The sequence below is a fragment of the Streptomyces sp. DF42 genome (assembly GCF_058267695.1).
Genome location: NZ_CM177859.1, coordinates 6,950,830 through 7,007,500, shown reverse-complemented (window position 1 = coordinate 7,007,500; position 56,671 = coordinate 6,950,830). Strand labels below are relative to the sequence as shown.

Genomic DNA, 56,671 nt, shown 5'->3' with positions numbered 1-56,671 from the left:
GAAGACGGCCGCCGTATTCGAAGACCGTCATGTTCCGGCCGATCTCGCCGAGACCGCCCAGCGGGGTGACGCGCAGGCCACCTTCGGGAAGCGGCGCGGGCAGGCCGAGTTGGGGATGCGGATGACTCAAAAGACTCTCCTCACCACACGCGCCACGTACCGGTGGGCACGTGGCGCGCATGACGTTCGTGCATGAGCAGTTGTCGTTGTGGGGTGCAGGCACCGGTGGCCCGCTTATTCAGTTGTGAAGCCTGTGGTGCCAAGTCTGGTGTCAGAGCTGTACCCCGCCCGCAGCAAGATCGATCTTGAGCTGGGCGATCTCTTCGGACGTGCACTCGACCATGGGTGCTCGCAGGGGTCCCGCGGGCAGGCCCTGGAGGGCGAGTGCGGCCTTGGTGGTCATGACTCCCTGAGTGCGGAACATGCCCGTGTAGACCGGGAGCAGCTTCTGGTGGATCTCCGTGGCCTTCTGTACGTCGCCGGAGACGAAGGCGTCAACAAGGGCGCGCAGGTCGGGTGTGACCACGTGGCCGACGACCGAGACGAAACCGACCGCGCCCACGGAGAGCAGCGGCAGGTTCAGCATGTCGTCGCCGGAGTACCAGGCAAGGCCGGAGCGCGCGATCGCCCAGCTCGCGCGGCCGAGGTCACCCTTGGCGTCCTTGTTGGCGACGATCTGCGGGTGCTCCGCGAGGCGGACCAGCGTCTCGGAGCTGATCGGCACGCCGCTGCGGCCCGGGATGTCGTAGAGCATGACCGGCAGCTCGGCGGCGTCGGCGACGGCCTTGAAGTGCCGGTACAGGCCTTCCTGCGGGGGCTTGTTGTAGTACGGCGTCACGACCAGGAGGCCGTGGGCGCCGACCTTCTCGGCGGCCTGGGCGAGCTCGGTGCTGTGGTGGGTGTCGTTCGTGCCGACTCCGGCCACGACGTGGGCGCGGTCGCCGACCGCCTCCAGTACGGCCCGTACGAGATCCGATTTCTCCGCGTCGCTGGTCGTGGGGGACTCGCCGGTGGTGCCGTTGATGATCAGGCCGTCGTTGCCTGCATCCACCAGGTGGGTGGCGAGCCGCTGAGCGCCGTCGAGGTCGAGTGCGCCGTCCGCCGTGAAGGGCGTGACCATGGCGGTGAGGACCCTCCCGAAGGGGGTCTGCGGAGTGGAGGTCGGAGCCATGGGTAACACGCTACTCGCTGCTCAATGCGTGGTCTGCCCTTGGGGTGCGGGATAAGTCCGGACAAATGCGGAGCCCGGTACTGCCTGCTCGGGGGTTCAAGCAGTACCGGGTCCGTTTGATCAGGCTAGATGAACTTCTCCAAATGCCGCAATACGGACACTTCGCGAGGCCGGCCCGCACATCTGTGCCCGGTTGGCGAACGGGGGTGCGCTACGGCGCCACACGGCCGTTCGTGTTGAAGGCGGCGTGTGTGAGCGGCATGAGCCGGGCCCACTCGGCCTCCATCTTCTCGCCGACCATCTCGATCTCCCGCTGCGGGAAGGACGGGACCTTCGCCAGGTCGTGCCGGGTGCGCAGGCTGAGGAAGTGCATCAGCGAGCGGGCGTTGCAGGTGGCGTACATGGAGGAGAACAGGCCGACCGGGAGAGTGGCGCGGGCGACCTCGCGGGCGACGCCGGCCGCCAGCATCTCCTGGTACGCGGCGTAGGAGTGCCGGTAGGACTCCTCCATGGCGGCGGTCACGGCCTCTTGCTGTTCGGGGGTGCCGTGGACGAACTCGTACCTGCCGGGGCGGCCCTGCTGGACCAGCTTGCGGTCCTTGCCGGGAACGTAGAAGACCGGCTGGAGCTCGCGGTAGCGCCCGGACTCCTCGTTGTACGAATTGTGTACGACAAAGCCGTCCGCGATGAAGTTGTGGTGCGGCGGCGGCATGGAGATGTCGTAGGTCATCTCCTCCCCGTCGGGGACGACGGCGACGACGCCCTCCCAGCGCACGCGGAGGTGCTTCGGGATACCCGCCCGCCGGCCGACACCCACGCCGCCCAGTTGCCCGACCCGGTCGCCGGCGCGCAATTCGCCGGCGCGAGCCCAGCCGTCGGGCGTCCACACACGGTGGTCCGCGGTGCAGCGCAGAGCCTTGCCGTTGGCCGTCGCCACTTTGAGGATCGGCTTCACGCCGGACTCGAACACGTCCGCCATGGGCGCCTTCTCCGCCAGCCCTGTCTCCAGATTGATCGTGTCGGCCAGAAGGTTCCGGGAGGAGTTCGGCCTGCGCGTACGCCCCGTGGAATCAGGATCGGGCGCACCGGGCTTCCAGTCCTCATGGATGTCCGCGAGGCGTTTGCTCTTGCCGTTCTTGCCGGTGCCGACACCGATCATGGCGTCACCCGGCAGGCACCATCCGACCCGGTGGCGCATGAACTCGCGGAAGACGAAGATCGGCGCGCTGATGAAGAACGTCATCGAGTTGTGCTCGAAGGGGCTGCCGTGGCGGTCCCGCATGAGGTAGTTGATCAGGCCCTTGGAGCGCTCTGGATCCCTGTTCGTCTCGTCCAGGGACTGCTCGCCGAGGGTCGAGACGCGGGCGGCGAACAGCACGTCGGCGTCGGACGCGGTGTGCTTGACCAGTTCGACGGTGACGTCGCTGCGGAAGCTGGGCACGCGGCCGTCGGCAGGGGTCTCGGTCACGGCTCGGCGGATCCTTCCGTCACGTCGCTCAGGCGGCGCTCACTCTACGGCGGAGCCCGCGCGGCACACCCCGGGCCGGCACTGACAACGGGGCGTTCGGTAGCGGGACACGACATACGTCGGCGAAATTCTGTGAATTCGGCGAAACCGGGCACCCTTTGGGGCAATCGCTCGTCTGTGTTGATGACAGTGATTCGTTCGATCCCCGAAGGGAGACGCAGCACCGATGTTCCGCCGGCGTGAGCCCGTCCCGTTCGCCTTTCTCGCCGGAGCCGACAGGCTCCACAGCAATGTCGCTCCCCCGCCCCGTCAGCGGGCCTCCGCCGGTCAGATAGCCGGGCGCTGGCTGCTGGGGCTCACGATCGTCGCCGGACTCGTGGGCTCCCTGGTCCTCGGCACGCCGGCGCTGTCCACCCCCGCCTCGACACCGGCTCAGCAGTCACAGGCGTCTCAGGGGCACTGACTCGTCCGGCCCCCCAAGAGTGGTGAGCGGGGACACAGCCGGATAACCTCACCGGGCACAGCCCATGCATGGATTGAGTGAGGACCAACCGTGCCCCTGCCCTTCCTGACGGCCGACCGCGCTTTCGAGGCAGCCGACGACATCGCGCTGCCGTTCGACGACCGCGACCGCTGGCGGCGCCCCTACCGTCCAGGGCCCTGGCGGGTCGGCGCTGCGGCGCTCTGGCTGCTCCTCGCCTCGTTCGTGCTGTTCGCCGCGGTCATCATCGCGTTCACCGCCCCGGCCCCGGACTCCGCTGTGGTCTTCGGCATCGCGCTGGCCGTCATCGCGGTCGCCCTGCGACTGCTGCGCGTGGGCGCGTGGGTGAGTGCGCGCGGACTGCGCCAGGTGAGCTTCTTCGGCACGCGCACGACCCCCTGGGACCGGATCGTCGCCGTGCGGACGGTGCAGCAGCCGGTGCGCTGGCTCGGGCTGCCGCGCACGGTGCAGGGGCAGGCTCTGGTCCTCGTACGCAATGACCGCGCGGCGCAGGACGCGCCGGTGCTGCTGACCACGCACAGCGCCGACTTCCTGGCGCGGGCCGGGTCGTTCGACCGGGCGGCGGACGCGATCGAGGCATGGGCGGCGGAGCACGCGCGCGACTGACCGGCGTTCGTACGAAGGGGCCGGCCCGCTGTGTCTGCGGGCCGGCCCCTTCGGCGTACGGCCGCGGTGTGGGTCAGGCCTCGACCGTTCTGCCGTCGTGCAGGGCGATGGCGCGTTGCATGGCCTTGCGGGCACGTGGGGTGTCGCGGGCGTCGTGGTAGGCGACGGCGAGGCGGAACCAGCTGCGCCAGTCGTCGGGAGCGGCCTCCGTCTCGGCCTTGCGCTTGGCGAAGACCTCGTCGGCCGAGTCGCGGTCGATACGGCCGCCGGACGTGCGCCTGAGTTCGTCGACAGGCAGTCCGCCCTCGGCGTCGAGTTCGGCGGCGAGGGCGTTGGCCTTGCGGACGAACTGGGTGTTCTTCCACAGGAACCACAGGCCGATGACCGGCAGGATCAGGACCGCGACACCGAAGGTGACGGTGAGGACCGTGCCGGACTGGATGAGCATGACGCCGCGGCTGCCGACCAGGACGAAGTAGAAGACCAGGACGGCGGCCGTTATGGCGTAGGAGAGCTTGGCGCGCATGGTGGGTGTCAGCCCAGGTCCAGGAAGTGTTCCAGCCCGAAGGTCAGACCCGGGGTGGTCACCACGCGGCGGGCGCCGAGCAGGATGCCCGGCATGAAGCTGCTGTGGTGCAGGGAGTCGTGCCGGACGGTCAGGGTCTCGCCCTCGCCGCCGAGCAGGACCTCCTGGTGGGCGAGCAGGCCGCGCAGCCGGATCGCGTGCACCGGGATGCCGTCGACGCTGGCGCCGCGCGCGCCGTCCAGGGCCGTCTCCGTGGCGTCCGGTGCCGGGGCCGAACCGGCCTTCGCGCGGGCCTCGGCGATGAGCTGTGCCGTGCGCGTGGCGGTGCCGGAGGGGGCGTCCACCTTCTTGGGGTGGTGCAGTTCGACAACCTCGACCGACTCGAAGTAGGGCGCGGCGATCTGCGCGAACTTCATCGTGAGGACGGCGCCGACGGAGAAGTTGGGCGCGATGAGGACACCTGTCCGCGGGGACTCGGCCAGCCAGCCGTTCAGCTGCGCGAGGCGCTCGTCGGTCCAGCCGGTCGTGCCGACGACCGCGTGGATGCCGTGGCCCACGCAGTACTCGAGGTTCTCCATCACCGAGGCGGGGGTGGTCAGTTCGACCGCGACCTGGGCGCCGGACTCGGCCAGCGCCTCCAGCGTGTCCCCCCGGCCGAGGGCGGCCACCAGCTCCATGTCCTCGGCCGCCTCGACGGCCCGTACCGCCTCGGCACCGATGCGGCCCTTCGCGCCGAGGACCGCCACACGCAGCTTGCTCATCTTCTTGCTTCCTTCACGGAGTTCTGAAATTGCCGGAGGTGGTCAGGCGACGGCGTCGTTCAGACGGGCCGCCTGCTTGTCCTTGAGCGGGCCGATGACCGACAGCGAGGGCCGCTGTCCCAGGATCTCGCGGGCGACCGAGCGGACGTCGTCCGGGGTGACCGAGGCTATCCGGACCAGCAGGTCGTCGACGGACATCTGCTCGCCCCAGCACAGCTCGCTCTTGCCGATACGGTTCATCAGCGCGCCCGTGTCCTCGAGGCCCAGGACCGTGGAGCCGCGCAGCTGACCGATGGCGCGGTCGATCTCGTCGTCGGAGAGGCCGTGCTCGGCGACATGGTCCAGTTCGTCGCGGCAGATCTTCAGCACGTCGTGGACCTGCGAGGGCCGGCAGCCGGCGTAGACGCCGAACAGGCCGCAGTCGGCGAAACCCGAGGTGTACGAGTACACGCTGTAGGCCAGGCCGCGCTTCTCGCGGACTTCCTGGAACAGGCGGGACGACATGCCGCCGCCGAGCGCCGTGTTGAGCACGCCGAGGGCCCAGCGGCGGTCGTCCGTGCGGGCCAGGCCGGGCATGCCGAGGACGACGTGCGCCTGTTCGGTCTTGCGGCCGAGGAGTTCCACGCGGCCCGAGGTGCGGATCGTGCGGCGGCCGTCGCGCGGGGCGATGGGGGCCGCCTCGGCGTTCCTGAAGGCGCCCGCCTTCTCGAAGGCCGCGCGGACCTGTCGTACGACCTTGTTGTGGTCGACGTTGCCGGCCGCCGCGACCACGAGGTGGGTCGGGTCGTAGTGCTTCTTGTAGAAGCGCCGGATGCGGTCGGCGGTGAGGGCGTTGACGGTGTCGACCGTGCCGAGGACCGGGCGGCCGAGAGGGTTGTCGCCGAACATGGTGTGCGCGAACAGGTCGTGTACGCAGTCGCCCGGGTCGTCCTCGGTCATCGCGATCTCTTCGAGGATGGCGCCACGCTCGATGTCGACGTCCTCCTCGATGATGAGCGAGGCGGTCAGCATGTCGCAGACGACGTCGATGGCGAGGGGCAGGTCGGCGTCGAGCACGCGTGCGTAGTAGCACGTGTACTCCTTCGCCGTGAACGCGTTCATCTCGCCGCCGACCGCGTCGATCGCGGACGAGATGTCGAGTGCGGACCTGCGTGTGGTGCCCTTGAAGAGCAGGTGCTCCAGGTAGTGCGTGGCGCCGTTCAGGGACGGCGTCTCGTCGCGGGAGCCGACATGCGCCCAGATACCGAAGGTCGCGGAGCGCACCGAGGGCAGGGTCTCGGTGACGATGCGCAGTCCGCCCGGGAGGGTGGTCTTGCGGACGGTGCCGATGCCGTTCTCGCCCTTGATCAGGGTTTGGGTACGGGCGACGGCCCGCGCCTCCGAAGAGGTGCGGGCCGTCGCCGTGGAGCTGCTCGACGTCACTGGTCGGTGTCGTCCTTCTTGTCGTCGCTCTCTTCGCCCTCGACGACCGGGATCAGGGAGAGCTTGCCGCGGGAGTCGATCTCGGCGATCTCGACCTGGACCTTGGCGCCCACACCGAGAACGTCCTCGACGTTCTCCACACGCTTGCCGCCGGCGAGCTTGCGGATCTGCGAGATGTGCAGCAGACCGTCCTTGCCCGGGAGCAGCGACACGAACGCACCGAAGGTGGTCGTCTTCACGACCGTGCCCAGGTAGCGCTCGCCGACCTCCGGCATGGTCGGGTTGGCGATGCTGTTGATCGTGGTGCGGGCGGCCTCGGCGGACGGTCCGTCGACCGCGCCGATGTAGATCGTGCCGTCGTCCTCGATCGTGATGTCGGCGCCGGTGTCCTCCTGGATCTGGTTGATCATCTTGCCCTTGGGGCCGATGACCTCACCGATCTTGTCCACGGGGATCTTGACGGTGATGATCCGCGGGGCGTTCGGGGACATCTCGTCCGGCGTGTCGATCGCTTCCATCATCACGTCGAGGATGTGGAGGCGGGCGTCACGGGCCTGCTTCAGAGCGGCGGCCAGGACGGACGCCGGGATGCCGTCCAGCTTGGTGTCGAGCTGAAGGGCGGTCACGAACTCCTTGGTGCCGGCGACCTTGAAGTCCATGTCGCCGAAGGCGTCCTCCGCACCGAGGATGTCGGTGAGGGCGACGTAGTGCGTCTCGCCGTTGATCTCCTGGGAGATCAGGCCCATGGCGATACCGGCGACCGGGGCCTTCAGCGGCACACCGGCGTTCAGCAGCGACATGGTGGAGGCGCAGACCGAGCCCATGGACGTCGAGCCGTTGGATCCGAGGGCCTCGGACACCTGACGGATCGCGTAGGGGAACTCCTCGCGCGTCGGCAGAACCGGCACGATGGCGCGCTCGGCGAGGGCGCCGTGGCCGATCTCGCGGCGCTTGGGGGAACCCACGCGGCCGGTCTCACCGACGGAGTACGGCGGGAAGTTGTAGTTGTGCATGTAGCGCTTGCGGGTCACCGGGGAGAGGGTGTCCAGCTGCTGCTCCATCCGGAGCATGTTGAGGGTGGTGACGCCCAGGATCTGGGTCTCGCCACGCTCGAACAGCGCCGAGCCGTGCACGCGCGGGATGGCCTCGACCTCGGCGGCGAGCGTACGGATGTCCGTGACGCCGCGGCCGTCGATGCGCTTCTTCTCCTTGATGACGCGCTCACGGACCAGGGACTTGGTCAGGGAGCGGTACGCGGCGGAGATCTCCTTCTCGCGGCCCTCGAACTCCGGCAGGAGCTTCTCGGCGGCCAGACCCTTGACGCGGTCCAGCTCGGCCTCGCGCTCCTGCTTGCCCGCGATCGTCAGCGCGGAGGTGAGCTCCGGCTTGACGGCGGCGGTCAGCGCCTCCAGGACGTCGTCCTGGTAGTCGAGGAAGACCGGGAACTCGCCGGTCGGCTTGGCGGCCTTGGCGGCGAGGTCGGCCTGGGCCTTGCAGAGCACCTTGATGAAGGGCTTCGCGGCATCCAGACCGGAGGCGACGACCTCCTCGGTCGGCGCCTCGGCGCCGCCCTGGACCAGCTGGATCGTCTTGTCGGTGGCCTCGGCCTCGACCATCATGATCGCGACGTCGCCGTCCTCCAGGACGCGACCGGCGACGACCATGTCGAAGACGGCGTCCTCGAGCTCGGAGTGCGTCGGGAACGCGACCCACTGGTTGTTGATCAGCGCGACGCGGACGCCGCCGATCGGGCCGGAGAAGGGCAGGCCGGCCAGCTGCGTGGACGCGGAGGCGGCGTTGATCGCCACGACGTCGTACAGGTGGTCGGGGTTGAGGGCCATGATCGTCGCGACGACCTGGATCTCGTTGCGCAGGCCCTTCTTGAAGGACGGGCGCAGCGGGCGGTCGATGAGGCGACAGGTGAGGATGGCGTCCTCGGAGGGACGGCCCTCACGGCGGAAGAAGCTGCCGGGGATCTTGCCGGCGGCGTACATCCGCTCCTCGACGTCCACCGTCAGGGGGAAGAAGTCGAGCTGGTCCTTGGGGTTCTTGGAGGCGGTGGTGGCCGACAGCACCATGGTGTCGTCGTCCAGGTACGCCACGGCGGAGCCGGCGGCCTGCTTGGCCAGGCGGCCCGTCTCGAAGCGGATGGTGCGGGTGCCGAAGGAGCCGTTGTCGATAACGGCCTCGGCGTAGTGGGTCTCGTTCTCCACTAGCGTTTTCTCCGATACTTGTCGTCTTTCGTCCCTCCTGCCCGTGTGGCAGGGGGACGGCTGCGGAGAAGCGCTCCGTCTGGTGCGGGCCGGTCTTCGATCGAAGCACCCGGGTCGTTTCCCGGGGGCCACTACCGAGGACCGGCGGCGGCGAGGTAGCGCTTCTCCTCGTTCGTCATGTGATGTCGACCTACCCCTGCGGGTACGGCCCATCACTCTGTGGTGTCGTGCGTATGGCGTTGTGCTACCACACTACAAAGCGGCAGTGACACTCCGCACGTTTCCGTACGTACGGCAAAGGGAGCGGTCCCCACTCTTGCGGGAACCGCTCCCCTCACGGCGTCTTACTTGGCGCCCGCCGCACCGCGGCGGATGCCCAGGCGGTCGACCAGCGCACGGAAGCGCTGGATGTCCTTCTTCGCCAGGTACTGCAGCAGGCGACGGCGCTGACCGACCAGGATCAGCAGACCACGGCGGGAGTGGTGGTCGTGCTTGTGCGTCTTGAGGTGCTCGGTCAGGTCCGAGATCCGGCGCGAGAGCATGGCGACCTGGACCTCGGGAGAGCCGGTGTCGCCCTCCTTCTGGCCGAACTCGGTGATGATCTGCTTCTTCGTAGCGGCGTCGAGCGACACGCGTACTCCTCGTAGTCTGTGTGGCCACCGAGTGCCCCCGGTCTTTGTCTCGGGGGTGCTTCCGTTACTCGGGAGGCGGGGATCCGCTGGGCGCGGCCTCCAGGGCCGGCAGGTGAACCTGCGGGGCTCCGGGGGTGCGTACACAAACGGCCGTCAGCCAGGGTACCAGGCAGCCAGGGCGCCTTTGGCCGGGTGTGGGAAGCCGGAGGTCGGCGCGGGGGCGGCCACTAGTGTGAGCGCACAGATCGTTTGCGTACGCCGGGAACGCGTACGTGGGGAAGGGGTCGCTGGGGCATGGCGGAGACGGAAGAGCAGATCAAGGCGCGCAAGGAGCGGGAGCGGGACGAGCTGTACGCGCTCGACATCTCCGGCGTTCAGTGGCAGAGCGCGCCCGGTACCGAGGAGCAGGAGGAGCGGGTCGAGATCGCCTACCTGCCCGCCGGGGCCGTGGCCATGCGCTCGTCGCTCGACCCGGACACCGTGCTGCGGTACACGGAGGCCGAGTGGCGGGCCTTCGTCCTCGGGGCGCGGGACGGCGAGTTCGACCTCGAGCCGGCGCCGCACAACGAGGGCCGGTCGGCAGACACGTAGAGGCGTCACTCGACGGGGTGGCGGGGCCGCCCCGTCGTTGACGCACGAGACCGCGGCGGCGTCTACTTCGCGGCGAGGGTCTCGATTCCGAGGACGAGATACACCCACCGGGGCTGCCCCTTGGCAGGGCCGTCGACCTTCTTGACGCCGAAGAAGATGCGGCCGTCCTGGACGACGATGTCGTTGTACTCCGTCATCGTCATCAGGTCGGCCTCCTCCGGCAGGTCGAAGTAGAGGTACGGGGTCTCGGTGCCCCTCTGCGGGTCCAGGCTGACGAGTCCCGAGGGCATGATGTGCTGGTCGGTCACGCGTACGGCGAGAAGCTTGTCGCCGCTCATCCGCACCGGGTAGAGGAGCGAGCCGGGGCCGGAGTCGAACTTCTTGGTGGTGTTCCCGGTCGCCAGGTCGAAACCGATGATCCAGTTGGAGTTGATCAGCTCGCCCGAGTCCTTGCTGCGCAGGAAGACCTGGCCGTCGCCGACGGCGATGGTCGGGCAGTCCTCGGTGTTGAGGTAGTCGTCGTACGAGCACTCGCCCACGTAGGTGCCGCTCTGCAGGCGGATCACGGCGCGGGTCCTGCCCCCGGCTCCGAGGGAGAGCATCTCGGAGATGCCGATCTCGCCGGCCTGGACGGCCAGGACGGGCGGGTCGGCGGACGGGATGTTGAGGTCACGGACGCCCTGCGCGGCGGTGTAGGTCCACAGGACCCTGCCCGTCCTTGGGTCCACCTTGCGCGCCTTGTAGGTGGTGGCGTCCGTCGAGCCGAGAGGGGCGTCGTCGTGCCAGCACTGCTGGCGGATCAGCAGCGCGCCTCCGCCCGCGGCGCCCATGTCCTGGCAGGAACCCGTCGACGTCGTACGCCACAGCCGCCTGCCCGTGTCCATGCTGTACGCGTCGGTGCCGCCGCCCCAGGTCACGACGACCGTGCCGTGCGTCAGCGTCACGCTCGGGGTGTCCTGGTCGTCGCCGCCCGTCGCGAGGCCCTCGGCGTCCCCCGACTTGGAGTAGGGGAAGTCGGTGCCCCAGACCTCGCGGCCGTCGTCGAGGTCGAAGAAGGCGACGTGGTTGCAGTAGGCGCCGCCCCGGTCGTTCGCCCGGTAGAGGACGGCGGTGCGGTGGTCGCCGGTCACATGGCGCGTGTAGCCGCAGACCGGGCCGTCGAGGGGGAGCTTCCACTTCTCGTCGCCCGGGGAGGCGTCGGAGCCGATGGGCAGGCCGATCACGGTCTTGTTGATGCCCTTGGCGAGGATCTTGTCCGTGGCCCACATGCCGGGCAGTTCGTAGTGCTCGCCCGGGCTCAGGTCGTCCACGGAGAAACGGAAGGCCATTTTTCCCGTGGTGCTCGCGGGCCTCTTCTCGACGGTCTCCCGGACGTCGAGCCGGCCGTCTCCGGTGGCGGCCCGCTTGTTCGACGTCTTCGCTCCGCCACCGCCCCACAGGAGCCAACCGCCCGTGCCCAGCGCCGCGACGAGCACGACCGCGAGCAGTCCCAGCCATCCCTTCCGGCGGCGCTTCTTCTCGTGCGTCTCCGCGTTGACGGCGGACTGGGTGTATATGGAAGGGGGCGGGCCGAAGCTCACGCTGGGGTCCTTTTTCTGTGAAGTGGTCACCGAAGCGCCCCTACTATGCCGGGCGGCGTGATCACTCGCGCGACCGGGTGAGGTCGGGCACCGTCAGGGACCTTGCGGGGTACGGCAGTTCGGGGCCGTGTCGGTTCGGGGCTCCGCGACCACTTCTCTTCACGTTCTGCGCAGCGAGTTCACAATTATCGCCCGGTTTGTTCACCAATACGTAGGCTGTGTAGGCCACTTCTGGGCTGGTTGTGACGTAGTGGTCAGGCGCTCAGGAGTGGACGGGCCTGCCGGGGTGAGGCTTCTGGTGATTAGGCTGGGGTGAGGGCGCGTCGCCAGACCCGTGGACCGGGTGGCGGCGCTCAGGGGGAAAGCCGGTGGAATCGGACGACCTCGGAACGACACAGGACGACAAGCAATGGTCGCCCCTGCACGGCATGAGGGTGCTCGACCACACCAGGAGGAATTGTGAGCAGCGATCGGGACGGGATCCGCGGGGGCTGGGCCACACCCGGCGATGACCAGCCCGACGCGGAGTCCGCCAGCGAGATGACGGGCGAGTTCACCATCGACTACGCACCGCCCGCCTGGTACACGCAGAACGCGTCGGAGGGCGCGGGTGGCGGTGGCGGCGGTGCGGGGGGCGGACCTGGGGCCGGTGAGCCGGGTACCGGCACATCCGGTGCGGCTGGATCCGGTGCCACTGCGTCCGGAGCGGGCGGTGCGCCTGGGGCCACCGGCGCCGCCGCGGGCCGTCCCGGGGCTGCTCCGGGGGCTCCCTCTGCCGCCGGGTCTCCCTCCGATTTCTCGATCTCCTCGCTGCCGGGGCTGACTCCGCCGGCTCATTCCATGCCGAAGCCTCCGTCGTCCGGCGGCCCGGCCTCCACTCCGGCGCCTGCTCCGGGGCCTCCCTTCACGCCGCCTCCGCCGGCTCCCGGGGCTCCCTTCACGCCCCCTGCTGCGGCGCCCGCGCCGGGGGCTCCCTATACACCGCCGCAGGCTCCCACGGCGGGTGCGCCGTACCCGCCGCCCGGACCGCCGAGCAGTGGTCCGGGGGCGATGCCCAAGCTTCCGGTGGGGAGCGGGTTCGAGCCTCAGCCGACCGGCAACGCGTCGTCGCCCACCGCCGTACCGAACATTCCTGCCGGTGGGTTCCAGGCGCAGTGGGGAGCTCCGGCTGCGCCGGTCGAGCCGCCGGTGGTTCCTCCGGCAGCTCCGTCGGCTTCCGTTTCCGGGGAGGGGTCCGGCGAGGAGTCCGGGAACGGCGATCTGGAGAGCGGCGCCACCATGCGGTTCTCCTCCGTCGCTCTGAAGCGGGAGATCGCGGAGCGCGCCGCCGCGGCCGCTGCCGAGCCTCCGGTGGAGCCGACAGGCGAGGACGACGGAGAGAACGCAGAAGGCACCGAGAGCACCGAGAGCACTGACGGCACCGAGAGCGCGGCTCCCGACGAGACTGGCGGATCCGTCGACGACGGCGGCGCGGACGAGGGTGCGGAGACCGCCGTCGCAGCGGAGACCTCGGGCGGTGACGTCGAGGTGGCGGACACGTCCGCGGACGTGGAGAGCGATGCTGCGGACGAGGTCGTCGACGCCGACGAGAGGGAGGAGCCCGACTCGGCCGACGCGGTCGGGGAGTCCGACTCCACCGACGCCGTCGAACTCGGGGGCTCCTCCAGCTCCTTGGAAGCCGGCGACAACTCCTTCGAGGAGGCGCAGCCTTCGGAGATCGAGCCTGAGGACGCCGGTCCGGACGAGGCGGACGCGGTCGACGCCGAGGCGGATGCGGTGGCCGAGCCCGAGGAGGCAGCGCCGCATGGCACCGAGCTTTCGGATGCGGTGACTGAGGACGCGTTGGGCGAGGACCCGGTGACCGAGGACGCGGTGGTCGAGGACACGGTGGTCGAGGACACGGCGCGTGAGGAAGCCGAGCCCTCCGACGCCAAGGCCGCCGCCGTCGTACCCGTGGACGCGGTGCCTGAGGGCGGTGAGTCCCAGGACGCCGTTCCGAGCGCGGCCGACGCTCCGCAGAGCGCGCCGCAGGCCGCGCCGCCCGCATGGGCTCCCCCGCCGGCACCGCAGGGCGGACTCCCGCCGTTGCCGCCGTCGTACCGGCCCGCGGCCCCCGCAGCGGCGGCCCAGTGGCCGGCACAACCGCAGCAGCCTCAGCAGCAGGACCCGGCGGCGCCTGCGCAGCCGCAGCCCTCGGCCGCTCAGGGAGGGCCGCCCCGGCCGCCCCTGTCGCCGCAACAGCCGCACTTCCAGCCGCAGGCCCCGCAACCCGCCCCCGCGGCCTGGAACCAGCCGAACCCGGCGCCGGCCCCCGCCCCCAACCCGCAGGGCGGCTACGGCTTCCCCCAGCCCGGCGGCACCCCGGCCCCCGCGCCGAACGCCCCCGACGGCTACGGCTTCCCGCCCCCCGGCACGCCCGCACCGACCACCCCGCCTGCCCCCAACCCGCAGGCGCAGCCGGGCGGTTACGGCTTCCCGCAGCCGCCCAGCCCGCAGGCACAGGCGCAGCCGGGCATGCCGCCGCAGGCCCAGGCGCAGCCCGGCGTGCCCCCACAGGGACAGCCTTACCCCGGCTTCCCTCCGCAGGGACAGCCCCAGCCCAACGCGCAAGCACCCCAGCCCGGCGGCACCCCGGCCCCCGCACCGAACGCCCCCGACGGCTACGGCTTCCCGTACCCCGGCGCACCCGCACCGACCACCCCGCCTGCCCCCAACCCGCAAGCCCAGCCCGGCGGCTACGGCTTCCCGTACCCCGGAGCCCCGGCCCAGGGGCAACCCCAGCCCACCTCACCCGCCCCCAACGCTCCGAGCGGCTACGGCTTCCCGCCCCCCGGCGCACCGGCCCCGGGCACCCCGCACGCCCAGCCTGCCCCCAACCCCCCTGCCCAGCCCGGCGGTTACGGCTTCCCCCACCCCGGAGCCCCCGCGCAGGGACAGCCCCAGCCCAACGCGCAAGCCCCGCACGCCCCTCACCCCCCGCAGGGTCTCGCCGAGCAGCCGCCGCAGCCGCCGCAGGCACCGCAGCCCGTCGATCCCCGTGCCGGTGTCGCCTGGCCGCAGCCCATTCAGCACGATCAGCGGCAGATGACCAACCCCGGTGCCGCGCCGCTGGGTTACACCGCCGCCGTGGAGCTGTCCTCCGACCGGCTGATCAGCAAGAAGCAGAAGGCGAAGAGCGGGCGGCCGGCGGCGGCGCCGAGCCGGTTCAAGATCGGCGGGAAGAAGGAGGAGGCCGAGCGGCAGCGGAAGCTCGAACTGATCCGGACGCCCGTGCTGTCCTGCTACCGGATCGCGGTCATCAGCCTCAAGGGCGGCGTCGGCAAGACGACCACGACCACCGCCCTCGGTTCCACGCTCGCCACCGAGCGGCAGGACAAGATCCTCGCGATCGACGCCAACCCGGACGCCGGTACGCTCGGCCGCCGCGTGCGCCGCGAGACCGGGGCCACCATCCGTGACCTCGTCCAGGCGATCCCGTACCTCAACTCGTACATGGACATCCGGCGGTTCACCTCCCAGGCCCCGTCCGGCCTGGAGATCATCGCCAACGACGTCGACCCGGCCGTCTCCACGACCTTCAACGACGAGGACTACCGGCGGGCCATCGACGTGCTGGGCAAGCAGTACCCGGTCATCCTGACCGACTCCGGTACCGGTCTGCTCTACAGCGCCATGCGCGGTGTGCTCGACCTCGCCGACCAGCTCATCATCATCTCGACGCCGTCGGTGGACGGTGCGAGCAGTGCCAGTACGACGCTGGACTGGCTGTCCGCGCACGGGTACGCCGACCTCGTCTCACGGTCCATCACCGTCATCTCCGGTGTGCGCGAGACCGGCAAGATGATCAAGGTGGAGGACATCGTCGGCCACTTCGAGACGCGCTGCCGCGGTGTCGTGGTCGTGCCGTTCGACGAGCATCTGGCCGCCGGTGCCGAGGTCGACCTCGACATGATGCGGCCGAAGGTGCGGGAGTCGTACTTCAACCTCGCGGCGATGGTCGCCGAGGACTTCGTACGGCACCAGCAGATGCACGGCCTGTGGACGAGTGACGGCAACCCGCCGCCGGTCGCCGCCCCGCCGATGCCGGGCCGGCAGTACGCTCCGGGCCAGCCGGTGCCAGGCCAGCCGATGCCAGGGCAGCCGATGCCGGGACAGCAGGTCCCCGGTCAGCCGCCGGTTCCGGGGCAGCCGGGCCCGTACCCGCAGGCTCCCCAGCCGCCCCAGCCCGCCCAGCCGTACGCCCCCGGTCAGCCCTATCCCCAGCCGGGTCAGCCGCCCGCGCAGCCCGGACAGGCGTATCCGCAAGCCCAGCCCGGCCAGCCCTATCCGCAGCAGCCGGGTCAGCCGTACCCGCAGCACCCCGGACAGCCCGGTTACGGCTACCCGCAGCCCCCGCAGCAGCCGGACGGGCAGGCCCCTCCCCCGCCGCCCCAGCAGTAGCGGTGAACGCCGAAGGGCGGCCGGAGCCTCACGGCTCCGGCCGCCCTTCGGCGTCGTAGGAACGGCTGTGTCGCAGGAACAGCAACAGCCCTGTCGCGGGAACGGCTATTCGGCGGCCGCCACCAGCTCCCGGCAACGCTTCACGTCCTCGGCCATCTGCTCCAGCAGGGCCTCCAGGGACTCGAACTTCGCCTGGCCGCGCACGAAGGCCAGGAAGTCCACGGCCACGTGCAGGCCGTACAGGTCCAGGCCCACGCGGTCGATGGCGTACGCCTCCACGGTGCGCTCGGTGCCGTCGAACTGCGGGTTCGTGCCGACGGAGATCGCCGCCGGCATCACCTCGCCCTGGGCGTGCAGCCAGCCGGCGTACACGCCGTCGGCCGGGATCGCGGTGTGCGGGAGGGTCTCGACGTTGGCCGTGGGGAAGCCCATTTCACGGCCGCGCTGAGCTCCTCGCACCACCACGCCCTCCACCCGGTGCGGGCGGCCCAGGATCTCGCCGGCGCCCTCGACGTCGCCCTCGGCGACCAGGCGCCGGGTCAAGGTCGAGGAGAAGGGCTCGCCGCCGCCCGCCGCACCGGTCACGTACAGGTCCACGACCTCGACCTCGAAGTCGTAGACCTTGCCCTGGTCGACGAGGAACTCGACGTTCCCCGCGGCCTTGTGGCCGAAGCGGAAGTTCGGGCCCTCGACGACCGCCTTGGCGTGCAGCTTGTCGACCAGGACCTTGACGACGAAGTCGGCCGGCGAGAGCTTCGAGAACTCGGTGGTGAAGGGGAGGATCAGCAGCGCGTCCACGCCCAGGTCGGTCATCAGCTCGGCGCGGCGGTGGTGCGGGGCGAGCAGCGGCGGGTGGCTGCCGGGGCGCACGACCTCGCTGGGGTGCGGGTCGAAGGTGACGACCACGGAGGGAACGCCCAGCTCGCGGGCGCGGTCCACGGCATGCCGGATGATCAGCTGGTGCCCGCGGTGGACGCCGTCGTAGGACCCGATGGTGACGACGCTGCGCCCCCAGTCCTCGGGGATGTCCTCCAAGCCACGCCAGCGCTGCACTGTGACCGCTCCTCGAACCCGTGTCCGTGTCTACCGACCTCTTACGCAGGTCTAAGGGTGCCATGCCGGGCGCTGACCGCCCTCATCGGCATGGAGGCTGTGACCCGACGCACGCGGGAGCACAGCTCAGACGGGCGCTCGTACGCCGGACAGGTTCTCGATCATGCGGCGGGTGCTGGGTCCCACCACCGCCGCCCAGGCCTGCGGTGTGTCGGTCAGCCAGCCGGCCATGCGGGCGGCGAAGCCGGGGACCTGCCGGCCCAGGTCGACCAGAGCGCGGTCGAACCGGGCCGCGCCGTCGGGGGTGCGGACGAGGAGCAGGCCGGTGCGGTGCACGAGGTCGCGTACGTCGTCGCCGCCGCACCGGCCTGCCGCCTGCAGCAGGGCGTCCAGGACGGCGGGGGCCTGTTCGTGGGCCAGCAGGAAGTCGAGGAGTTCGCGGCGCTGCAGGCGGGAGGCGGGGATGCCGGGAGCGGCGAGTACGGTCGCGAGCGCGGCCCGGACCTCTTCCGGACCGCCGTCCAGAAGGCCGGTGACCAGGGGGAAGAGCACGGCCCTGGCCGACGGCCCCTGACCGAGGCGCCGGTCGACGTACCCGGCCACGTCGACGGCGGTCTCCGGGCGCCGCTCCACGGCCTCGTGCACGAGGGCGGCGACCCGTCGGGCGAGTGAGGGCGTGGTGACGTCGGCGAGCGTGCGCAGCGCCTGACCGGCGTCCGGACTGCGCAGCCGGTCGCGGAAGGCGTCCAGGACCGGCTCCGGGTGCGTGGCGAGGGCGGGGACCAGTGCGCCTGGCGGGAAGTGCGGGTCGCCGGCCGCGAAGTGCCGCAGCGCCTGGGGGAGATGGCGGGCACGCGTGCGTGGGTCCCGCACGAGGAGGGCGAGCGCGCCGCCGTGCAGGGAGCTGTCGGCGGGGCGGGCGAGCAGGGCGAGGGCCGCGTAGCGCAGCAGTTCACGGTCGGCCTCGGTGCGGACGTGGGGCGTGGCACGCAGGCCGTACGCCACCGCCGCCACCCGCCGCGCGGGCCGCTCGTCGTGCGCCCACCGGTCGACGGCCCGGCAGACCGCCGACGGCTCGTCCTCGGCCAGCACGGCGAGCAACTCGTCCGCCCTGCGGTGCGCACACTCGACGAGCACCTCGGTCAGGTCGTCCAGGGCGAGGCGCCGATGGGTGTGCAACAGCGCCTGCGCCGCCTTCGCGACGGTCGCGTGCGGGGTCGCGGGCAGCGGCCGGTCGTCGTCGAACCAGCGTGTGAGAAGGGGCTGTACGGCGGTGGCGTCTGCGGCGAGAAGGCCGCTCGCGGCGTCCAGGAAACGAGGGGCGGTGTCCTGCGGTCCGTCGGCGAGGAGGAGGACGCGGAGCAGTTCGAAGCACTCGGTCCGCGGGATCGCCAGGGCGGTCCAGAAGCCGGGCGCGAAGGCATCCGCGACAGCGGGGGCGGGGACGGGGACAGCACCGTCATCGCCGACTGTCTCCCGGGAGTCCGCGCGGCCCTGCCCCCGGGCATCCGGGCGCTCCTGTCCCCATTCCAGGCGGTCCCGTCCCTGCGGATCCGGCCACCCCTGCTCCCGCGGATCCAGGCAGCCCTGTCCCCACGCGTCCGGGCGGCCCTGCCCCCGGGCATCCGGGCGCTCCTGTCCCCATGGATCCGGCCCTTCCTGTCCCCACGGATCCGTGCGCTCCTGCCCCCACGGATCCAGCCCATCCTGTCCCCACGGATCCGTGCGCTCCTGCCCCCACGGATCCAGCAGCTCCTGCCCGCGCGCGTCCGGACGTCCCTGCCCCCGCGCGTCCGGGCGGCCCTGCCCGCGTGCCGCCGCGAGCCGGTCGGCGAGCTGCCGTAGGACCGTCAGGTACGGCGTGGCGTCCGGTACGCGCAGCAGGGTTTCGGTGAGCAGGCGGGAGGCCCACCAGGAGTGCGGGTCCCTCTCCGGAGCGTGCGCCAACTCCTTCAGCCGGGCGGCTAGTTGGGGGGCTCCTTGTTGCCGGGCGACCAGCAGCAGCGCCTGGACGACCGGGCCGATGCGATGGTGCGGGACGGAGAACGGGCGGGCGGCGTCCGGGGTGCGGTGACGGTGGACCAGGACGCGCAGGGCCTCGTCGAGGTCGAGGTGCATGCCCTGGATCCAGTCGGCGAGCTCCTCGTGGGCGAAGCGGTAGCCGGTGCCGGCGGGGATGAGGAGGCCTTCCGTGAGGACGGCGGACGCCCAGCCGCTGCCGCCGCCGAGCCGCGCGGGAGCCTGGCCCCACGGGAACACCGCCTCGAACGTCTCCCGGTCCAGCTCGCCCTGCCCGGGGCCGAGGCTGCGGCGGGCGGCCTCGTGGACCTGGCCTGAGACCTTGGCGGCCAGGCGGCGTACGGCCGTGCCGCGCAGGCCGTTCTCGGCCGCCAGCCTGACGGCGATGCGCAGGCACATCAGGTCCAGGTAGGCCGAGAAGACGTCGTCGCGGTCCACGCGTGCGTGCGGGGCGTCCTGGAGGGCGGCGCGCACCTCGGAGAGGAAGCGGAGGGTGAGGGGGTGGCGGGTGTCGGGGTCGGTGAGGGTGCCTTCGGGGATGCGGTAGCGTGCGCGGGCCTTTCGGGCCTCGTCGTCCTGCAGGTCGCCGAGGCGGACGCAGGCCCCGCGGCGGAGCCGCTGATCGCTACGGCCGCCCCCGCCGCCCCTGCCTGTCCCCTCCCCCGGGCCACGCCCCCGGACCCCCGCCTCGGGCCGAACGGCCTCGTCCTCAGACGGACGTGCCGAAACCATCGACCCGCCGAACAGCAACTCCGCGGGAAACTCCGCTCCCGCCCCCTCCCAGTACTCCTCCCGGCACGCCACCACCAACCGCGCCCCCGTCTCCCGCAGCCAAGTCGCCGTCCCCTGCGTCCACTTCCGCAGGCGGTGCGCGAGGACCGCCGGCATCTCCTCGGGGCCGTCCAGGAGGAGCAGCAGGGGACGGTCCGCCGCGAACGCCGCCTGGGCCAGGCGCTCCGGTGTGATGTCGCCGAGGTCCGCGACAGTCGTCGTCGCGGACGCGGTGACGATGCGGGCGGCGCGGGTCAGTGCCCGGCGGGCCGCGTCCGCGATCGAGGTGTCGTCGTCCTCCAGGTCGGCGCCGCGCAACCACAACGTGGGGGCGGGTTCGGGGCCCCGGTTGCGTCGGGCGGCGAGGGACGCCAGTTCTGTCGTACGGCCGCTGCCCGGTGCTCCGACAAGGCCGAGGACTTTGGCCCGGCTCTGCGCGAAGGCGGTGAACTCCCGTGCTGTCGCGGCCCGTTCGACCGGCTCGACCGAAGCGTCGGCCCGGCCGACGTAACCCGCCAGTGTCCCCGGCGGGCCGTCCTGCCCCACGGACGTCGCCGTCAGCTCCAGTACGCCGGCCAGGTTGAGGTCGGGTCCGTAACCGGGCACCGTCGCCGCGTTCCGGGCGAGCAGGTCGGCGAGCGGGCCGCTCCTGGCGGGGAGGAGCGGGACAGCGAATCCGGCGTCGCGCCGGCCGGAGTGGAGCGCGGTGCCGAGGACGCCGACGACAGCGCCGGTCCCGGCGTCCAGCACCGGTCCCCCGGCCGCCCCGCCGCCCAGCCGCAGCGCGTCCCGGCCGGCCGTGCCGATCGCCAACTCCAGTGCGTCGTCCAGGAGATGGAAGCAGTCCGTCGCCGCGTACGTCACGGAGACGGCACCGAGCACCCGCGCCTCACGCCAGCATCCGGCGGCGATCCGCACATAGGTGCCCGTCTCGACCCGGTCCCGCACCGTGACCGGCAGCGGGTCCACGCCGAGGCCCTCGGTGCGGACAAGGGCCAGGTCCAGGGCCGGCAGCGGGGTCACCGCCTCTGCCGTCACGAGGCAGGTGCGGTCACCGGCGGCGTGCAGCACGAGCCTGGGCAGTCCGTCGACAGCCTCGTGGCTGGTGATGACGGTGCCGTGATGGTCGGCCACGAAGCCGGTGCCACGGGGGCGGCCGGCAAGGTCGTGAATGCGGACCAGGGCGTCGTCACGGGCTGGCGGCTGGTCCACGTCACCGGAATGTCCGGTCCGCGCACCATCCCCCTGCCGGTGTCCGCCCCCGGTCCGCGGGTCCCCTCCCGCCATGGCCGAACCTCCCCGCCGTACACCTGTGCCCTCACTTCGACGTTAGGCGCGCGGTGATCAGCGGGACAGATCGCGTGGCGAACGCGCCCCCTTCCGCTCCCTCGGTTCACTCCGAGCGCCTGCCCGCACGGGTGAACAGACGGGGGTCGGTGGATACACCCTAGGGGTGGGGGAACCGAGGGGGACCGTGGAGCGGCGGTGCAACCCCGTGATCGCCGCTCCACGGGCGGCAGCCTCGGTGTCCCTGCCCCTGGTTCCTCGTCCGCCGTCCGCCGTCCGCCGTCTCCGAGCCTCAGCCGAAGACGGCCAGGCTCTTCGCCTTGCCCTTCTGCTCCTCGACGAGCACCAGGAAGCGCCCCTCGGGATCGAAGACGGCGACGGGCCCGCGCGACGCGTACTCCTCGGGCATCTCGACGCGTACGCCGTTGGTGAGCAGCCGGGCCCGCTTCTCGTCCACGTCCCAGCGCGGGAACGCGGCCGCGGCCGCCTCGGCGATCGGCAGCACGGTCAGCTCCTCCTGCAGCTGGTCCAGCGTCCGGGCCGAGTCCAGCCTGTACGGGCCGACGCGGGTGCGGCGCAGGGCGGTGAGGTGTCCGCCCACGCCCAGGCCGGCGCCCAGATCGCGGGCCAGGGCCCGGATGTAGGTGCCGGAGGAGCAGACGACGGACACCACCAGGTCCAGCACCGGGGTGCCGTCCTCGGCGACGGCGTCGCGCACGTCGTACACCGCGAAGGACGAGACGGTGACCGGCCGGGCGGGGATCTCGAACTCCTCGCCCTCGCGCGCCCGCTTGTACGAGCGCACACCGTCGATCTTGATGGCGCTCACCTTCGACGGCACCTGCATGATGTCCCCGGACAGTTCGGCGATCCCGGCGTCGACTGACTCCCGGGTGACCTTCGAGGCGTCCAGCGACCTCGTGATCTCGCCCTCGGCGTCGTCCGTGACCGTCGTCTGCCCGAGGCGGATCGTGCCCAGGTACTCCTTCTCGGTCAGCGCGAGGTGACCGAGCAGCTTGGTGGCCTTCTCGACGCCCAGGACGAGCACGCCCGTCGCCATCGGGTCGAGGGTGCCGGCGTGCCCGACGCGGCGGGTGCGCGCGATCCCGCGCATCTTGGCGACCACGTCGTGCGAAGTGAAGCCCGACGGCTTGTCGACGATGACAAGCCCGTCGGGCGTCCGGTTCTTCTGGGTCATTCGGCGGTGTCGTCCTCGTCTTCACCCGGCTTCTTGTACGGGTCGGCCTCACCGGCGTACGTGGCGCCCGCCGAGACCTCGCGCACCTGCTGGTCGGACTGGCGCGCCTTGTCGAGGAGGTCCTCGATGGTCTTCGCGGTGTCCGGCAGGGCGTCCGCAACGAACGCCAGTGTCGGCGTGAACTTCACGCCCGCCGCCGCACCGACCGCGGAGCGGAGCACGCCCTTGGCGCTCTCCAGGCCGGCGGCCGCGGCCGCCCGCTCCTCGTCGTCCCCGTACACCGTGTAGAAGACGGTCGCCTCCCTCAGGTCACCGGTGACCCGGGTGTCCGTGATGGTGACGTGCGAGCCGAGCCGCGGGTCCTTGATCCCGCGCTGCAGCTTCTGGGCCACCACCTCTCGGATGAGGTCCGCCAGCCTTTTGGCACGCGCGTTGTCGGCCACTGGTCCGTCTCCTTAAGTGCTTACTTCTTGCTTCAGTCTTCGTCGCTGTGGAGCCTGCGTCGAACCGAGAGCAGTTCCACCTCGGGCCGCCCGGCGACCAGCCGCTCGCAGCGGTCCAGTACGTCGGTGAGGTGTCCCGTGTCCCCGGAGACCACCGCCAGCCCGATCTCGGCCCTGCGGTGGAGGTTCTGATTGCCCGTCTCCGCCGCGCTCACCGCGTACTTGCGCTGGAGCTCGGCCACGATCGGACGGACGAGAGAGCGTTTCTCCTTGAGCGAGTGGACGTCGCCGAGGAGCAGGTCGAAGGACAGAGTCCCCACATACATGTGTATCCGGATGTCCCGCCGGTTCGGGGTACGGGCGCCACGCTTCGACGCCGATACGGGAACCGTACACGCAACGGCCGGGGCCGATCGACGGAAATTCCCTGAGGGAACTGCCCCGCCGACCGGCCCCGATCGCGTGCTGGGATCAGACGCGCGGCTTTTCGCGCATCTCGTACGTCGCGATGACGTCGTCGACCTTGATGTCGTTGAAGTTGCCGAGGTTGATACCGCCCTCGAACCCTTCGCGGATCTCGGTGACGTCGTCCTTGAAGCGACGCAGACCGGAGATGTTGAGGCTCTCCGCGATGACCTTGCCGTCGCGGACGAGGCGCGCCTTGGTGTTGCGCTTGACCTCTCCCGAGCGGACCAGGACACCGGCGATGTTGCCCAGCTTGGACGACTTGAAGACCTCGCGGATCTCCGCCGTGCCGAGCTCGACCTCCTCGTACTCCGGCTTGAGCATGCCCTTGAGGGCCGCCTCGATCTCCTCGATGGCCTGGTAGATCACCGAGTAGTACCGGACGTCGACGCCCTCGCGCTCCGCCATCTGCGCCGCGCGGCCCGCAGCGCGGACGTTGAAGCCGATGACGATGGCGTCGGAGCCGGTCGCCAGGTCGATGTCCGACTCGGTGACCGCACCCACACCGCGGTGCAGGACGCGGATGTCGACCTCTTCGCCGACGTCGAGCTGGAGCAGCGAGGACTCGAGAGCCTCCACCGAACCGGACGCGTCGCCCTTGATGATGAGGTTGAGTTCCTGCACCAGACCGGCCTTGAGGGCCTCGTCCAGGTTCTCCAGGGAGAACCGGACACCCCGGCGGGCGAAGTTGGCGTTGCGCTCACGCGCCGCGCGCTTCTCGGCGATCTGACGGGCCGTGCGGTCCTCGTCGACAACCAGGAAGTTGTCGCCGGCGCCCGGGACGTTGGTGAGACCCAGGACCAGGACGGGAGTCGACGGAGTCGCTTCCTCGACGTTGTTGCCGTTGTCGTCGAGCATCGCCCGGACACGGCCGTACGCGTCGCCGACAACCATCGTGTCGCCGATGCGCAGCGTGCCGCGCTGAACCAGGACCGTCGAGACGGCACCGCGGCCGCGGTCGAGGTGGGACTCGATCGCAATACCCTGCGCGTCCTGCTCCGGGTTGGCCCGCAGGTCGAGCGAGGCGTCCGCGGTGAGGACCACGGCCTCCAGAAGGGCATCGATGTTGAGGCCCTGCTTGGCGGAGATGTCGACGAACATCGTGTCGCCGCCGTACTCCTCGGCCACCAGACCGAACTCGGTGAGCTGACCGCGCACCTTCGTCGGGTCGGCGCCTTCGACGTCGATCTTGTTGACCGCGACCACGATCGGCACGTCGGCCGCCTTGGCGTGGTTCAGCGCCTCGATCGTCTGGGGCATCACACCGTCGTTGGCCGCCACCACGAGGATCGCGATGTCGGTCGACTTGGCACCACGGGCACGCATGGCGGTGAACGCCTCGTGACCCGGGGTGTCGATGAAGGTGATGCGACGCTCTTCTTCGTTGACCTCGGTCGTGACCTGGTACGCACCGATGTGCTGCGTGATACCGCCGGCCTCGCCCGCGACGACGTTCGTCTTGCGGATGGTGTCGAGAAGGCGGGTCTTACCGTGGTCGACGTGACCCATGACGGTCACGACCGGCGGACGCGCGACGAGGAACTCCTCGCCACCCTCGTCCTCGCCGAACTCGATGTCGAAGGACTCGAGCAGCTCGCGGTCCTCCTCCTCGGGGCTGACGATCTCGAGGACGAAGTTCATCTCGTCCGCGAGGAGCTTCAGCGTCTCGTCGGAGACGGACTGCGTGGCAGTGACCATCTCGCCGAGGTTCATCATCACGCCGACGAGCGACGCCGGGTTGGCGCCGATCTTCTCGGCGAAGTCGGTGAGGGACGCACCGCGCGACAGGCGGACGGACTGTCCGTTGCCGCGAGGCAGCATCACGCCGCCGACCGACGGGGCCTGCATGGCCTCGTACTCCTGGCGCCTCTGCCGCTTCGACTTGCGACCACGACGCGCGGGACCGCCGGGACGGCCGAAGGCGCCCTGCGTGCCACCACGGCCACCCGGACCACCGGGACGGCCGCCGAAGCCGGGACGGCCACCGCCGCCACCACCGGGACCGCCGGGACGACCGGCGAAACCGCCGCCACCGCCACCGGGACCACCGGGACGACCGGCGAAACCGCCGCCACCGCCACCGGGACCACCGGGACGACCGGCGAAACCGCCGCCACCGCCACCGGGACGACCGCCGCCACCGCCACCGGGACGACCGCCACCGCCGGGACCGCGGCCGCCGGGGCCACCGCCACCGGGACGCGGGCCGGCAGCCGGACGCTGGGGCATCATGCCGGGGTTCGGCCGGTTACCGCCGGGGCCGCCGCCGGGACGGGGGCCGCCGCCCTGCGGACGGGGCATGCCGCCGGGAGTCGGACGCGAGCCGCCCGGAGCCTGCGGACGGGGACCGCCCGAGGCGCCCTGGGGACGCGGACCGCCCTGGCCCTGCGGACGCGGAGCACCGCCGGGGGCACCCGGACCGCCCTGGCCGCCGGGACGCGGGGCACCGCCGGGACGGGGCGCCGAGGGGCGCGCCATGCCGGTGGAACCACCAGAGGTGAACGGGTTGTTGCCCGGACGGGGACCGGCCGGACGGGCACCGGGACGCGGAGCGCCGCCACCCTGACGCGGACCGGCGGGGCGGTCGCCACGGTCGCCACGGTCACCGCGGTCGCCGCGGTCACTGCGGCCCTGGCCACCCTGGCCGGGACGTTCCGGACGGGCGCCCGGACGCGGAGCCTGGCCGGCGGGACGCGGAGCGCCCGGACGGGGGGCCGTGCCGGAGCCGGAGCCCGAGGAGGCGGCCGGAGCGGCGGGAGCCGCCGGGGGTGCCGTGAACTCGGGCGTCGTCGGAGCCGGGGACGCCGGGGCGGGCCGCGGCGCGGGCTTCGGGCCCGGGGTGGGACGGGGGCCGGGAGCGGCCGGCGCGGCGGGAGCCGCGGGCCTCTCGGCGGCGGCCGGCTTGGGGGCCGGCGGGCGCGGGGCGGCCGGACGGGCGGCCTGCGCGGGAGAGGGGGCTGCCGGACGAGCCGGGGCAGCCTTGCGTGCGGGGGCGGACTTGCCGCCTCCGTTGCCCTGCTGGAGGGCGTCCGTCAGTTTGCGGACAACGGGCGCTTCGATGGTCGAAGACGCCGAACGGACGAATTCACCGAGTTCTTGGAGCTTGGCCATGACGACCTTGCTCTCAACCCCGAACTCCTTGGCGAGTTCGTATACCCGGACCTTAGCCACTTCGCTCCTTTTAGGTCCGGGTTGCGTCCGGACCGTCGCTACTTCATGGGCGTACTCATCGCGTGCTCATCGAGTGCTCATCGCAATCTCGACCTACTTCCAACTCGCGGGGTACCAGGGCCGCACGGGGGTTCCGTACGACGCTTCTTACGGTGTTGCCTGCTCGACATAGAGGCGCAACGCCTTTGTGTCGAGCGCTCCCGGGGCGCGCAACGCCCGCGTGAACGCCCGGCGGCGTACCGCCAGGTCGAGACAGACCTGGGCGGGGTGCACATACGAACCCCGGCCGGGCAGCGTACCGCGATGATCGGGGACACATTCACCCTCGACCGCCACGATGCGCAGCAGATCCTTCTTGGCCGCTCGCTGCCTGCACCCCACACAGGTGCGCTCAGGGCATGCGCGGGCGCGCGTCCGGCCAGACACTCCTAAGTCTACCTCCCCCTGACGACCTCACCCCTTTGGGGCAAGAATCGAACAGTTCCGCGCATACAACTGTCGTGATCTAAGCCATCCGCGGCTTGGATCTATTCCCCGCGCTGGTCCTCGGGCTGCTCGGTGTCCGGGCGGATGTCGATCCGCCAGCCGGTCAGCCGGGCCGCGAGGCGGGCGTTCTGCCCTTCCTTGCCGATCGCCAGGGACAGCTGGTAGTCCGGCACCGTCACGCGCGCGGATCGGGCGGCGAGGTCGACGACCTCCACCTTGGAGACCCGGGCCGGGGAGAGCGCGTTCGCGACCATCTCCGCCGGGTCGTCCGACCAGTCGACGATGTCGATCTTCTCGCCGCTCAGTTCGCCCATGACATTGCGCACCCGTCCGCCCATGGGGCCGATGCACGCGCCCTTGGCGTTCAGCCCGGACCGGGTGGACCGGACGGCGATCTTGGTGCGGTGGCCGGCCTCGCGGGCGATCGCGGCGATCTCCACGGACCCGTCGGCGATCTCCGGCACCTCCAGGGCGAAGAGCTTCTTCACCAGATTGGGGTGCGTGCGCGACAGGGTGACGGACGGGCCGCGGACGCCCTTCGCCACTCGTACGACGTACGACCGCAGCCGCATCCCGTGCGGATAGGTCTCGCCCGGCACCTGCTCCTGCACCGGCAGGATGGCCTCGAGCTTGCCGATGTCCACGAGCACGTTCTTCGGGTCGCGGCCCTGCTGGACCACTCCGGTGACGATGTCGCCCTCGCGGCCGGCGTACTCGCCGAGCGTCGCGTCGTCCTCGGCGTCGCGCAGCCGCTGCAGGATGACCTGCTTGGCGGTGGTCGCGGCGATACGGCCGAAGCCGGACGGGGTGTCGTCGAACTCGCGGGCCTCCTGGCCCTCTTCGAGGTCCTCGGGGTCCTCCTTCGCCCACACCGTCACGTGGCCGGTTTCCCGGTTGAGCTCCACGCGCGCGTGGCGGCGGCTTCCCTCGGTGCGGTGGTAGGCGATGAGGAGGGCCGACTCGATCGCCTCGACCAGCAGGGGGAAGGAGATCTCCTTCTCCCGAACCAAGCCCCGCAGGGCACTCATGTCGATGTCCACGGCTACGCCTCCTCTTCCTTCTTGTCCTTGCGGTTGAACTCGACCTGCACACGCGCCCTTTCGATGTCCTCGAAGGCGAGTCTGCGGCTGGTGGCCTTGCGGCCCTTGACTCCGGGCACTTCGAGGTCGAGGCCTTCGTCGTCGACCTTCAGGATCCTGGCGACCAGCTCGTCGCCGTCGGTCAGCTGGAACCTGACCAGCCGCTCCAGGGCGCGCAGGTAGTGCCGGTGCTCCTTGAGGAGACGCTCCGCGCCCGGGGTTCCGACCTCGAGGGTGTACTCACCGCCGCCCATCGCGTCGCTCTCGTCGAGCTTCGCCGAGAGCGCGCGGCTCACATCGGCGATCTGGTCGAGGTCGGCACCTGTGTCGGAGTCGACGACGACGCGCAGCACCCGCTTGCGTCCTACGGAGTCCACTGCGATCTCTTCGAGATCCAGCCCCTCTGAGCTGACGAGCGGTTCCAGAAGCTCTCGCAGCCTCTCGCTCTGGGTGGTGCTCATCCGGGTGACTCCTCGGCCGCGTGTGCTGTTGTGGGAAGGTCGCGTGTCTGGTCAAAGGGTATCCGGTCGCAGAGCGTGTTGCCGCCCACGTGTGTCTCCGGCGGGGCCGGGCGCCTCTTGGGCAGTCGAGGCGGTGACGTGCGTCGGGGGGATGCGCGGGTACCGTGATCACCGGCGGCCCTTCCCGCCCGTGTGTTCGTACGAGCTCCCCGAGGACGTCTCCCGTGCCGCACCCCCCCGCACCGCGCACCCCCTCGGGGCCGCGCAGAAGATCCCTGCTCGCCTCGGCCGCCGGCGCCACCCTGCTGGTGGGCTGCTCCAGCGGTTCCGAAGACTCCGGGGAGAGCACCGGTGGCAGCCCGTCCGTCATCCAGAAGGCACGCGCGCTTGCGGCCCGGGAGAGCGTGGGGATGCTCGGACGGTACGACGCAGTGATCGCCGCGCATCCCGCGGTGTCGCAGCGGCTGGGGCCGCTGCGGGCGGAGGTCGCACGGCACACGGAGGCGTTCGGGGGGACGGTCGGCAGGGCCTCCTCCCCCACGGCGCCGGAGACCTCGGCCCCGGAGACCTCTGCGTCCCCCTCGGCCGCCGAGCCGGTGAGCGAGAAGGACGCCCTGGCGGAGCTGGCCGCCGCCGAGCGTGCGCTCGCCGACCGGCGGACAGCGGCGCTCCTCGACCTGCCGGGCGAGCTGGCACGGCTGCTGGCCTCGGTGGCGGCGGCAGGGGCGGCGCACGCGTATCTGCTGACGGAGGGTGCCAGGTGAGCGACCAGAAGGAGCTGAAGGCCCTGCAGGCGGCGCTGGCCGCCGAGCACGCCGCGGTGTACGGCTACGGGGTCGTCGGCGGCCGGATCGGCGCGGACCGGCGCGTGGAGGCCCGCTCGGCGTACGACGCGCACCGGGCCCGGCGTGACGCACTGGTGCGCGAGGTGCGGGACCTGGGCGGCACGCCGGTCGCCGCGGCACCGGGGTACGCGCTGCCGTTCCCGGTGCCGGACCCGGCCGCGGCCGTGCGGCTCGCCGCCGAGCTGGAGGACCGGGTGGCCGGGGTGTATTCCGACCTGGTGCGGGCGACGGGGGGCGAGCGGCGGCGCTCGGCGGCCGGGGCGCTGCGGGAGGCGGCGGTGCGGGCGGTGCGCTGGAACGGCGAGAGCGTAGCCTTCCCTGGGCTCGCCGAGCGGGCGGCCACCGCCTCGGCCTCGCCGGCTCCCAAGGCGTGACGCGTACTGGAAGGGAACGACTCGCGCATGGTTTTCGCACCGCCGCAGCGTCTGGTGAGGGCGCTCGGTGAGACGGCACCGGACGGCGACGACTGGCTGGAGAAGCTGCCCGACGCGGCCCAGCAGGCTGTCGCGCTACGCGAGTTGACCGTCGAGCGGGTGCAGGTGCCCGGTGGGCGCAGCAGCCTGGTCGTGCTGGTGCGGCGGCCGGACGCGACCCCCGCCGTGCTGAAGCTGGCCCCCCGCCGGGCCCGCCCGGAGAGCGAGCGGCGCGCTCTCGCGCACTGGGGCGGGTCGGGTGCCGTACAGCTGCTGGACGAGCCTGAGGCCGAGGGTGTGCTGCTGCTGGAGCGGCTGTATCCGGATGTGTCCGTGCGGTCGTTGCCCGAGGCGAAGGCGCTGCTGGAGGCGGCGGGGACACTGCGGCGGCTGTGGGTCGAGCCGCCGGCCACTCACTCCTTCGAGACCGTCGCCGAGCGGACGGGCCGGCAGGCGCAGGCGATGCGGGTGACCGCGTCCGCGGTGGCGGAAGTGGCCGTGCTGGTCGATGCCGCGGTGGGGGCGCGCGAGGAGTTGCTGGTGGCGCCGCCCGAGGATCGGCTGCTGCACGGGACCTTTCGGCAGAGCAAGGTGCTCGCCGGTGAACGGATGCCCTGGCTGGCAGTTGGGCCCGATCCGGTGGTGGGTGAGTGCGCGTTCGATCTGGCGCGGTTGGTGCGGGATCGGGTGGAGGACCTGATCGCCTCGCCGTCGGGGGCGGCGACGACGCGGCGGCGGGTGAAGCGGTTGGCCGAGTCGCTGGACGTGGATCAGGAGCGGCTGCGGGGGTGGACGCTGTTCCGGGCGGTGGAGTCGGGAGTGCGTGCGCTTCGGGTGGGGCGGCCCAGGGATGCCGAGTTGTTGCTGGAGTTCGCCGGGTGGCTCTGAGTTCGTTGCGTACGCCGGCGTCGCTCTGAGAGCCGGGCCGTCCCCGCCGTAGTGACGCTCTGTCGCGCCCTACGGTCGGGGGACGGCCCGAGGAGTGTCCTTACGCGGTGAGGCGGGCGATCGCCTCGTCCACGGTCAGCTCCTCGCGCTCGCCGCTCCTGCGGTCCTTCAGCTCCAGGACGCCTTCGGCGGCGCGGCGGCCCGCGACCAGGATCTTCGGTACGCCGATCAGCTCGGAGTCGGTGAACTTCACGCCCGGGGAGACCCCGGCGCGGTCGTCGACCAGGACGCGCAGACCGGCCGCGCGCAGCTTCTCGGAGACCTCCAGCGCCAGCTCGATCTGCTGGGCCTTGCCGGCGGCGACGACGTGCACGTCGGCCGGGGCGACCTCGGCCGGCCAGCACAGCCCCTGCTCGTCGGCGGTCTGCTCGGCCAGTGCCGCGACCGCGCGGGAGACGCCGATGCCGTAGGAGCCCATGGTGACGCGGACCGGCTTGCCGTTCTGGCCGAGGACGTCGAGCTTGAGGGCGTCGGCGTACTTGCGGCCGAGCTGGAAGATGTGGCCGATCTCGATGGCACGGTCGAGCTTGAGGCCGGTGCCGCACTTGGGGCACGGGTCGCCTTCCTGGACGACCACGACGTCGACGTACTCGCCGACCTCGAAGTCACGGCCCGCGACGACGTTCCTCGCGTGCGTGGCGTCCTTGTTGGCGCCGGTGATCCAGGAGGTGCCGGGGGCCACGCGCGGGTCGGCGATGTACGTGACCTTCTCGCCCAGGCCCTGCGGTCCGACGTAGCCGCGGACCAGGTCCGGGCGGCCCGCGAAGTCCGCCTCGGTGACCATCTCGACTGCCGCTGGGGCGAAGTGCGCCTCGACCTTGCCCAGGTCGACCTCGCGGTCACCGGGGACGCCGACCGCCACGATCTCGCCGTCGACCTTCACCAGGAGGTTCTTGAGGGTGGCGGAGGCGGGGACGCCGAGGTGCGCGGCGAGGGTCTCGATGGTCGGGGTGTCCGGGGTGGGGATCTCCTCGACCGCGGCCGCACCGGCGGCGTCCACCGGCTTCAACTCGTAGGTGATCGCCTCGGTGTTGGCCGCGAAGTCGCAGTTCGGGCAGTCGGCGAAGGTGTCCTCGCCGGCCTCGGCCGGGGCGAGGAACTCCTCCGACTTGGAGCCGCCCATCGCGCCCGCGGTCGCGGCGCAGATGCGGTAGTCGAGGCCGAGGCGCTCGAAGATCCGCTGGTAGGCGTCGCGGTGCAGGGCGTAGGACCGGGCCAGGCCCTCGTCCTCGGTGTCGAAGGAGTAGGAGTCCTTCATGAGGAACTCGCGGCCGCGCAGGATGCCGGCCCGCGGACGGGCCTCGTCGCGGTACTTGTTCTGGATCTGGTAGAGGACGACCGGCAGGTCCTTGTAGGAGGACGCCTGGTCCTTCACCAGCAGGGTGAAGATCTCCTCGTGGGTCGGGCCGAGCAGGTAGTCGCCGCCCTTGCGGTCCTGGAGGCGGAACAGTTCGGGGCCGTACTCGTCCCAGCGGCCGGTCGCCTCGTACGGCTCCCGGGGCAGGATGGCGGGGAGCAGCACCTCCTGGGCGCCGATCGCGTCCATCTCCTCACGGACGATCCGCTCCACGTTGGCGAGGACCTTCTTGCCGAGGGGGAGCCAGGACCAGATGCCGGCGGCCGTGCGGCGGACGTAGCCGGCGCGGACGAGGAGTTTGTGGCTGAGCACCTCGGCGTCCGCCGGGTCGTCACGCAGCGTCTTGGCCATCAACTGGGACATGCGCTGGACCGGTGCGTTCGCCATGGTTCTCGTACTCCTGCCGGGTAAGGGTGATGGCAAGGAGGTTAGCCGGGGGGCCGGTTCCGGTGGAAATCGGTTTGGGCCTGGTCCGGAAGAGAGGGCCTAACGGCGCCGCAGGGGCAGCGGGGCGCCCATCACGGCATACGGTTTCGGGGCGCTCGGGAAGAGGACCTGGCGGGCCAGGTCCTCGTAGCCGAGGGAGTGGTAGAGGCCGCGGGCGGGGCTGTCCACGTCGATCGCCGACAGGATCGAGCGGGGCTCGGAGGCGGCGTCGGTGATGTTCGTGATCAGGGTGCGGCCGATGCCGAGGTTCTGGTGGCCGGGGTGGACGTGCAGCTCGGTGATGACGAAGGAGTCGTCGAGCCAGTCTTCGTGTCCCCGCGCCCGGACGTAGGGCTCCACGACGGTGGACCACCAGTGGGCGCGGTCGTTGGGCATGCCGTAGACGAAGCCGACGAGGCGTCCTGCGACGGTGGCGCCGAGCGCCCTGGCACCGGGGTAGGTCATGTGACGCAGCACGATCTGGCGGCGTACGGCCACCTCGTCCGCGCCGAGACCGAAGGCGACGGCCTGGACGGCCAGGGCCTCGTCGACGTGGGCCGAGAGGTCGAGGGGGCCGATCACGATGTCGTCGGGGCGGCGGCGGTGACCGTGACCGGGAAGACGCATGTGGGGAGCGTACAGGGATCGTCCGAGCGTCAGAACAGCCCGTGACGTGCCCTCTAGAAGAGGACGCTCATGAACGCGCCGACCTCCTGGAAGCCCACCCGCTGGTACGCCCTTCGCGCCGGGGTGTTGAAGTCGTTGACGTAGAGGCTGGCGATCGGGGCCACGTCCGCCAGCGCGTACCGCAGCACGGCGGCCATGCCCGGCGCCGCGAACCCGCGTCCCCGGTACTCGGGGGCCACCCACACGCCCTGGATCTGGCAGGCCCGGTCGGTCGCCGCGCCGATCTCCGCCTTGAAGACGACCTTGCCGTGCTCGTCGAGGCGGGCGAACGAGCGGCCGGAGCCGACGAGTTCGGCGACCCGGGCCTGGTACAGCAGTCCGCCGTCCCCGGCGAGCGGCGAGACGCCGACCTCCTCGGTGAACATCGCCACGCACGCCGGCATGATCGTCTCCATCTCGTCCTTGCGGATGCGGCGGACGTAGGGATCCGGGGCGATGTCGGCGGGCATGCTGTCGGTGATCATGAGCGGCTGGTGGGGCCGGACGTCCCGGGCGGGACCCCAACTGGGTTCGAGCAGCCGCCACAGCAGGGTGGTGGCGTCGACGGGGCCGACGATCGACGAACAGCGACGGCCTGCCCGGCGCGCGCGGTCACCGAAGGCGCGCACGGCGCGCGGGGTGGCGCAGATCGGGACCAGGTTGGCGCCCGCGTAGCACAGGGAGGTCAGCATGCCCTCCTCGTAGAAGCCCCACATCTCGCCGCCGAGCCGCCACGGGTCGAGGCCCGCGACCTGGACCCTCGACGTCACGAAGGCGTTCGCGACCGGCTCGCGGTCGAGGACGGCGAGCGCGGCGTCCAGGTCGCTCGGTTCGAGCACCCGTGAGGTGGTCTGCGTCAACACGTGCGGGCCCTCACCCTGAGGTTCTGCTGATCTGCGCACTGTACCTGCGGAAGCTGAGCCGCGCCGCCCCCCTATTGGACTGCTGTCCGTTGTCAAGTGGCCCTTGGCTGAGGTGCCGTCGCTGGGGGCTGCCGCCCCCGGCCCCCGGCTTCGGCCTGAACGGCCTCGTCCTCGAACCCCGGACGGGCTGAAGGTTGCCGACCTGCGCTCGAAAAGTCCCGTCAGCCCGACGTCTTCCTCAGCCCGAAGTTCGCTCAGCCCGCCACTGAGACCGACGGCTCGCCCGAGGGGGTGCCGTCCGCCTCCATCTGCTCGGCCAGCTTCATGGCCTCCTCGATGAGGGTCTCGACGATCTTGGACTCGGGGACGGTCTTGATGACCTCGCCCTTGACGAAGATCTGGCCCTTGCCGTTGCCGGAGGCGACGCCGAGGTCGGCCTCGCGGGCTTCGCCGGGGCCGTTGACGACGCAGCCCATGACGGCGACGCGGAGCGGGACCTCCATGCCGGTCAGGCCCGCGGTGACCTCCTCGGCCAGTTTGTAGACGTCGACCTGGGCGCGGCCGCAGGACGGGCAGGAGACGATCTCCAGGCCGCGCTGCTTGAGGTTGAGGGACTCCAGGATCTGGTTGCCGACCTTGACCTCCTCGACCGGCGGTGCCGAGAGGGAGACGCGGATGGTGTCGCCGATGCCCTGCGACAGCAGCGCGCCGAAGGCGACGGCCGACTTGATCGTGCCCTGGAAGGCCGGACCGGCCTCGGTCACTCCGAGGTGCAGCGGGTACTCGCACTGGGCGGCGAGCTGCTTGTACGCCTCGATCATCACGACCGGGTCGTTGTGCTTGACCGAGATCTTGATGTCCCGGAAGTCGTGCTCCTCGAAGAGGGAGGCTTCCCACAGGGCGCTCTCGACGAGGGCCTCGGGGGTCGCCTTGCCGTACTTCTGCAGCAGACGCCTGTCCAGGGAGCCGGCGTTGACGCCGATGCGGATCGGGGTGCCGTGGTCCTTGGCGGCCCGCGCGATCTCCTTGACCTTGTCGTCGAACTGCTTGATGTTGCCGGGGTTCACCCGGACCGCGGCGCAGCCGGCCTCGATCGCCGAGAAGACGTACTTGGGCTGGAAGTGGATGTCGGCGATCACCGGGATCTGCGACTTCCTCGCGATGGTGGCGAGCGCGTCCGCGTCGTCCTGCGTCGGGCAGGCCACCCGCACGATCTGGCAGCCGGACGCGGTGAGCTCGGCGATCTGCTGCAGGGTGGCCCCGATGTCGGACGTACGGGTCGTGGTCATCGACTGCACGGACACGGGGGCGTCGCCGCCGACCGCCACGGATCCGACCTGGATCTGCCGGCTCTTCCGCCGCTCGGCAACCCTGGTCGGAACGGACGGCATGCCGAGAGAAATCGCAGTCATCTGTTGTGCAACCCCAAGTCGTGGATCAAGGTCCGGTCCCGGAACAACGGGCTCCAGGCTTCGAGATTACGGCACGTGCAAGGGCCCCAGCACTCCCCCACCTCGAACCACTCGGCGGGGGACCCCCACGGCCGTAAACCCGCCCAATGGAAGACGGCCTGCGACAGAGCGTCGCAGGCCGCCACAAACTCCATGTGACTAGGTGATTTTCACCGGGTTGACAACGTCCGCCACGAGGACGAGAAGGGTGAAGCAGACGAAGATCCCGGCCACCACGTAGGCGACGGGCATCAGCTTCGCCACGTCGAAGGGGCCGGGGTCCGGCCGGCGCAGCACCTTCGCCACGTTCCGGCGCAGCGCCTCCCACAGCGCACCCGCGATATGGCCGCCGTCCAGCGGCAGCAGAGGGAGCATGTTGAAGAGGAACAGGGAGAGGTTGAAGCCCGCGACCAGCATCACGAACATCGCCAGTTGCTGGGTGGCCGGGATGTCCAGGGTGAAGATCTCGCCGCCCACGCGGGCCGCGCCGACCACGCCCATCGGGGAGTCCGGGGCTCGCTTGCCGTCGCCGAAGGCCGCGTCCCACAGGCCGGGGATCTTGCCGGGCAGGGCCGCGATGGAGTCGACGGCGTCACCGACGCGGTCGCCCATCCAGGTCAGGGACTGGCCGAAGTCCTGTTTGACGATGCCGGTGGCCGCGCTGAAGCCGAGGAAGCCGGCGGTGACGTACTTGCCCTCGACGATCTGGCCGCTGGAGTCCTTCCTGGCGACCTGGTTGCTGGCGATCGTGGCGTGGAGGGTGACCTCCTTGCCCTTGCGGTCGACCACGATCGGGACCGCCTTGCCGGGGGTGGAGCGGATCAGGTCGGAGAGCCTGTTCCAGTCGTTGGTCCGGACGCCGTTGAAGGCGAGGATCTTGTCACCGGGCTTCAGGCCGGCCGCCGCGGCCGGGGAGGCCGCGTCGCCCTTCTTGCACGTGTCGCGGTTCTCGCTCTGGGCGATGACGCACTGGGAGACCGAGCTGACCGTGGTGGTCTGCTGGGAGATGCCGAAGCCCATGAGGACGGTGAGGAACAGCGCCACCGCCAGGATCAGGTTCATGAACGGGCCCGCGAACATCACGATGACCCGCTTCCAGGGCTTGCGGGTGTAGAAGAGGCGGGTCTCGTCGCCCCGCTGCAGCTCCTCGAAGGCCGCCGAGCGGGCGTCCTCGATCATGCCGCGCCAGGGCGATGTGGAGCGGGCCTCCAGCCTGCCGTCGGGTCCGGGCGGGAACATGCCGATCATGCGGATGTAGCCGCCGAAGGGGATGGCCTTGATCCCGTACTCGGTGTCGCCCTTCTTCCGCGAGAAGATGGTCGGGCCGAAGCCGACCATGTACTGGGGCACGCGGATGCCGAAGAGCTTGGCCGTGGACAGGTGCCCCAGCTCGTGCCACGCGATCGAGACCAGCAGGCCGAACGCGAAGACGACTATGCCGAGGATCATCATCAAGGTCGTCATGCACGCGCCTCCACGGTCGCCGTCTGTCCTGTCAGTTCCCTGGCCCGGGCCCGTGCCCAGGTCTCCGCTTCGAGGACGTCCGAGACGGTGAGTGGGGTTCCCGTACGCGGGGTGCCGTGCTCCTCGACGACCCGGGTGACGGTCTCCATGATCCCGTTGAACGGCAGTGCACCGGCGCGGAACGCCTCGACGCACTCCTCGTTGGCCGCATTGAACACCGCCGGGGCGGTGCCCGCGAGCTGTCCCACGTGCCGGGCGAGGTTCACCGACGGAAAAGCGTCGTTGTCGAGCGGGAAGAACTCCCACGTGGACGCCTTGCTCCAGTCGAAGGCGGGCGCCGCGTCCGGGACGCGCTCGGGCCAGCCGAGGCCGATGGCGATGGGCCCGCGCATGTCGGGGGGCGTCGCCTGGGCGATCGTGGATCCGTCGGTGAACTCAATCATCGAGTGAACATACGACTGGGGATGCACGACGACCTCAATGCGGTCGAAGGGAATGTCGTACAGCAAGTGTGCCTCGATCACCTCCAGGCCCTTGTTGACCAAGGTCGCGGAGTTGATCGTGATCACCGGGCCCATCGCCCAGGTGGGGTGGGCGAGGGCGTCCTCGACGGTGACGCTCGCCAGTTCGGCCTTCGTACGGCCGCGGAAGGGGCCGCCGGACGCCGTGACGACGAGCTTGCGCACATCCGCGCGCGTGCCGGCCGCGAGCGCCTGGAACAGGGCCGCGTGCTCGGAGTCGACCGGGATGATCTGCCCGGGCTTGGCCAGCGCCTTGACCAGCGGGCCGCCGACGATGAGCGACTCCTTGTTGGCGAGAGCGAGGGTGCGGCCCGCCTCCAGGGCGGCGAGGGTCGGGGCGAGACCGATGGAGCCGGTGATGCCGTTCAGGACGGTGTGGCAGTCGGACGCCGCGAGCCGGGTGGCCGCCTCCGGCCCGGCGAGGATCTCGGGCAGCGGCTCTCCCGCGCCGTACAGGCCGGCCAGCGCCTCGCGCAGCTGCGGTACGACGTCCTCGCGGGCGACCGCGACGGTCCGCACCCGGAGCCGGTGGGCCTGCTCGGCGAGAAGGGCGATCCGGCCGCCGTTGGCCGAGAGCCCGGTGACCTTGAACCGGTCGGGGTTGCGCAGCACGAGATCGATGGCCTGGGTGCCGATCGAGCCGGTGGAGCCGAGGATCACCACGTCCTTCGGGCCGTCGCCCGCCACGGGGTCGTAGACGAGGTGCGGGTCGGCCAGGGCGTGGGGCAGAGACCCTGAGGGGGCTGGACTGTCGCTCATCCCTCCATTGTTGCCGTAAGGACCGTGTGTGAGGACAGTGCGTCCCCCTCATCCCCCGCACGGGGGGCCGAGAGGGACGTCCTGTCATGGGTCGATCACCGGATCGGGCGGTGGACGTTCTCGTGTTCGGAAGGCCCGGGGTCCGCCGCGGCGATCCACGGTCCCTCGCCCGAGGGGTCGACGATGCCCTCCTCCAGCCACTCGTAGGTGCCCGACATGATGCCCTTGACCAGCTTGCGGTCGAGGTCGTCGGTGTTGGTCCACAGACGGTTGAAGAGTTCCTCGACGCGGATGCGGGACTGGCGGCAGAAGACGTCGGCCAGCTGGTAGGCCTCGCGGCCGTGCAGGCCCTGGCTGCGCAGGAGTTCCGCCCGTACGCAGGCCGCGCTCATCGCGAACAGTTCCGCGCCGATGTCGACGATGCGGCCCAGGAAACCCTGCTTGGTCTCCATGCGGCCCTGCCAGCGGGACATGGCGTAGAAGGTGGAGCGGGCCAGCTTGCGGGCATTGCGCTCGACGTAGCGCAGATGCCGGGACAGGTCCACTTCGTGGCGGAACTCGCCGTAGGTACCGGGGAGTTGGCCCTGTCCCGCGACGAGCTTCGGGAGCCACTTGGCGTAGAAGACACCCGCGTTCGCGCCTGCCTTCGCCTTGTCCTGGAGGGACTTGTCCGGGTCGATGAGGTCGCCGGCCACCGAGAGGTGGGCGTCGACGGCCTCGCGCGCGATCAGCAGGTGCATGATCTCGGTCGAGCCTTCGAAGATGCGGTTGATGCGCAGGTCGCGCAGGACCTGTTCGGCGGGGACGGCCCGTTCGCCGCGGGCGGCCAGGGACGCCGCCGTCTCGAAGCCGCGGCCGCCGCGGATCTGGACGAGTTCGTCGGCGATGAGCCAGCCCATCTCGGAGGCGTAGAGCTTGGCCAGCGCGCCCTCGATGCGGATGTCGTTGCGGTTCTCGTCGGCCATCTGCGAGGACAGGTCCAGTACGGCCTCCAGGGCGAAGGTCGTCGCGGCGATGAAGGAGATCTTGGACCCGACCGCCTCGTGGTGGGCGATCGGCTTGCCCCACTGCTCGCGGGCCGCCGACCACTCGCGGGCGATCTTCAGGCACCACTTGCCGGCGGCCACGCAGGAGGCGGGGAGGGAGAGCCGGCCCGTGTTGAGGGTGGTGAGCGCGATCTTGAGGCCCGCGCCCTCCGGACCGATGCGGTTCGCCGCCGGGACCCGGACCCGGTGGAAGCGGGTGACGCCGTTCTCGATGCCGCGCAGGCCCATGAAGGCGTTGCGTTTCTCGACGGTGATGCCGGGCGAGTTGGTCTCGACGACGAAGGCGGTGATGCCTCCCTTGTGGCCCTCGCTCTTCGGCACCCGGGCCATCACGACCAGGAGGTCGGCGACGACGCCGTTGGTGGTCCACAGCTTCACCCCGTCGAGGACGTAGTCGTCCCCCTCGGGCACCGCCGTCGTCGCGAGCCTGGCCGGGTCGGAGCCGACGTCCGGCTCGGTCAGCAGGAAGGCGCTGATGTCGGTGCGGGCGCACCGGGGCAGGAACTGCTCCTTCTGCTCGGGGGTGCCGAACAGCTTCAGCGGCTGCGGCAGGCCGATCGACTGGTGCGCCGACAGCAGTACGCCGATCGCGGGGCTGGCCGAACCCGCCAGCGCGAGCGCCTTGTTGTAGTACACCTGCGTGAGACCGAGACCGCCGTACTTGGTGTCGATCTTCATGCCGAGGGCACCGAGTTCCTTGAGGCCGTTGATGACCTCGTCGGGGATGCGGGCCTCGCGCTCGATCAGCGCGCTGTCGACCTTGGTCTCGCAGAAGTCGCGGAGCTTGGCGAGGAACTCCTCGCCGCGCTGCACGGCCTCCGTGGAGGGCATGGGGTGCGGGTGGACCAGGTCGAGCCGGAAGCGGCCCAGGAACAGTTCCTTGGCGAAGCTGGGCTTGCGCCACTCCTGTTCCCGGGCCGCCTCCGCCACCTGGCGGGCCTCACGTTCGGAGACGGTGGGTTTGGTGGTGGGGCTGGCGGACATGAGGGTCACCTCGCCGCGAATCGGGGTCTTGGGCCGTTTTGGTTACCGACGGGTGCTACTCGATCGTATGTACCCGATCCCGGACGACCCCACCACCCTTTGCGCAGCCGTTCGGCCGATGTTGACGGAGTACGCCTCGGTGTCCAGCCGCCCCGCACCCTTGAAGACCTGGGTGCCGGACCCGGTTCCGGAGGCCTGTCTGTCGTCTCCGGGGGCATTGGTCCGGACGGGTGCCCGGTGGACCTGATCCAGCGCGGCTGCCGTACTCGGTGCGGTGGTGTTGCATCGGCGGCTCTTCCGGGGGAATGTTCGGGTGCGACCCCTCCGTGGCCGCTGGGAGCCGGGGGAGGTCGCCGGTCCGCGAGAAACGACACCTCGGAAAAGAAAGGTGTCGAAGCGCTTCGATGACCTATGGACACCTACCCTCGGTAGGGCTAGTGTCGAACCACCCCCACCCGCCCATACTCGCAATGCGCACTGTCGAAGCGCTTCACACCGCTGGGAGAGCTGGATGGTCACCCTCGCCGAGGTCGCCCAGCACGCCGGAGTCTCGGCGAGCACGGTGAGTTATGTCCTCAGCGGCAAGCGGTCCATCTCCACGACCACCCGGGAGCGGGTCGAGCAGAGCATCCGCCATCTCGGCTACCACCCGAACGCGGGCGCGCGGGCCCTGGCCAGCAGCAAGTCGAACATCATCGCGCTGATGGTCCCCCTGCGCACCGACATGTACGTGCCGGTGATGATGGAGATCGCCATCGCGGTCGCCACCACGGCCCGCACGCACGGTTACGACGTCCTGCTGCTGACCGGTGAGGAGGGCCCCGACGCCGTGCGCCGGGTCACCGGCAGCGGGCTCGCCGACGCGATGATCCTGATGGACGTCGAACTCGACGACGAGCGGCTGCCGTTGCTGCGCGCCACCGACCAGCCCTCCGTGCTCATCGGGCTGCCCGCCGACACCAGCGGACTGACCTGCGTCGACCTCGACTTCAAGGCGACGGGCGCGTTGTGCGTCGAGCACCTGGCGATGCTCGGCCACCGGGACATCGCTGTCATCGGCGAGGCCCCCGGGGTCTACGAGCGGCACACCGGCTTCGCCGAGCGCACCCTCGACGGACTCCGCTCCCGGGCACGGGAGTTGGGCATCGGGGTGCTGCACCGGCCGTGCGAGGGCGGTTACGACGCCATGGCCGTCACCCTCGCCCGCATCCTCGACGAGCGCCCTGGCACCACCGGCTTCGTCGTGCAGAACGAGCAGGCCGTCGAGCCCCTGCTCGGCCTGCTGCGCCAGCAGGGCCGTGCCGTGCCCGAGGACGTGTCGGTGGTCGCGGTCTGTCCGGACCAGGTCGCCGTGCAGGCCTCGGTGCGGCTGACGTCCGTCGCCATCCCCGCGCAGGAGATGGGCCGGCACGCCGTGGAGCGTCTGGTCGCCAAGCTCGAAGGCCGAGGGACCGACGAAGTCGTTCTGATCTCCCCCGAGTTGACGGTCCGGGCGAGCACCGGCCCGGCCCCGTCCGGTACCTGACAGTCCCGTGCCCGCGCGGCACGCCCCTGTCTGCACTCCTTCAGGAGCACCCCTCGTGAATCAGCCTGCCGGAATTCAGCCCAAGGTCAGTCTTGCGCAGTCGTCTCCCACCCTCGGCACGTTCCGCGAGCGGGACGGCGCTCTGGAGTGGAGCGGGCGCCAGGAGACGGTACGGGTGGAGCCCTGGGGCCCGGACGCGGTCCGGGTGCGGGCCCGGCTCGGTGGACCGATCCTGGACGGACTGCCGGGGGCCCTGCTCGAAGAACCGCCGGCCGGCGAGAGCTCGGTGAAGATCGGTGACGCGGAAGGACAGCTGACCGTGGGCGCGCTGACCGTCCACGTCGACGCGGAGGGCCGGATCCGCTTCCTGCGCAGCGAGGACTCCGCCGAGCTCCTCGCGGAGGAACGCGCCCACTTCTGGTGGCCGGGCTCCCGCCTCTACACCTCCGTCGGAGGCGGCCACCACCGCCTGGAGCAGCGCTTCGCGGCCTACGACGACGAGAAGCTGTTCGGCCTCGGCCAGCACCAGCACGGCCGCTTCGACCAGAAGGGCCTGGTCCTGGACCTGGTCCAGCGCAACGCCGAGGTCGGCATCCCGGTGCTCTCCTCCAGCCGCGGCTACACCCTCCTGTGGAACAACCCGGCGATCGGCCGCGTGGAGCTGGCGCACAACGGCACCCGCTGGGTGGCCGACTCGGCCCGCCAGATCGACTACTGGATCACCGCGGGCGCCCCGGCCGACGGCCAGCGCCGCTACAGCGCGGTGACGGGACGTACGCCGATGCTGCCGCAGTGGGCGGCCGGCTTCTGGCAGTGCAAGCTGCGCTACCGCACCCAGGAAGAACTCCTCGCGGTGGCACGGGAGTACAGGCGCCGGGGCCTGCCCATCACCGCCATCGTCTGCGACTTCTTCCACTGGACGCATCTGGGCGAGTGGAGGTTCGACCCGAGCGAGTGGCCGGACCCCGCGGCGATGGTGCGTGAGCTGGAGGAGCTCGGCATCAAGCTGGTGGTGAGCGTGTGGCCGTCCGTGTCGCCGCTGAGCGAGAACCACCCGGTGATGGAGCAGCGCGGCTACTTCATCGGCACCCAGTACGGCCCGATGGCGCACGCCGACTGGCCCGACAAGGGGGTCGCCTCCACCGTCCAGGTGGCCTTCTACGACGCCACGAACCCCGATGCCCGTGAGTTCGTGTGGTCCAGGGTCAAGGAGAACTACCTGGAGCCGTACGGCATCACGGCCTTCTGGCTGGACGCCTGCGAGCCGGAGCTCAAGCCCGGATTCCAGGAGAACCTGCGCTACTGGACGGGCCCCGGCCTGGAGGTCGGCAACAGCTACCCGGCCGAGAACTCCCGCACCTTCTACGAGGGTCTGCGGGCGTCCGGCTCCGGCGACGACGAGATCATCACCCTCAACCGCTCGGCCTGGGCGGGCAGTCAGCGCTACGGCGCCGCCCTGTGGTCCGGCGACATCGGCACCGACTTCCCGACCCTGCGCCGCCAGATCGCGGCCGGTCTCAACACGGCCCTGTCCGGCATCCCCTGGTGGAACACGGACATCGGCGGCTTCCACGGCGGCGACCCTGACGACCCGGCGTACCGCGAAGTGATGGTCCGCTGGTTCCAGTTCGGCGCCCTGTCCCCGCTGATGCGTCTGCACGGCTTCCGCGACCCGGGCATGCCGCTGGGCCCGGAGATGACCGGCGGCCCGAACGAGGTGTGGTCGTACGGCGAGGAGGCAGGCGCGATCCTGGAGCGGTATCTGCGGCTGCGCGAGCGCCTCAAGCCGTACGTCCTCGACGTCATGCGGGAGGCGCACGAGGAGGGGTTGCCGGTGATGCGGCCGCTGTTCCTGGAGTTCCCGGAGGACCAGGCGGCCTGGTCGGTCGACGACGCGTACCTGTTCGGACGGGATCTGCTGGTCGCCCCGGTGCTCACGGCCGGCGCCACCGCCCGCACGACCCATCTGCCGGCGGGGGCGACGTGGACGGACGCGTGGACCGGTGAGACGTATGAGGGCGGTGCGGCCGTGACGGTCGACGCACCGTTGGACCGCATCCCGCTGTTCTTGCGGGATGCCGCGCGGCTTCCCGTGGCGGAGTAGACGCCCGGAGAGGGGAGTGCGGCCGGTCCTCCGGGGGCAAGGACCGGCCGCACCGCTGTGCACGTGTGGTCAGCCGGCGCAGATCGAGCGCAGGGCGCGGACCAGGGCGCGGGTGTGCAGGCCGTCGAGCTGGTCCTCGTAGTGGACCTGGAAGGCGGCGAAGGCGAGCTCCGGCCGGCAGGTGAACGCGTCGCGGTCGGCGGCGGTGCCGGCGAGGGCCTGGACGAGGGCGGTGTTGACGCGGTTGATCTCCTGGCGGACCACGCTCAGGTCGGGCCGGGTGGTGGGCGCCTGCTCCGGGTGGTCGGTCCAGCGCTGGAACAGCGCCCGCTGCACGAGCTTGTTCGCCTCGATCTGGTCGCGGAAGATCACCCGGACCTCATCCGGGTCGGCGCCGAGCTGCACGGCCTGGGCGGCGACGGAGTCGAGGACCTGCTGCTCGCGGGCGGGGTCGTCGATGGGGCTGTCGGTGCCCCACTTGGCCGCGGCCACCAGATCGGCGGTGGCGAGGCGTTCGGCGGCGAGTTCGGCGATCGGGTGCAGGGCGGTCGGGTCGGTGACGGAAGCCGTGGTCCGTATGTCGGCCGCCCCGCGAGCCGGGGTGACGGGAGCCGCGGCCGCGGTCGTCGCGGTGAGGGCGACGGCCGCGGCGGCGGTAAGGGTGGTCAGGAGACTTCGCAGGGGGGTGGTGTTTCGCATGCGCCCATGAAACCCCACGCGCCCTTCCTCATGATCAAAGGGTGGGTCAACTGCTGTTGACGGTCAGGTTGTTGGTGTTGAAGTTCAGGCCGCCGGAGGAGCTGGTGACCTCGTAGTCGAACTGGACGTCGCCGATGGTCTCGTTGCCCATCCACCGTTCCTAAACAGTGTCCAGGAGCGACATTTGGTGGGGGGGGAAATGGTGGGGTTACCACGCTCCCAGTGCGAGGGCGTGGTCTTCCCCGGCGACGAGGTCGAGCGGTCGTGCGCCGGAAGAAGTCCTGAGTTCGACGCGGTGGCTGCGGGTGGGGCGCAGCACCGCGGTTGCTTCCCGCGCATTCCAGGTGAGGTCGAGTTCCGCTCCGAACCGGGTGCGGATGCCGAGGAGCCGGCCTTTCGGGTACGCCGTGGGAAGCGCGGGCAGCAGGACCAGGCGGTCCGGGGTGGACTGCACGAGCATCTCGATCAGCACGGCGGGCAGGGTGTGTGCGGCGTCTGCGTTGTAGACGTGACGGTCGGGGTAGTGCGCGCTCATCAGGGAGGCGTGGAAGAAGTCGCCCTTGAGGACCTGGCCGAGGGCGTGCGCGACCCGTTCTCCGTCGCGCAGACGGGCGGCGACGAGGGCGTGGTGCAGATGCCCGTGGGCGGAGTCGTTCTCGGCGCCGCGCAGTTCGAGCGCCCGGTGGGCGGCGGCCGCGAGGTCCGGGGTGTCGTAGGGGTTGATCTCGTCGAGCGGCCAGACGCCGTAGAGGTGGCTGAGGTGGCGATGGTCGTAGTTGTCGTCGAGGCCGGGCCAGGCCCATTCGGCGAGGGCGCCGTCGGCGTTGATCCGGTGGGGCGGGAGCCGGTCGGCGAGGGCGCGCCGGCGGTCGGACTCGGGGGTGTCCGGTTGGTACGCGGCGGCCGTCAGCAGGGCGTGCCGGGCGGCCGAGAGGTCCATGGCCGCGTTGATCGCGCCCCAACTGGCGTTCGCGGGGCGGTTCTCGGGCGAGTAGGAGGGGACGACGACCACGTTGCCGTCCCGGTCGGTCCGGGTGAGGAAGTCCTCGTAGAACTGGGCGACCTGGGTGAGCGCGTGGGCGGTACGGGGATCCCGGGAGCCGTTGGTCTCGTCGTGGTCGACGAGGGGCTTGAGCAGCCAGTCGGCGCCCGCCGTCCACAGGTGCAGGGGGTACTCCCGGCTGAAGTGGTACGTCAGTCCGGACTCGCCGTCGGTGTGGGCGGGGGCGACGACACCGCGAGCGCCGAAGACGGCACGGGCGTTCTCGGCCCAGTCCTGGAGCTGACGCTGAATCAGGGAGGCGTGCGCCGCCGTCACTTCGGGGAGGGCGGCGGCCGACGCGGACGCGGTCTGGAGGTTGAGGTTGGCGTCGTTGGTGAACGCCCCAGCCCAGGCGGTGTTCCAGTCACCGGTCCACAGACCGACCAGACGGGGCGGGAACAGTCCGCTCGCGGAGAGCAGGTGGTAGCGGCCGGCGGCGAAGAGGCGCTCCAGGAGGGCGGGGCTCTCCGGGCGGGCGAGCAACTCCGAACCGGGCAGGGCGCGTTCGGCGGGGCGCGCGTCCAGATCGAGGGTGACGCGCTCGTAGGCGGTGCGGTGCAGCGCGGTGTGGCGGTCCAGGAGGGTGGTGTACGGATCCGCGCCGACCGGCAGCAGTTCGCGCAGGGCGCGGGTGTGGGGCGTCGCGTCCAGCTCGCCGGTGTGGCGCACCACCCGGGTCAGCAGCAGAACCGACTCCGCGCCCGCGACGTGTACACCAGGGGGCGTGAGCGTCGTACGGCCGCCCGTGACCACGACGAGCGTCACCCCGGTGTACGCCCTGTCGCTGCCCGGGTAGCGGACGCGCAGCGTGAGCACGGCCCCGTCGGGGGTGAGCACCGCCCCGTCGCCGACAGCGAGGCCCTGAGGTGCGCTCGGCAGCCGGTGGTCCATGGCGATGTCCAGGTCGGGGGCCGTGACGTGCTGGACGATCACGTCGTCGGCGCGGGACACGAAGAAGCGGCTGCTCCAGTCCTCGCGGACCGCCTTCACGACGCCGGTGGTGAAGTCGACGGAGCGGCGATAGGGGCCCGGCTGGTCGCCGGTCGTGCCGCGCAGCCGTATCTGGAAGGCGGGGTGGAAGGGCTGCACCCACTTCAGGTCGCGTCCGTCGGTGAAGGTCTCGGCGGCATGCAGCTCGCCTGCGAGCAACTGGTCCTGCAGGCGGGGCAGTTGAGCGGCGAGGTGGGGTGGTTGGGCGCTTTCGCTGCCGTTGGGGCGGACGAGGGTGTGGTGGGTGACGACGATCCGCTCGTCATGCGGTTCACCGAACGAGAGGGCGCCATGGTGGCCGTTGCCGCTCAGGAAGCCGTCCTCCCAGCGGGCGGCGGGGACAGGCTCCCAGGTTCCGTGGACGATGCTCATCGCCTCGTTCATGACCGCAGCACCGCCCCGCCGTACCGGCCGAGGGTGAGCTCGTCCTGGACGGTCACCCCCGTCAGCAGGTCGCGGTGGGCGCCCGGCACCGGCACGGTCACCGACTCCCGCCCGTGGTTGAGCACGAAGAGCAGGTCGCCGCGACGGACCGCCTCGACCCGGTCGGGCAGGCCGTCCAGCACCGGGCGGGCACCGGCGTCGGCCGCGATCCCGGCCAGCAGGACGCGCAACGCGTGCGGCTCGGGGAGCGTGGAGACGTACCAGGCGCGGCCCTTGCGCAGCACGGCGGGCATGCCGTCGAGCTCGCCGCCCTTGTACCTGGCCTCGACCGACGTGTCCTCCGCGGCCTCGATCTCCTCCGACCAGAGGGTCCCGCGGAAGCCGTCGGTCTCGGCGCTCTCGTCCGCGTCCAAGGGCCACCACTCGTGCAGCGTGCGGATGCCGAACAGCTCACGCAGACGTGGATCCATGCCCCCGGGGCGCACCCGGTCGTCCTCGTCGGCCACGCCGGTCAGGAAGCCGCAGACGAGAGTGCCGCCGCCGCGCACGTACGCGAGGAGGTTGTCGACCGCCGCGTCCGTGAGGGCGTACAGCTGGGGGACGACGACCAGGCGGTAGGCGGTGAGGTCGTGCTCGGGATGGGCGAAGTCGGTGGTGAGGTGGGCCTGCCAGAGAGCGCGGTGCCAGGCGGTCAGGACCTGGGTGTAGTCGACCTGGGTGGAGAGACGGCCCTCGTGGGCGCCGGCCCACCACGAGTGCCAGTCGTGCAGGATCGCGATGTCGTGGCGGCTGTGACTGCCCGTCACCTCCGCGCCGATACGCGCGAGTTCGGCGCCGAGCTGCCTGACCTCCTGGTACGTACGGCCCTGCTCCCCCGCATGGCTGACCATCCCGGAGTGGAACTTCTCCGCGCCCTGCCGGGACTGCCGCCACTGGAAGTAGCAGACGGCGTCGGCGCCGCGGGCGACGGCCTGGAGGGACCAGAGGCGGTTGAGGCCGTGCGGCTTGGGGTGGTTGACGCCGCGCCAGTTGACCGGTCCGGCCGCCTGCTCCATCAGCATCCAGGGCCCGCGGGCCTGCGAGCGGGTCATGTCCTGCACGAGTGCCCCGTGCTGGGCGCCGAGGGGGTCGCGCGGGTCGGGGTAGATGTCGACGGAGACGACGTCCTCCTCCTCCACCCACCGCCAGGCGTCCTGCCCGACCCAGAGCGGCATGAAGTTGGTGGTGACGGGGACGTGGCCCGGTGTGTGGCGCCGCACGATGTCCCGCTCGGCGACGTAGCACTCCAGGAGCATGTCGGACGTGAACCGCTTGAAGTCCAGGACCTGGCCCGGGTTCTTCATGTAGTGCGCGTGGCGGGGCGGCAGGACCTCGTTCCAGTCGCCGTAGCCCTGGCTCCAGAAGGCGGTGCCCCAGGCGGAGTTGAGCTCGTCGAGGGTGCCGTATTTCCCCTGCAGCCAGTGGCGGAAGCGGGTGGCGGCCTCGTCGCCCCAGTCGAAGGTGCAGTACTCGTTGTTGATGTGCCACATGGTGAGGGCGGGGTGGCCGCCGTAGCGGGCGGCGAGGTCCTCGGTGATGGCGGCGGCGTACCGGCGGTAGGCGGCGCTGGAGTGCGAGAAGTGCTGCCGGCCGCCCCACCATTCGGTACGGCCGTCCTCGTCGCGGGGCAGCGTGTCGGGGTGCAGACGGCCGAGCCAGGGAGGGGGCGAGGAGGTGGGGGTGGCGAGGACGACACCGATGCCGTTGTCGTGCATGAGGTCCATCAGCCGGTCGAGCCAGCCGAACTCCCGTGCCCCGGGGCTGGGTTCCAGCTTCGCCCAGGAGAAGACGCCGAGGGTGACGGAGTTGACGCCGGCGTCCTTCATCAGCCGGACGTCCTCGACCCAGGTCTCCTCGGGCCACTGCTCGGGGTTGTAGTCGCCGCCGAAGAGGATGCGGCCGCGGGTGGCGGCGCCGAGGGCGGGGCGGTCGGTGGCCGACATCAGATGGACTCCCCGTACCCGGCGAGAACGGCCCGGGGGCTCAGGCGGGGCGTGCGCATGACGTACCTCGATCTGTGAAAAGAGAGGGAGGGAAGAGCGGGAAGGTGCCGGCGGACGACCGGGGCGTCCTGCCCCGTGGGCGACCGGTCAGCCCTTGATGGCTCCGGTGAGCATGCCCTTCTTGAAGTGCCGCTGGACGAAGGGGGACGCCACCGCGACCGGGATCAGCGCGAGGACCATGACGGCCATCTGCAGTCCCAGCGAGGAGAGCTGGCCGGTGCGGACCGCCTGCTGGAGACCGGTCGGCGCCTCGGTGTTCTTCTGCACCAGCTGGATCAGCACGTTCTGCAACGGCATCATCTGCTGGTCGGTGAGGTAGATCGAGGCGTTGAACCAGGCACTCCAGTACCCGACCGCGTAGAACAGCGAGATCACCGCCAGCACCGCACGCGACAGCGGCATGATGATGGTCAGCAGGATCCGCAGGTCACCGGCCCCGTCAATACGGGCCGACTCGGTGAGCTCGGGAGAGATCCCCATGAAGAACGCCCGCAGCACCAGGATGTTGAAGACACTGACCGCACTCGGCAGGACCAGCGACAGATAGGTGTCGGTCAGGCCCAGCGACTGCACCAGCAGATACGTCGGAATCAGCCCGGCCCCGAAGAACATCGTCGCCATCATGGCCACCAGGAAGAACCGGTGCCCCACACTCCCCGGCCGCGACAGACCATACGCCGCCAGCACCGACACCGTCATCGAGAACAGCGTGCCGAACAGCGTCACCCCCACCGACACCATGATCGCCCGGCTGACCTGGCCACCACTGAGCAACTCGGTGTAGTTGACGAAGGTGATGCCCTGCGGGATCACCACCAGGCCGCCCACCCGGTCGATCACCGGCTTCGGGGACAGGCTCGTGACGATCACGATCCACAGCGGACCGAGCACCCCCAGACAGCACAACGCGAGGAAGACGCTCTTGGCGGTGAGCCCGGCCCTGTTCGGCGACTCCTCCCACACCGGCCGGGCGGGCGCCCTCAGACCGCGCACGAGCTGCGTGTTGAGACTCACTTCTTGTACACCCCCTGCTCACCCAGCAGGTGCGCGACCTTGTTCGCACCCAGGACCAGACACAATCCGATGACTCCCTTGACGAGGCCGACCGCGGCCGCATAACTGAAGTCGCCGTTCTGGATACCCATGTTCCACACATAGGTGTCCAGGACCTCGCTGGCCCCCGCACCCACCGCGTACCGCTGGAGCAGGAACTGCTCGAATCCCACACTCAGCGCGTCACCCACCCGCAGCACCAGCAGCAACGCGATCACCGGACGCAGCGCGGGCAGCGTCACATGCCACATCCGCCGCCACCGCCCCGCCCCGTCCATCGCGGCCGCCTCGTACAGGTCGGTGCTCACCGCGGCCAGCGCCGCCAGGAAGACGATGATCCCCCAGCCCGCGTCCTTCCACACCGCCTGCGCGGTGACCAGGTACTTGAACAGGCTCGCGTTGGTCATCAGGTCGAAACCGCTCCACCCGTGATCCTCCAGGGTCTGCGCGATGATGCCCGCACCGCCGAAGATCTGCTGGAAGACGGTCACCACCAAAACCCACGAGAAGAAGTGCGGCAGATACATGACCGCCTGCGCCACCGCCCGCACCCGGGGCCGGATCACACTGTTGATGACCAGCGCCAACGCGATGGGGATCGGGAAGAACAGCACCAGCTGCAGCACGAACAGCACGATCGTGTTCTTCGCCGCACTCCAGAACAGCGGGTCGTCGAGCATCCGCGAGAACTGCTCCACCCCCACCCACGGGCTGTGGAAGATCGCCGTGATGCCGTTGCTGGAGGCGTACGGATCGTAGTCCTGGAACGCGACGACGTTACCCAGCAACGGAACATAGTTGAAGACCACGAGCAGGACGATGACCGGCAACGTCATCAGGACCAGCGCACGGTCACGGCGCCACCGCACCCGGAAGGGAACCTTCCCCGCCTTACTCGCCCTTCCCGCCTTGCTCGTCCTTCCCGCCGTGCGCTGGGTCCTCTCCTTCGCCTCGGCTGTGGCGACGGCGGCTGCCGGTTCCTCGACGGCCGCGGGGGGACGCGTCCCGTCGGGCCTGCTCCCGGCCGTGAGAGACATCAGTTGCCGCTGCCGTTCTTCTCGATGAGCTGCTTGTACCAGGCGCGCAGCTTGTCGCCGCCGGAGGACTTCCAGGTGGAGATGGCCTGCTGGACGTCGGACAGCTTCTTGTTGCCCCGCACGAAGTCGATCTCCAGCTGCTCGAACTGGCTGGAGAGGGTGGCATAGCGGGTCGGCTCGACGATGTTCATGCCGTACGTGGACGTCTTCTTCAGGAACGCACCCTGCCGCTGCTGCCACTCGACCTGCTTGCGGGCGATCTCGGGGAAGTCGGGGTGGGCGAGGTAGGGAGCCGGGGCCGCCAGCATCGCCCAGGCGTTGAGCACCTCGGAGTTGCCCAGGTCCTCCTTGACCGGGACACCGTTCTTGACCGTGTAGTGGGTGCCCTCGACGCCGTAGTCGACGAGCATCCGCTCCTTGGTGCCGTAGGGCGCTGCCGCGAAGTCCGCGGCGGCCAGCGCGTTCTCGATCGTCTCCTTCGAGGCGCCCTTGCGGATCATCGACCAGATGCCGGCGGGCTGACCCGCATACAGCGTCGGATGGCCGCCGTCGGCGCCGAAGTAGTCCATGCCCTCGATCTGGAACTCCGGGTGGGACCGGGCCTGTTCGGCGGTCTTGCCCCACCAGTCGGCCACGTTGCCGTTGTAGACTAGGATCTGCCCTGCGGTGAACCGCTGGCCCGCGTCGCCCGTGTTCGCCTTGTCGTCGGGATGGACCACGCCCGCGGCGAACAGCTTGCGGACCCACTCCAGATGTTCCAGATACTCGGGGTGCTCGATGCGGTACGTCAGCTTGCCGTCGTCCCCGATGTTCCAGCCCAGCGTCCCGGCGGGCAGGACACTGAAGAAGCCCGCCGCGCTCCACCTCATGTCGCCACAGGCCCACACCTTGGCCTTGGCACTGGTGGCCTCCTTGGCCCAACTGAGGAACTCGTCGGCCGACTTGGGAACCGTGTAGCCCTTCTTGTCGAAGACGTCCTTGCGGTAGAAGGGCGCGATGCCGGGCGCGGGGGCGGCGGGCATCGGGATGCCGCGCAGCGCGCCGCCGAACAGGCTCATGCGCCACGCATCGGACGGTATCGCAGCCAGGTTCGGGTACTTCTTGACCTTGTCGCCCGCCAGGTAGGGGCCGAGGTCCATGAACTTCGCGGTGACCGCGTTGGAGATCTTGCCGACCAGTTCCCAGCTGGGCACGACCACCATGTCGGGTATGGAGCTGGAGGCGAGGACGGCACCGAGCTTCTCACCGTAGGTGTTGCCGTCCTGGTTCTGCCAGGTGATCCTGGTGCCCGCCGCCGCGTCGAGCGCCTTGTAGTACACGCACCCGGGCTTCGGCGGAGTGCCCCAGAACGGGGACATGATCTTGAGGGGAGCGCCGGTGCCGAGCTTCTTCGGGACCGAGGTGGCCAGGGCCGCGAGGTCGACCTTGCCGGTGTAGCCGGCCGCCGAACCGTTCTTCGACGGCAGGTCCGGCTTGGCGACCGTGCTGGCGACGTAGGTCGGGAGCAGCTTGTCGGCTGCCTTGCCCGACGTGGCCCCCTCACGCGAGCCGCTGTCCGATCCGCCGCAGGCGGCAAGCAGCGGCATCCCGCCCGCCACCGCTGCGGTGGCGACCGCGGTCGAGGCGAGGAAACTTCTCCGGCTCGGCCCGGAGGAGGCGGAAGCGGCGTTCGGCGTCATTGCGTCAACCCTTCATGGCGCACCAGGACACCCGGCGGTGGCCGTCGGCTGCGGTGTCTTGAGTGGAACTGGCTGGGCTGAAGCGCCTCTGCGGTCACTACCTTGGGGCCCGTACCCACACGTCGAGGTTCGTAGTCGAAGCGCTTCGATGTGCTGTGACATTAGGTGAACACCTGGGGGTACACAAGGGTCGTTTCCAAGATTCCTACGAGCCGTCGTGGGCGACTTTTCCTTATGCAACGCTTGAAGTAACAGCGAGTGTCCCTTGACACCCACCCACTCCTCGAATGAGCATCGAAGCGCTTCGAAAGGGCTACGCCGCTCCATCGCAAGGGGATCCCCACGTGACCGCACAGACGCCGCCCACGCCACCGTTCCGCGACCCGCAACTGCCGTTCGCGAAGCGCATCGACGACCTGTTGGAGCAGCTCACGCTCGACGAGAAGATCTCCTTCCTTCACCAGTACGCGCCCGCGGTCGAGCGTCTGGGCATCGAGGCCTTCCGCACCGGGCAGGAGGCGCTGCACGGTGTCGCCTGGATGGGACCGGCCACAGTCTTCCCGCAGGCCGTGGGCCTCGGCGCGACCTGGAACACGGACCTCGTACGCCGGGTCGGCGAGGCGGTGTCCAAGGAGATCCGCGCCATGCGCGCCCATGACGACCGCGTCGGCCTCAACGTCTGGGCCCCCACGGTGAACCTCCTGCGCCACCCCCTGTGGGGCCGCAACGAGGAGGGCTACTCCGAGGACCCGAAGCTGACGTCGGCCATCGCCACCGCGTACACCCTCGGACTGCGCGGGGACCACCCGACCTACTGGCGCACGGCCCCCGTCCTCAAGCACTGGCTCGCCCACAACAACGAGACGGACCGGGCCACCGCGTCGAGTTCGGTCCGCCCGCGCGTGCTGCACGAGTACGACCTGCGCGCCTTCCGCGAGACCGTCGAGGCGGGCGGGGTCGCCGGGGTGATGCCGGCGTACAACCTGGTCAACGGCCGCCCCAACCACGTCTCCCCGTACCTGCGCGAGCACCTGCGCGCCTGGACCGACGAGGATCTGCTGGTCTGCTCGGACGCGGGCGCACCCTCCAACCTGGTCGACCTCGAGCACTACTACGACACCCACGAGGAGGCGACGGCGGCCTCGCTGCTGGCGGGGGTGGACAGCTTCACCGATCACGGGACGGACAGTTCGCAGATCGTCGGGCGGGTCAAAAAGGCGTATGCGGACGGCCTGTTGACCGAGGCCGACGTCGACCTGGCCGTCCGCCGCCAGCTCTCCGTCCGCTTCCGGCTCGGCGAGTTCGACCAGCCCTACGACCCGCACGCACTCACCGCGGAGTTCGACACCCTGCACCACCGCGCGCTCGCCCGGGAGGCAGCCGAGCAGGCGGTGGTGCTCCTCAAGAACGACGGACTGCTGCCGCTGGCCCCCGGCACCCGCCTCGCCGTGGTCGGCCTGCTCGCCGACGAGTGCAAACTCGACTGGTACAGCGGCACCCTCATGCACCGCTCCACCCCGCTCGAGGGCCTGTACGAGAGGTTCGGCGCCGAGCACGTGGAGTTCGCGGAGGGCGTGGACCGGGTGCTTCTGAAGACGTCCTCCGGAGCGTTCGTGCACGTTCCGGAGTCCGCGGGCTTCACCGACGAGGTGCGCGGCGCCGAGGGCGCCCTCGACCCGGCGCTGCTCGCGGGCCGCACCGACCTGCCCCCGCTCACCACCGACACCGACGGCACCGAGTTCGCCCTGGTCGAGTGGGGCGAGGGCGTCCTCACATTGCGCGCCCCCGACGGCCGCTATCTCTCGGTGGCCGACGACGGCTACGTACGTGCCTCCGCGGACCAGCCGGGCGGCTGGATCGTGCAGGAGACGTTCCGGCTGGAACCTCATGAAAGCGGGCACCTCCTCAGGCACATCGGTACGGGTCGCCACGTCTCTGTCGCCGCGGACGGAGTAAAGGTTGCCGACGAGAATCCGGAAACGTTCGAGCTCATCGTGACCGAACGCGGCGAGGACGCAGTAACGCAGATCACTGCCGGGGCGGACGTGGTGCTGGTGGTCGCGGGCAACGACCCGCACATCAACGGCCGCGAGACCGAGGACCGCAGCACGCTGCGGCTGCCGGCCCACCAGGAGCGCATTCTGCGCGCCGCCCGCGCCGCCAACCCGAACACGGCGCTCGCGCTGATCTCCGCGTATCCGTACGCCGTCGAGACCGCCTCCCTCCCGGCGGTGCTGTGGACCGCGCACGGCGGCCAGGCCGCGGGCACGGCCCTGGCCCGCGTGCTGTCCGGCGACGTCTCCCCCGCGGGCCGCCTCCCGCAGACCTGGTACGAGAACGACGCCGACCTGCCCGACCTCCTCGACTACGACGTGATCGGCGGCCGCCAGACGTACCTGTACTTCGAGGGGACGCCGCTGTTCCCGTTCGGGCACGGCCTGTCGTACGCGTCGTTCGCCTACTCCGACCTGTCGGTGCGGGTCGAGGGCGGGACGGCGCACGTCGCCTTCACGGTCGCCAACACCGGTGACGTCACGGCCGACGAGGTCGCACAGCTCTACACGCGCGCCGTCGAGCCGACGATCCCCCGCCCGCGCCGCGAGCTGCTCGCCCACCGCCGGATCACGCTGGCGCCCGGCGCGACGGAGCAGCTGTCCTTCGAAGTCCCCTTGTCCGCATTCGAGTTCTGGGACGTGGCCCGGGGCGGATGGCGCCTGCAGTCGGGCCCGTACGACCTCCTGGCCGGCGCCTCCAGCGAGGACATCCGCCTGCGTACGACGGTGATCCTGGACGGCGAGCCGGGCGCCCCGCGCCCGGTCCTGCGGCACGGCCTGAACGCGGCCGACTTCGACGAGCAGAGCGGCGCCGCGATCGTCGACCGCACGAAGACGTCGGGGGACGCGGTGACGTCGCTCGCGGACCGTAGTGCCGAACTGATCTATCGCGACTGCGACTTCGGGGACGGCGTCACGGAGGTGACGGTCACCGTGGCGGGCGAGGGCGTCGTGGAACTGTCCCTGGGCGGGGGCGCGGTGCTCGCCGCACTGACACCGGACGCGGCCGATCCGGACGACCCGTACGCCTACACCACGCTCAGCGCCGACATCGTCGCCGAGGGCGTGCGCGACGTACACCTCAGGCTGCGCGGCCCTTTGCGGCTTGCGCATGTCGGCTTCTCCGGTTGAGGGTCCGGAGAAGGCCGATTCGAAGAAGGGGCCCGGCACCGGAAGGCATCGGTGCCGGGCCCTTTCGGGAGCCTATATGAAAATGGTTCCCAGTAGCTGGTTGTCGATCGGCTAGAGCGCGAGCCCGGTCAGGACCAGCACGCGCTCGTACGTGTAGTCGTCCATCGCGAACTTCACGCCCTCGCGTCCGACACCGGACTGCTTGGCACCGCCGTACGGCATCTGGTCGGCGCGGTAGGAGGGGACGTCGCCGATGACGACACCGCCGACCTCCAGGGCGCGGTGGGCACGGAAGGCGGCCTGGAGGTCGTGGGTGAACACGCCCGCCTGAAGGCCGTACTTGGAGGAGTTGGCGGCGGCGAAGGCCTCGGCCTCGCCGTCCGTCTTCTGCACGGTGAGGACCGGTCCGAAGACCTCCTCGCAGGAGAGGGTGACGTCGGCCGGTACGTCGGTGAGGACGGTCGGCGCGTAGGAGGCGCCGTCGCGGTCGCCACCGGTGAGAAGGGTGGCGCCGGACTCGACGGCCTCCTTGACCCAGGACTCGACGCGCTTGGCCGCGTCCTCGCTGACCAGCGGGCCGACGTCCGTCTTGTCGTCACCCGGGTCGCCGGTGACCTGGGCCTCGACGGCGGCGACGATGCGCGGCAGCAGGCGGTCGTACACGGAGGCGTCCGCGATGACCCGCTGCACGGAGATGCAGGACTGGCCGCCCTGGTAGTTGGAGAACGTCGCGATGCGGGTGGCGGCCCAGTCGAGGTCGGCGTCGCTCGCGAAGTCGCCGAGGACGACGGCCGCGCCGTTGCCCCCCAGCTCCAGCGTGCAGTGCTTGCGCGGCACCGAGTC

At 70.8% G+C, this 56,671-nt stretch carries 41 protein-coding genes and 3 pseudogenes (2 of these 44 running past the window's edge); 11 read left to right on the top strand and 33 right to left on the bottom strand.

Annotated elements, in window-relative coordinates; all coding sequences use genetic code 11:
* The 4 genes and pseudogenes from ACYUED_RS32240 to ACYUED_RS32225 all read right to left on the bottom strand — a co-directional run.
* On the bottom strand, positions 1–130 hold the 5' portion of the coding sequence (locus ACYUED_RS32240; RefSeq protein WP_491287818.1) for a ribonuclease J. 1,556 nt of this gene lie to the left of the window's left edge; only the first 130 of its 1,686 coding nucleotides appear in the window; the start codon lies at positions 128–130; the stop codon falls past the left edge of the window.
* Positions 131–271: 141 nt separating this feature from the next.
* Complete coding sequence (gene dapA / locus ACYUED_RS32235) at positions 272–1,171, bottom strand: 4-hydroxy-tetrahydrodipicolinate synthase (protein WP_491287816.1); 900 nt, start codon at positions 1,169–1,171, stop codon at positions 272–274.
* A gap of 211 nt (positions 1,172–1,382) precedes the next feature.
* Positions 1,383–1,901: pseudogene (gene thyX / locus ACYUED_RS32230) on the bottom strand (FAD-dependent thymidylate synthase); the annotation flags it as partial.
* Between the two features lie 447 nt (positions 1,902–2,348).
* Positions 2,349–2,639, bottom strand: a pseudogene (locus tag ACYUED_RS32225) (FAD-dependent thymidylate synthase); the annotation flags it as partial.
* Positions 2,640–2,865: 226 nt separating this feature from the next.
* On the opposite strand from ACYUED_RS32225, the gene ACYUED_RS32220 reads away from it, so the two are divergent.
* Positions 2,866–3,102, top strand: a complete 237-nt coding sequence (locus ACYUED_RS32220; RefSeq protein ID WP_491287814.1) for a hypothetical protein — start codon at positions 2,866–2,868, stop codon at positions 3,100–3,102.
* A gap of 90 nt (positions 3,103–3,192) precedes the next feature.
* Positions 3,193–3,747: an SCO5741 family PH domain-containing membrane protein gene (locus ACYUED_RS32215; protein ID WP_491287812.1), complete on the top strand. Its 555-nt coding sequence runs from the start codon at positions 3,193–3,195 to the stop codon at positions 3,745–3,747.
* Between the two features lie 73 nt (positions 3,748–3,820).
* On the opposite strand, the gene ACYUED_RS32210 is transcribed toward ACYUED_RS32215, so the two are convergent.
* The 5 genes from ACYUED_RS32210 to rpsO form a co-directional block, all read right to left on the bottom strand.
* Entirely contained in the window at positions 3,821–4,273 is a 453-nt protein-coding gene (locus tag ACYUED_RS32210) for a hypothetical protein (RefSeq protein ID WP_491287810.1), read from the bottom strand.
* A gap of 8 nt (positions 4,274–4,281) precedes the next feature.
* Positions 4,282–5,034, bottom strand: coding sequence for a 4-hydroxy-tetrahydrodipicolinate reductase (gene dapB, locus ACYUED_RS32205; protein WP_491287808.1), 753 nt, complete (start codon positions 5,032–5,034; stop codon positions 4,282–4,284).
* A 42-nt stretch (positions 5,035–5,076) separates the two neighbouring features.
* Positions 5,077–6,456, bottom strand: a complete 1,380-nt coding sequence (locus ACYUED_RS32200; RefSeq protein ID WP_491287806.1) for a M16 family metallopeptidase — start codon at positions 6,454–6,456, stop codon at positions 5,077–5,079.
* Entirely contained in the window at positions 6,453–8,669 is a 2,217-nt protein-coding gene (locus ACYUED_RS32195; RefSeq protein WP_491287804.1) for a polyribonucleotide nucleotidyltransferase, read from the bottom strand. Before ACYUED_RS32195 ends, ACYUED_RS32200 begins: the two co-directional genes overlap by 4 nt.
* 344 nt (positions 8,670–9,013) lie before the next feature.
* A complete protein-coding gene (gene rpsO / locus ACYUED_RS32190; RefSeq protein WP_030945091.1) occupies positions 9,014–9,301 on the bottom strand; it encodes a 30S ribosomal protein S15 in 288 nt (95 codons plus the stop codon).
* A gap of 294 nt (positions 9,302–9,595) precedes the next feature.
* Here rpsO and ACYUED_RS32185 point away from each other — a divergent pair, with 294 nt between their 5' ends.
* Complete coding sequence (locus ACYUED_RS32185; protein ID WP_491287802.1) at positions 9,596–9,892, top strand: DUF397 domain-containing protein; 297 nt, start codon at positions 9,596–9,598, stop codon at positions 9,890–9,892.
* A gap of 62 nt (positions 9,893–9,954) precedes the next feature.
* On the opposite strand, the gene ACYUED_RS32180 is transcribed toward ACYUED_RS32185, so the two are convergent.
* Complete coding sequence (locus tag ACYUED_RS32180) at positions 9,955–11,472, bottom strand: outer membrane protein assembly factor BamB family protein (RefSeq protein WP_491287800.1); 1,518 nt, start codon at positions 11,470–11,472, stop codon at positions 9,955–9,957.
* A 459-nt stretch (positions 11,473–11,931) separates the two neighbouring features.
* On the opposite strand from ACYUED_RS32180, the pseudogene ACYUED_RS32175 reads away from it, so the two are divergent.
* Together ACYUED_RS32175 and ACYUED_RS32170 are read left to right on the top strand one after the other, a co-directional pair.
* Positions 11,932–12,012, top strand: a pseudogene (locus ACYUED_RS32175) (SCO5717 family growth-regulating ATPase); the annotation flags it as partial.
* A gap of 510 nt (positions 12,013–12,522) precedes the next feature.
* Complete coding sequence (locus ACYUED_RS32170; protein WP_491294530.1) at positions 12,523–15,912, top strand: nucleotide-binding protein; 3,390 nt, start codon at positions 12,523–12,525, stop codon at positions 15,910–15,912.
* 105 nt (positions 15,913–16,017) lie between these two features.
* On the opposite strand, the gene ACYUED_RS32165 is transcribed toward ACYUED_RS32170, so the two are convergent.
* The 9 genes from ACYUED_RS32165 to rimP all read right to left on the bottom strand — a co-directional run bounded on the left by ACYUED_RS32165 (position 16,018) and on the right by rimP (position 28,345).
* Entirely contained in the window at positions 16,018–16,965 is a 948-nt protein-coding gene (locus tag ACYUED_RS32165; RefSeq protein ID WP_491287796.1) for a bifunctional riboflavin kinase/FAD synthetase, read from the bottom strand.
* A 126-nt stretch (positions 16,966–17,091) separates the two neighbouring features.
* Complete coding sequence (locus ACYUED_RS32160) at positions 17,092–21,042, bottom strand: trypsin-like peptidase domain-containing protein (RefSeq protein ID WP_491287794.1); 3,951 nt, start codon at positions 21,040–21,042, stop codon at positions 17,092–17,094.
* 292 nt (positions 21,043–21,334) lie between these two features.
* Positions 21,335–22,240: a tRNA pseudouridine(55) synthase TruB gene (truB, locus tag ACYUED_RS32155; protein WP_491287792.1), complete on the bottom strand. Its 906-nt coding sequence runs from the start codon at positions 22,238–22,240 to the stop codon at positions 21,335–21,337.
* Entirely contained in the window at positions 22,237–22,683 is a 447-nt protein-coding gene (rbfA, locus tag ACYUED_RS32150) for a 30S ribosome-binding factor RbfA (RefSeq protein WP_266522312.1), read from the bottom strand. The genes truB and rbfA overlap by 4 nt, the downstream gene beginning before the upstream one ends.
* A 32-nt stretch (positions 22,684–22,715) precedes the next feature.
* Positions 22,716–23,009 carry a DUF503 domain-containing protein gene (locus ACYUED_RS32145; protein ID WP_020122665.1) on the bottom strand — a complete coding sequence of 98 codons (294 nt, stop codon included), beginning with the start codon at positions 23,007–23,009 and terminating at the stop codon, positions 22,716–22,718.
* A gap of 145 nt (positions 23,010–23,154) precedes the next feature.
* Positions 23,155–26,319, bottom strand: a complete 3,165-nt coding sequence (infB, locus tag ACYUED_RS32140; protein ID WP_491287787.1) for a translation initiation factor IF-2 — start codon at positions 26,317–26,319, stop codon at positions 23,155–23,157.
* A gap of 147 nt (positions 26,320–26,466) precedes the next feature.
* Positions 26,467–26,745 (bottom strand): YlxR family protein, encoded by a 279-nt coding sequence (locus ACYUED_RS32135; RefSeq protein ID WP_491287785.1) that lies wholly within the window; start codon positions 26,743–26,745, stop codon positions 26,467–26,469.
* Positions 26,746–26,846: 101 nt separating this feature from the next.
* Positions 26,847–27,845: a transcription termination factor NusA gene (nusA, locus tag ACYUED_RS32130; protein ID WP_266522303.1), complete on the bottom strand. Its 999-nt coding sequence runs from the start codon at positions 27,843–27,845 to the stop codon at positions 26,847–26,849.
* 2 nt (positions 27,846–27,847) lie between these two features.
* Positions 27,848–28,345 carry a ribosome maturation factor RimP gene (gene rimP / locus ACYUED_RS32125; protein WP_491287782.1) on the bottom strand — a complete coding sequence of 166 codons (498 nt, stop codon included), beginning with the start codon at positions 28,343–28,345 and terminating at the stop codon, positions 27,848–27,850.
* 224 nt (positions 28,346–28,569) lie between these two features.
* On the opposite strand from rimP, the gene ACYUED_RS32120 reads away from it, so the two are divergent.
* The 3 genes from ACYUED_RS32120 to ACYUED_RS32110 are packed head-to-tail and all read left to right on the top strand — an operon-like array spanning position 28,570 to position 30,491.
* Positions 28,570–29,109 carry a hypothetical protein gene (locus tag ACYUED_RS32120; protein ID WP_491287780.1) on the top strand — a complete coding sequence of 180 codons (540 nt, stop codon included), beginning with the start codon at positions 28,570–28,572 and terminating at the stop codon, positions 29,107–29,109.
* Entirely contained in the window at positions 29,106–29,564 is a 459-nt protein-coding gene (locus tag ACYUED_RS32115; RefSeq protein WP_491287779.1) for a ferritin-like domain-containing protein, read from the top strand. The genes ACYUED_RS32120 and ACYUED_RS32115 overlap by 4 nt, the downstream gene beginning before the upstream one ends.
* Positions 29,565–29,591: 27 nt before the next feature.
* Positions 29,592–30,491: an aminoglycoside phosphotransferase family protein gene (locus ACYUED_RS32110; RefSeq protein ID WP_491287777.1), complete on the top strand. Its 900-nt coding sequence runs from the start codon at positions 29,592–29,594 to the stop codon at positions 30,489–30,491.
* A 100-nt stretch (positions 30,492–30,591) separates the two neighbouring features.
* Here ACYUED_RS32110 and ACYUED_RS32105 read toward each other — a convergent pair whose 3' ends face one another.
* The 7 genes from ACYUED_RS32105 to ACYUED_RS32075 all read right to left on the bottom strand — a co-directional run bounded on the left by ACYUED_RS32105 (position 30,592) and on the right by ACYUED_RS32075 (position 40,088).
* Positions 30,592–32,295, bottom strand: coding sequence for a proline--tRNA ligase (locus ACYUED_RS32105; protein ID WP_491287775.1), 1,704 nt, complete (start codon positions 32,293–32,295; stop codon positions 30,592–30,594).
* Positions 32,296–32,394: 99 nt separating this feature from the next.
* Positions 32,395–32,961, bottom strand: a complete 567-nt coding sequence (locus ACYUED_RS32100; RefSeq protein WP_491287773.1) for a GNAT family N-acetyltransferase — start codon at positions 32,959–32,961, stop codon at positions 32,395–32,397.
* A 53-nt stretch (positions 32,962–33,014) separates the two neighbouring features.
* Positions 33,015–33,863, bottom strand: coding sequence for a GNAT family N-acetyltransferase (locus ACYUED_RS32095; RefSeq protein WP_491287772.1), 849 nt, complete (start codon positions 33,861–33,863; stop codon positions 33,015–33,017).
* A 254-nt stretch (positions 33,864–34,117) separates the two neighbouring features.
* The gene (ispG, locus tag ACYUED_RS32090; RefSeq protein WP_491287770.1) at positions 34,118–35,275 is read right to left on the bottom strand and encodes a flavodoxin-dependent (E)-4-hydroxy-3-methylbut-2-enyl-diphosphate synthase; all 1,158 of its coding nucleotides are present in this window, start codon (positions 35,273–35,275) and stop codon (positions 34,118–34,120) included.
* Positions 35,276–35,473: 198 nt separating this feature from the next.
* On the bottom strand, positions 35,474–36,766 hold the full coding sequence (locus ACYUED_RS32085) for a M50 family metallopeptidase (protein WP_491294529.1): 1,293 nt from the start codon (positions 36,764–36,766) through the stop codon (positions 35,474–35,476).
* A gap of 8 nt (positions 36,767–36,774) precedes the next feature.
* Entirely contained in the window at positions 36,775–38,058 is a 1,284-nt protein-coding gene (dxr, locus tag ACYUED_RS32080) for a 1-deoxy-D-xylulose-5-phosphate reductoisomerase (protein ID WP_491287768.1), read from the bottom strand.
* Between the two features lie 95 nt (positions 38,059–38,153).
* Positions 38,154–40,088 (bottom strand): acyl-CoA dehydrogenase family protein, encoded by a 1,935-nt coding sequence (locus ACYUED_RS32075; protein WP_491287765.1) that lies wholly within the window; start codon positions 40,086–40,088, stop codon positions 38,154–38,156.
* Between the two features lie 511 nt (positions 40,089–40,599).
* On the opposite strand from ACYUED_RS32075, the gene ACYUED_RS32070 reads away from it, so the two are divergent.
* Both ACYUED_RS32070 and ACYUED_RS32065 read left to right on the top strand, forming a co-directional pair.
* Positions 40,600–41,613 carry a LacI family DNA-binding transcriptional regulator gene (locus ACYUED_RS32070; protein ID WP_491287764.1) on the top strand — a complete coding sequence of 338 codons (1,014 nt, stop codon included), beginning with the start codon at positions 40,600–40,602 and terminating at the stop codon, positions 41,611–41,613.
* Positions 41,614–41,668: 55 nt separating this feature from the next.
* Positions 41,669–43,717 carry a glycoside hydrolase family 31 protein gene (locus tag ACYUED_RS32065; RefSeq protein ID WP_491287762.1) on the top strand — a complete coding sequence of 683 codons (2,049 nt, stop codon included), beginning with the start codon at positions 41,669–41,671 and terminating at the stop codon, positions 43,715–43,717.
* Positions 43,718–43,786: 69 nt separating this feature from the next.
* Here the strand turns inward: ACYUED_RS32065 and ACYUED_RS32060 are convergent, their stop codons facing one another.
* From ACYUED_RS32060 to ACYUED_RS32035, 6 genes are all read right to left on the bottom strand, one after another.
* A complete protein-coding gene (locus ACYUED_RS32060) occupies positions 43,787–44,416 on the bottom strand; it encodes a chorismate mutase (RefSeq protein WP_491287759.1) in 630 nt (209 codons plus the stop codon).
* Between the two features lie 208 nt (positions 44,417–44,624).
* On the bottom strand, positions 44,625–46,820 hold the full coding sequence (locus ACYUED_RS32055) for a glycosyl hydrolase family 95 catalytic domain-containing protein (RefSeq protein ID WP_491294527.1): 2,196 nt from the start codon (positions 46,818–46,820) through the stop codon (positions 44,625–44,627).
* Between the two features lie 8 nt (positions 46,821–46,828).
* On the bottom strand, positions 46,829–48,814 hold the full coding sequence (locus ACYUED_RS32050) for a beta-galactosidase (protein WP_491287755.1): 1,986 nt from the start codon (positions 48,812–48,814) through the stop codon (positions 46,829–46,831).
* A 147-nt stretch (positions 48,815–48,961) separates the two neighbouring features.
* Entirely contained in the window at positions 48,962–49,888 is a 927-nt protein-coding gene (locus ACYUED_RS32045) for a carbohydrate ABC transporter permease (RefSeq protein ID WP_491287752.1), read from the bottom strand.
* Positions 49,885–50,964 (bottom strand): ABC transporter permease, encoded by a 1,080-nt coding sequence (locus tag ACYUED_RS32040; protein ID WP_491287749.1) that lies wholly within the window; start codon positions 50,962–50,964, stop codon positions 49,885–49,887. The genes ACYUED_RS32045 and ACYUED_RS32040 overlap by 4 nt, the downstream gene beginning before the upstream one ends.
* Positions 50,964–52,643 carry an extracellular solute-binding protein gene (locus tag ACYUED_RS32035; protein WP_491287747.1) on the bottom strand — a complete coding sequence of 560 codons (1,680 nt, stop codon included), beginning with the start codon at positions 52,641–52,643 and terminating at the stop codon, positions 50,964–50,966. The genes ACYUED_RS32040 and ACYUED_RS32035 overlap by 1 nt, the downstream gene beginning before the upstream one ends.
* 344 nt (positions 52,644–52,987) lie before the next feature.
* Here ACYUED_RS32035 and ACYUED_RS32030 point away from each other — a divergent pair, with 344 nt between their 5' ends.
* A complete protein-coding gene (locus ACYUED_RS32030) occupies positions 52,988–55,828 on the top strand; it encodes a glycoside hydrolase family 3 C-terminal domain-containing protein (protein ID WP_491287743.1) in 2,841 nt (946 codons plus the stop codon).
* A 111-nt stretch (positions 55,829–55,939) separates the two neighbouring features.
* On the opposite strand, the gene ACYUED_RS32025 is transcribed toward ACYUED_RS32030, so the two are convergent.
* Positions 55,940–56,671, bottom strand: the 3' portion of a protein-coding gene (locus ACYUED_RS32025) for an aldehyde dehydrogenase family protein (protein ID WP_491287740.1). The gene runs 729 nt beyond the window's last position; the window shows 732 of its 1,461 coding nt (coding positions 730–1,461); its start codon lies off the right edge, out of view; the stop codon is at positions 55,940–55,942.

Excerpts from the sequence above, each read along its gene's own strand:
- dapA (WP_491287816.1), bottom strand. The coding sequence starts at position 1,171 with ATGGCTCCGACCTCCACTCCGCAGACCCCCTTCGGGAGGGTCCTCACC.
- ACYUED_RS32220 (WP_491287814.1), top strand. The coding sequence starts at position 2,866 with ATGTTCCGCCGGCGTGAGCCCGTCCCGTTCGCCTTTCTCGCCGGAGCC.
- ACYUED_RS32210 (WP_491287810.1), bottom strand. The coding sequence starts at position 4,273 with ATGCGCGCCAAGCTCTCCTACGCCATAACGGCCGCCGTCCTGGTCTTC.
- dapB (WP_491287808.1), bottom strand. The coding sequence starts at position 5,034 with ATGAGCAAGCTGCGTGTGGCGGTCCTCGGCGCGAAGGGCCGCATCGGT.
- ACYUED_RS32185 (WP_491287802.1), top strand. The coding sequence starts at position 9,596 with ATGGCGGAGACGGAAGAGCAGATCAAGGCGCGCAAGGAGCGGGAGCGG.
- ACYUED_RS32170 (WP_491294530.1), top strand. The coding sequence starts at position 12,523 with ATGCCCAAGCTTCCGGTGGGGAGCGGGTTCGAGCCTCAGCCGACCGGC.
- ACYUED_RS32160 (WP_491287794.1), bottom strand. The coding sequence starts at position 21,042 with ATGGCGGGAGGGGACCCGCGGACCGGGGGCGGACACCGGCAGGGGGAT.
- truB (WP_491287792.1), bottom strand. The coding sequence starts at position 22,240 with ATGACCCAGAAGAACCGGACGCCCGACGGGCTTGTCATCGTCGACAAG.
- ACYUED_RS32145 (WP_020122665.1), bottom strand. The coding sequence starts at position 23,009 with ATGTATGTGGGGACTCTGTCCTTCGACCTGCTCCTCGGCGACGTCCAC.
- rimP (WP_491287782.1), bottom strand. The coding sequence starts at position 28,345 with ATGAGCACCACCCAGAGCGAGAGGCTGCGAGAGCTTCTGGAACCGCTC.
- ACYUED_RS32110 (WP_491287777.1), top strand. The coding sequence starts at position 29,592 with ATGGTTTTCGCACCGCCGCAGCGTCTGGTGAGGGCGCTCGGTGAGACG.
- ACYUED_RS32105 (WP_491287775.1), bottom strand. The coding sequence starts at position 32,295 with ATGGCGAACGCACCGGTCCAGCGCATGTCCCAGTTGATGGCCAAGACG.
- ACYUED_RS32100 (WP_491287773.1), bottom strand. The coding sequence starts at position 32,961 with ATGCGTCTTCCCGGTCACGGTCACCGCCGCCGCCCCGACGACATCGTG.
- ispG (WP_491287770.1), bottom strand. The coding sequence starts at position 35,275 with ATGACTGCGATTTCTCTCGGCATGCCGTCCGTTCCGACCAGGGTTGCC.
- ACYUED_RS32085 (WP_491294529.1), bottom strand. The coding sequence starts at position 36,766 with ATGATGATCCTCGGCATAGTCGTCTTCGCGTTCGGCCTGCTGGTCTCG.
- dxr (WP_491287768.1), bottom strand. The coding sequence starts at position 38,058 with ATGAGCGACAGTCCAGCCCCCTCAGGGTCTCTGCCCCACGCCCTGGCC.
- ACYUED_RS32075 (WP_491287765.1), bottom strand. The coding sequence starts at position 40,088 with ATGTCCGCCAGCCCCACCACCAAACCCACCGTCTCCGAACGTGAGGCC.
- ACYUED_RS32070 (WP_491287764.1), top strand. The coding sequence starts at position 40,600 with ATGGTCACCCTCGCCGAGGTCGCCCAGCACGCCGGAGTCTCGGCGAGC.
- ACYUED_RS32060 (WP_491287759.1), bottom strand. The coding sequence starts at position 44,416 with ATGCGAAACACCACCCCCCTGCGAAGTCTCCTGACCACCCTTACCGCC.
- ACYUED_RS32055 (WP_491294527.1), bottom strand. The coding sequence starts at position 46,820 with ATGAGCATCGTCCACGGAACCTGGGAGCCTGTCCCCGCCGCCCGCTGG.
- ACYUED_RS32050 (WP_491287755.1), bottom strand. The coding sequence starts at position 48,814 with ATGTCGGCCACCGACCGCCCCGCCCTCGGCGCCGCCACCCGCGGCCGC.
- ACYUED_RS32040 (WP_491287749.1), bottom strand. The coding sequence starts at position 50,964 with ATGTCTCTCACGGCCGGGAGCAGGCCCGACGGGACGCGTCCCCCCGCG.
- ACYUED_RS32035 (WP_491287747.1), bottom strand. The coding sequence starts at position 52,643 with ATGACGCCGAACGCCGCTTCCGCCTCCTCCGGGCCGAGCCGGAGAAGT.